Source organism: Pseudomonas sp. C1C7 (assembly GCF_013359595.1).
In the GTDB taxonomy this organism is placed as follows: domain Bacteria; phylum Pseudomonadota; class Gammaproteobacteria; order Pseudomonadales; family Pseudomonadaceae; genus Aquipseudomonas.
This window is the reverse complement of the sequence record NZ_JABFMP010000015.1, coordinates 1-57,671: the sequence shown is the minus strand read 5'-3', so window position 1 is coordinate 57,671 and position 57,671 is coordinate 1. Positions and strand designations below refer to the sequence as shown.

Below are 57,671 nucleotides of genomic sequence, written 5' to 3'. Positions count from 1 at the left end.
CGAAGAATTCGAGCTGTTCATCAAGGAAGTGGCCAAGGAAATGACCACCAAGGCCGGGCAGAAATGCACCGCCATCCGCCGCGCCATCGTCCCGGCCAGGCACATCGACGCCGTCGCCACGCGCCTGCGCGATCGCCTGGCCAAGGTGGTGGTCGGTGACCCGTCGGTGGAAGGCGTGCGCATGGGCGCTCTGGCTTCCCACGACCAGCAGAAAGACGTGGCCGAGCGCCTGGAAGCGCTGTTGCAGAGCAGCGACATGCTGTTCGGCGCCCGTGACGGTTTCGAACCGCGCGGCGAGAACGTCGACAAGGGTGCGTTCTTCGCCCCGACCCTGCTGCAGGCCCGCGACCCGCACGCCGCCAGTGGCGCGCACGACATCGAGGCGTTCGGCCCGGTCAGCACCCTGATGGCTTACGACGATCTGGACGAAGCCCTGGCACTGGCCGCGCGCGGCAAGGGCAGCCTGGTGGCGAGCCTTGTGACCAAGGATCCCGCGATTGCAGCCAAGGCCGTTCCGGTCGCCGCGGCCCTGCACGGCCGTCTGCTGGTGCTGGACCGCAACTGCGCCGGCGAATCCACCGGCCACGGCTCGCCGCTGCCGCAACTCAAGCACGGCGGTCCGGGTCGTGCCGGCGGTGGTGAGGAACTGGGCGGTCTGCGCGCGGTGAAACACTACCTGCAACGCGCCGCGGTACAGGGCTCGCCAACCATGCTGGCGGCGGTCACCGGTGAATACGTGCGTGGCGCCAAGGTCATCGAAACCGAAGTGCACCCGTTCCGTCGCTACTTCCAGGACCTGCAGATCGGCGAATCGCTGCTGACCCACCGTCGCACCGTCACCGAAGCAGACCTGGTGAACTTCGGCTGCCTGTCGGGCGACCACTTCTACATGCACTTCGACGACATCGCGGCCAAGGAATCGCAATTCGGCAAGCGCATCGCCCACGGCTACTTCGTCCTGTCGGCCGCAGCAGGCCTGTTCGTCTCCCCGGCCCCAGGCCCGGTCCTGGCCAACTACGGCCTCGACACCCTGCGCTTCATCAACCCGGTCGGCATCGGCGACACCATCCAGGCCCGCCTGACCTGCAAACGCAAAATCGACCAGGGCAAAAAGAGCCCGCAAGGCATCCCGCAAGGCGTCGTGGCCTGGGACGTGGAAGTCACCAACCAGCTGGGCGAGCTGGTGGCCAGCTATGACATTCTGACGCTGGTGGTCAAGCGCGAGGACTGATCACAGGTTCCTGATCACCCTCCATCCCCTGTGGGAGCGAGCCTGCTCGCGATGAGGTCTGCACATTCAATGAAGATGTTGAATGTCCGGCCGCCATCGCGGGCAAGCCCGCTCCCACAGTTTTTTATATCGATCACAATGTTTGTACCCGACTCAGTATCCTGTGGGAGCGGGCTTGCTCGCACAATTCATTCTCTGTCTAACTTCAGTTTAGTTTTCACTGGTTCCCAGCGAATTTCCTCGCAGCACCAGACAGTCCCACTCATTTCGCGGAAAATCCTTAAGTAGTCAAAGAAATGTCTGACTTCTCATCCGTATCCATTTGGATACAGTCGCGCAATGAATTATCTTGTCCAGCAAACAGCGACTTTCACCGCATGGCACACCTCGATCCGGGATCTGCGGGCAAGGATTGCCATCGCTCGTCGCAAATGGCAAAGGAGGTCTAGCCATGAGCCAGACTTTGACGACCTTCGATATGGCGACACTGCTCGACAGCGATGAGGCCATCAGCGAATACCTGTCCCAGGTACTGGCCGATGGTGACAATGAAGAATTTCTTCGTGCCATCGGCTATGTGGTGAAGGCCCGCGGCATGACACAGGTAGCCAAGGATTCCGGAATGGGTCGCGAAAGCCTGTACAAGGCCTTCGCTCCGGGGGCAAAGCCCAGGTTCCAAACGGTTCTGAAAGTGATTCACGCGCTGGGTATCGATCTCTATGCGCAACCGGGTCACGTCATCCATCACTCGAATTCTTGAGTGAACCAACACGGCCATCGCGAGCAGGCTCGCTCCCACAGAAGAGGTCGGTTGTGTCAGGCGATCAGTGCCCGCGCAACCACTCGATAAACAGCGCAAACAACTCCGACTGCGAACCCACTTCCAGCTTCAGGTACAGATTCTTGCGGTGCATGCGCACGGTTTCCGGGGAGATGTTCATCTGGCTGGCGGTGGATTTGACGGAGTGGCCGCGCAGGACCATGTGCGCCACTTCCCGCTCGCGCTCGGTCAGCAGGTCACTGCCGAACTGCTCGAACGCCGATTGCACCCGATGCTTGAGGTCGTCGCGCAGGTTGTGTTCGCTGTCGCACTGGATCGCGCTGTTGCGCAGCATGCCGCGGCGGCTGAATTCGCTGACGAATTCGCGCACCAGCGGTTCCACGGCGCGCAGCAGGTTCAGGTGTTCGACTCGCAGGCATTCACCGCCGAACCCCTGGTACAGGCTGACGGAGATTTTGGTGTCGTTGCCGGTGTCGACGATGTAGTAGCTGTCTTCCGAACAGCCCGCGTTGAGGTAGTAGGTCTTGTAGTAGTCGCTGTCGAAGAAGTTGTCCGGGGCGATTTCTTCCAGGTGGTAGAAGCCTTGCGCCAGGCCCTGCTCCACCGCCAGGCAGAACGGGTCAAGCAGATAACCGCCGGAAAAATAGCGCTCCAGGATCGACACCTGATACTCCTGGGCGATCCCGCGCTGATGCAGCAACTGCGGCGGGCGGTCCTTGCGTTCCAGGCTGATCATCATCGATTCGATGGACACCAGCTGCGCCAGCGCCGACGCCAGGTATTGCAGGGCGTCGGGCTCGTCGATATGGGCGAATGCCTCGCGCATTCCCCCATGCCATTTGTGCAATGCCCCGAAGGGCATCGCGATCAGCGTTTCGTCGTCTGGTTTGCTCATGCCCCGCAGCATAGCGGGAGAACGGGCCCTTGGTAACAGCCTGACCGATGAAGTCATTGGCCGGCGTACTGGCCGCTCGCGGCAAGCTCGGCCGCCACTTCCAGGATGCACTCGCGCAGGATCTCGACGATCTCGTCCACCTGTGCATACGTCAGGATCAGCGGCGGCGACATCACGTTCAGGTGCATGATCGGCCGCACCAACAAGCCCCGGGCCTGGGCGCGGGAGTGGATCTTCTCGCCGATGTTGATCGCGTCGTCGAACAGCGCCTTGGTGCGCTTGTCGGCCACGAACTCCACGCAGGCCATCAACTTCAGGCAGCGCACGTCGCCCACCAGTGGCAGATCGCACAAGGTCGCCAGGCGCTGTTCCAGATAGCCGCCGACATCGTCGACATGGGCCAGCAGGTTTTCCCGTTCGATGATCTCGATGTTCTTCAGCGCCGCGGTGCAGCACACCGGATGGCCACTGTAGGTGAAGCCGTGGGTGAAACAGCGCCCGGTGCCCGGCTCGGCGATGACCTTCCAGATGCGGTCGGAAAAGATGCACGCGCCCAGCGGCAGATAGGCCGAGGTCAGGCCCTTGGCGGTGGTGATGATGTCCGGTTGCACGTCGAACACGTCCTTGGAAGCGAAGAACTTGCCCAGGCGCCCGAACGAGGTCACCACTTCGTCGGCGACGAACAGGATGTCGTAGCGCTGGCAGACTTCCCACATGCGCTTGAGGTAGCCCTTGGGCGGAATGATCACCCCGCCCGAGCCCATCACCGGTTCGGCGAAGAAGCCGGCGACCTTGTCCGCGCCAATCGAGAGGATCTTGTCTTCGAATTCCTTGACCAGAAACTCGAGGAACTGCGCCTCGTCCATGCCCTCCGGCGCCCGGTACGGGTTGGGGTTGGAGACGTGGTGGATCAGCGGGTTGGCGTAGTCGAACTCCGGCACCCGGTCGGCGGCCTTGTTGCCGATGGACATGGTCAGGGTGGTGGAGCCGTGATAGGCGTTGAAGCGCGCGATGATGTGCTTCTTCTCGGTCTTGCCGCGGCAGTTCTGGTAGTACTGGATCAGGCGATAGGCGGTGTCGACCGCCGTGGAGCCGCCAGTGGTCAGGAACACATGGTCGAGATCGCCCGGGGCGAGGCTGGCGAGTTTTTCGCAGAGCTGGATCGCCACGTTGTTCGACATGTCGGAAAACGGGTTCGAATAGGCCAGCTGCCGCACCTGATCGGCGATGGCTTCGGCCATTTCCTCACGGCCCAGGCCGATGTTGGTGCACCACATGCCGCCCACGGCATCGAGGAAACGGTTGCCCTCGGTGTCGGTAATGTACGCGCCGTCGCCGGCAACGATGTTCAGCGAACCCTGTTCGGCGTGCTCGTCGAACACGTGGTAGCCGTGCATGTGGTGGGCCTTGTCGGCCTTGACCAGGGCGGCTGCTTCAGCCTTGGAGAACACTTTACTGACGGGCGTAGCCTTGATTGGAGTAGCCATACAAAAACCTCGAACTGAAAAATGTGACGATCAGATCCCGCTCTTCACCGTGCTCCAGACCCGGGTGATGGCGCGCATGTCTTTGGCGTCCTGGGTCTTCTGCGGGAACAGTCGCTGACGAACGTCTTCGTCGGGATAAATCGCCGGGTTATCGCGCACGCTGGCATTGAGCAGCGGTGTGGCGGCCGCGTTGCTGTTGGCGTAGTTGATGAAATCGCTGACGTCGGCCATCACCTGCGGCTGCATCAGGTACTCGAGAAACTTGTGGGCGTTGGCCACGTGGGGCGCATCGGCCGGGATGTACATGTTGTCGAACCAGATCAGCGAGCCTTCCTTGGGAATGAAGTAGGCCAGGTTGATCTGCTTCTTCGCTTCCTCGGCGCGGGCCATGGCGGTGGCGTAGTCGCCGGACCAGGTCATGGCCATGCAGACGTCACCGTTGGGCAGGCTGGTGAGGTAGTTGACCGAGTCGAATTTGCGGATGTAAGGCCGCACCGACAGCAGCACGTCCTGGGCGGCCTTGAGGTCTTCCGGCTTGGCGCTGCGCGGGTCGCGGCCCAGGTATTTCAGGGCCAGCGGGATCACCTCGGTCGGCGCATCCAGCAGGGTCACGCCGCAGTCGGCGAAGCGCGAGACGATCTTCGGATCGAAAATCATCGCCAGCGAGCCGATTGGCGCGTCGGGCATGCGTTCCTTGATCTTGTCGACGTTGTATGTCACGCCGTTGCTGCCCCAGGTGTAGGGCGCCGAATAGGTGGTGCCCGGGTCGAAGCCCTGCAGGTCGTTGATGACTTTCGGGTCGAGGTTGCTCCAGCTCGGCAGCAGTTTCTTGTCCAGTGGCTGGAACACCTTGGCCTTGATCAGCGGCGGCGCAAGCGAGGCGTTCAGAACGATAAGGTCGTAGCCGGAGTGACCGGTGAGCAGTTTGGCCTGTACCGTTTCGTAGGCGTCGAAGGTGTCATAAATGACTTTGATGCCCGTCTCTTTTTCAAAGTTGGCGAGGGTCTTTTCGCCGATGTAGTCCGCCCAGTTGTACAACCTGAGGGTATTGCTGTCGTTCACTTCGGCGGCGTAAGCGTTCAGGGTCAGCGGTACGACGAACAGACTGGAAATCACCTTAAGCAGTGTCTTGCCCATAGCAAATGCACCTTATTCAGCGAGTTCGGCTCTGGATGAGCGGATGAGCCTACTATTGGGCGATTCAGGCAAACGGACCATACCCCGAATGGGTGTGTCCCCACCGTGCAGGCCATGTGGGCGTGTAAGGCAATATGGCAAAAAACATCAACCCGGTTGACCCGTTTTGTCATAGCGGCGGGGTTTGCGTGGCGCTTAAAGTGGCCGCCAAACCGACTCTGCAGGCGCCTTCGATGACCGACCTGATCAAACGACAACTGAGCGATGGCGTGCTGACGCTGACCATCGACCGTCCGGACAAGCTCAACGCCCTGACCAACGCGATGTACACGCGCCTGGCCGACGAGCTGTTTGCCGCTGACGAGAACGCCGAGGTGCGGGTGATCATCCTCACCGGCGGTCCGAACTGCTTTACCAGCGGAAACGACCTGGTGGACTTTCTGCAAGAGCCGCCGACCCACCTGGACAGCCCGGCCTTCCGCCTGATGCGCGCCGTGACCCACCTGCAAAAACCGCTGATCGCCGCGGTGTGCGGTGCGGCCATTGGCATCGGCACCACCGTGCTGCTGCATTGCGATCAGGTGCTGGTGACCCACAACGCCAAGCTGCGCATGCCGTTCGTCAACCTCGGCCTGTGCCCGGAATTCGGCGCCAGCCTGATTCTGCCGCGCCTGCTCGGTCAGGCCCGTGCCGCGCGCCTGTTGCTGCTGGGCGACGGTTTCAGCGGCGCCGATGCGCTGGACTGGGGCCTGGCCAACGAAGCCTTCGATGATGGCGAGCAATGCCTGGCGGGTGCGAAGAAAGTCGCCCAGCGCTTCCTGGCCATGCCCCAGGAATCCCTGCGCCAGTCCCGGCAATTGATGAAGCAGCCCGGCATGGCCGAACTGCAAGCCACTCTGCGCGAAGAAAACCAATTGTTCATTCAGCGCCTGAACAGCGCCGAAGCCAAAACCGCCTTGAACGCACTGCTCAATCGCAGTACAGATAAGTAAATCCCGAAAGGAAACCTGCCATGAACACCCCGGAAATCTACGTCGTCAGCGCCGCCCGTACCGCCATCGGTTCCTTCGGCGGTTCGCTCAAGGATGTGCCGCCAGTGGATCTGGCGACCACCGCGATCAAGACCGCCCTGCAAAAGGCTGCCGTGGACCCGGCGCTCGTCGGCCATCTGGTGATGGGCAACGTGATCCCGACCGAAACCCGCGATGCCTACCTGTCCCGTGTTGCCGCGATGAACGCCGGCATCCCGAAGGAAACCCCGGCCTATAACGTCAACCGCCTGTGCGGATCGGGCCTGCAGGCGATCGTCAGCGCGGCGCAGACCCTGCTGCTGGGCGACGCCGAAATCGCCATCGGTGCCGGTGCCGAGTCCATGAGCCGTGGCCCGTACCTGATGCCGGCCGCCCGTTGGGGTGCGCGCATGGGCAACATCCAGGCCATCGACTACATGCTGGGCATCCTGCATGACCCGTTCCAGAGCATCCACATGGGCATCACCGCCGAGAACGTCGCCGAGCGCAACGGCATCACTCGCGAAATGCAGGACGCCCTGGCCCTGGAAGACCAGAAACGCGCCGCCCATGCGATTGCCAACGGCTACTTCGTTGATCAGATCGCCACGGTGGAAATCCAGGATCGCAAAGGCACCAAGCTGTTCAACGTCGACGAACACCCGCGTGCCACCTCGCTTGAACAACTGGCGGCGATGAAGCCTGCGTTCAAGAAGGACGGTTCGGTCACCGCCGGCAACGCCTCGGGCCTGAACGACGGCGCCGCCGCGATCGTCATGGCCACCGCCAGCGCGGTGCAGGTCAACAACCTCAAGCCGATGGCCCGTCTGGTCAGCTACGCCCACGCCGGTGTCGAGCCGGAACTGATGGGCCTGGGCCCGATCCCGGCCACCCGCCTGGCCCTCAAGCGCGCCGGCCTGACCGTCGCCGACCTTGACGTGATCGAAGCCAACATCGCCTTCGCAGCGCAAGCCTGCGCGGTCAGCCAGGAACTGGATCTGGACCCGGCCAAGGTCAACCCGAACGGCTCCGGTATTGCATTGGGTCACCCGGTGGGTGCGACCGGCACCATCATCGCTACCAAGGCGATTCATGAGTTGCACCGCACTGGCGGGCGCTATGCGCTGGTGACCATGTGCATTGGTGGTGGTCAGGGGATTGCGGCGATTTTTGAACGGGCCTAAAAAACGCTGATGCCCTGTAACTAATCTGTAGGAGCTGTCGAGTGAAACGAGGCTGCGATCTTTTGATCTTGTCTTTAAAAAGCAAAGCCAAAAGATCGCAGCCTGCGGCAGCTCCTACAGGGTTCGCGCCTCGCCCGGATTTGTATGAAAAAAACGGGCAAACGAGGTGCGGCTCGTCTGCCCGTGAAAGGGAAAATCGTTCGACAGCCATCAGCGACTCAACTGCCTTGAGGCACCAGTCGCAGCCCCTGGCGAGTCACCTGCTGACCCGGCTCGAAATGGGCATTGGGTGAGCGAACCGTGCTGACTTCACCCTGCGCGTCCTTCACTTCGTAAGCGGTCTGCGAGAGGCCCGCCGCTTGCTGCACCGAGCCACCGGCGAAAAACCCGGCACCGGCTCCCACCAAAGCTCCCACCGGACCGCCGACTGCACCGACCATCAGACCGGTCAGGGCTCCGTAGCCTTTGCCGGCAGTGGTATCCGGCACCTCGCGCACGACCTGATCGGCCATGCACAGCGGGGAAAGCAAAAAACACAATGTGAAGCCAAGAGAAATGGAACGAGTCATGGGGAGTCTCCTGCTTCGGGTTAATTGCTTTCCGTATTTCATGAACCATGCCAGTTTATAAGTTGTTAAATATCAATCAGTTATGTTTTCGATAGTCAAATAGACAGCGAGTCATTCTGACAAAAATGATGTCATACTGACCTGCACTCTTTTCAGCAAACAAACGACACAAACTGAAATCGGTGACACGCTTTTCCGAAACGTCCCACAGCCAAAATCCGCACTTCCCTATAGGGTCAATGCCCATTCCCTGCATTACGCCGGGATCTCCCAAGGACGAAAAAGCATGACCAAAAAGGCAGTTATCGTATTCAGCGGCGGCCAGGACTCCACCACCTGCTTGATCCATGCACTGGCGCACTACGACGAAGTTCACTGCGTCACCTTCGACTACGGCCAACGACATCGGGCGGAAATTGAAGTGGCACAGCAACTCGCCACACAGATCGGTGTTAGCGCACACAAGGTGCTGGACGCTTCACTGCTGAATGAACTGGCGATCAGCAGCCTGACCCGCGACAACATTCCGGTCCCCACCACCAATAGTTCTGGAGAGAAACTGCCAAGCACCTTTGTACCCGGCAGGAACATTCTGTTTTTAACCTTGGCGTCCATTTATGCCTACCAAGTGCAAGCGCAGACCGTCATCACCGGCGTCTGTGAAACCGACTTCTCCGGCTACCCCGATTGCCGGGATCAATTCGTCAAAGCGCTGAACACGGCCATTGAGTCCGGAATGGACTACACACTGCGATTTGAAACGCCGCTGATGTGGCTGAACAAGGCTGAAATCTGGGCCTTGGCCGACCATTACGACAAGCTGGAATTTGTGCGCGATCACACGCTGACTTGCTACAACGGGATAAAGGGAAATGGCTGTGGAAGCTGCGACGCATGCCACCTGCGGGCAAAGGGGTTGAGCGAGTTCCTCGCTGACAAAGTGGGAATCAGGGAAAGCCTCAATCGGAAAATGAATCTGAGCTAATTAGAGGTTTGTTGAGCATGAATCAATATCGATTGATTCATGCTCGGCCTTATGCGGGCTGGTTAACGGTGACGTATCGCTTGAACAATGATCTTGCACCATAGGCTGGAAATACATTGAACACCGCGAAGCACATCTTGATCGCTATCTGAACATAAACCATTTGAAGAATAACGCTATTCTCCATTGCCCCATAAAACGCAATGAAGCAAAAAATAAAGCTGTCGATTATCACGGCAAAAAACGTACTGAAGAACACCCGCAAGAATAAATATCGAGAGCTAGTGAGTTCTTTGATCCTGCACAGCAAGTATGAATTTACATACTCAGAAAAAAGAAAGGAAACCGACGAGGCGACCAACACGGAAGCGACGTGATTCACAACTACACCATAAGGTTCATCAAGACTCCAATCAGGCAGGCCCGGTAGATGGCTGGCAGCAGCCAGCAAAATCAGAATAAAAGCATTACTTGCGAAGGCAAAATATATAGCTCTCCTTGCAAGCCGGAGTCCGAAGGATTCATTCAACAGATCAACCACCAGGAATGTCAGTGGATAAAGAAAAACGCCAGGCGTAACGACAACATCAAAATATTCAATATAAACAAGTTTGACCGCTGCAATATTGGTAAAAACATACAGGACAAACAACATCAAATTGAGCACAACATAGGTCATCCAGGACCTCTCATGGCGATCGCTGACTTCATATGCTGTTATTGCAGTTCCACCTGAGTAAAACTTCCTGTAAACGTCCTTTATCTCCATCTTGCTTAGATCATCCAGAAGCTCACTTCTCAACAAATCACCGAGCTTGATTCTGACAATCTTTCCCGTAGAAACAACCATGATGACAGCGAGACTTTTGGAGTTTTCAAATCCTAGTAACTTGAACCGACTATTTTCATGCTCAACGGACATTGAACCTCTCCTCAATGATTTCCCCTACAACATGAAAAGTATCCAAATCAGGAGCAGGATCACGGGTTATAAGCAACTTGCCTGTCGTTTTATTGCACACCAGTCTTTCTTTATCGCTCGCAAACGATCCTTTTTTCACTATCAATAAATCACCAGCCTCATTGACGCCATTTAATTCATTCTCCAACAGCACCGCAATCAAATTGCAAGCTGCTCCAAAGTAATAGGTGAGAGGATGGATGGTCGCCAACTCCCCTATTCGCTTATCGAGGCTTTGAACAAGAAAACGCTCGCTGATGACAGGTACTGCGGCTGGATTCGTATTTCCCTGCAACGAAATACTGCTTTCTATTATTTCTTTCTTTTCAATATCTACAGTCTCTATTTCCTTGTACGACACACCAAAAAAATCCGAAATCTTGCGTATGGTCGATTGCTGCGCATTAACGACCTTTCCCTCCAGAATATTGTAGATCGTCGTTCGAGTGAGACCACTGGAGTTGCACAATGACAATCGCGTTTCGCCGCGACTCTTTATCAGATATTTGATGTTGTTTTTAAGCTTTTCGGTTTTTTCTTTTTTATACATCAGTCAATAACCACATGATTGCTGGACAAAAACGATGCAGGCGAGGTTTTGAGATCCATCTTTGGACACTGACCTCATTACAAAAAAGCAATACTGCAATCATTGGATACAACCGTCAAACAATCATTTACGGCCCCGACTAAAACTTGATTCCTACAGATCCGCCCTACTCTCAAAGGTGATATTTCCTTCAGAAAACAAAACGTTCACTAAAGAAATATCCGACAGACAAATACAACTAAAAAAACATGAATCATTTAATTACATAGATGTTCATTTTTTTGATTAAATATCTTGAATCTTCTGGTAATAAATTGCCGGCCAGCCAACTTACTCACTGCCACCCATCCATCCTGATTGATGGTAGGAACTGGCACATCTCAACTGTGCAAGGAGCACTGACATGAAAAAGACCACCTCAAACACCCAAAAATCCCCCGATCCTTCCGCCAGCGAAACAACCGATACAACCGATACAACCAAGCGCTCCGACATCACCGAGCCTCTCGTCAGCGCGCGCCTGCGCAACCCGAACCGCCCGGACCCGGTCAGCCATGTCTTCACCATCATTCCAGACATCGACACCGAGTCCTTGCTTTGCCACGCCTGTGAAACCCTCGCCTCCCTGAATGTCATGGCCACGGACCTGGCGTGCGAGCTGGAAGGTTCGCGCCGCAATGTCATGCTGGCGATTCAGCAACTGGCGGTTTTGGGCGAGCTACTGGTCAATCGAGCGCTGGATAACATCGACCCGCCAACTGGTCTGTCGAAGGCATAGCCGCGCAACAGATTTCAGGATCAAAAGATCGCAGCCTCAGGCAGCGCCACTCCACATGCAGGAACTGGCGCAGGCCGCGATCTTTTCGCACCAATGTCCCTTGATCTTTTCACCCCGCAACTGGTCGCTTTCCATCAATCCACCCTCCTCCCCGCCCCCTAGATTAGGACCCACAACAGCAAGCCGTACCGTGCGGCACCAGGCACCGAGGAGATCGTCCCATGCAAAATAACAATACCCTCAAGGCTCACAGCTCGATCGACGGCTGGGACCATCAGGATCCGGAAGAAGCCTTCACCCTGCCCTCGCGCTACTTCTACGACGAGACCCTGTTCAAGGCCGAGCGCGACAACATTTTCATGCATGCCTGGCATGTGGCCGGGCACGTCAGTGAGTTTGCCGAGCCGGGGCAGTACGTGGTGACGGATCTGTTCGACCAGAGCGTGGTAGTGGCGAAAAACCGGCAGGGGCAGATCCACGCGTTCCATAACGTCTGCCAGCATCGCGGCAATCGCCTGCTCGAAGAGCGGCGCGGCACCACCGGCGGCGTGGTGCGTTGCGCCTATCACTCCTGGTGCTACGAAATGGACGGCAGCCTGCGCAGTGCGCCGCGCTGCGAGAAGATGAAAAACTTCGAGCTGCAGCAGTTCAACATCCCGAAGATCCGCACCGAGGAAATGGGCGGCTTCATCTACTTCAACCTCGACCCGAAAGCCCCGTCGTTGCGCGATCTGTTCCCCGGTGCCGACGAGGAAATGCGCCGGGTGTTTCCGGACCTGGCCAACATGCGCCTGATCGAGGAGCAGGACGTGATCGTGCCGGCCAACTGGAAGGTGATCATGGACAACTCCATCGAGGGCTATCACTTCAAGCTGTCCGGCCCCTGCCATATCGACCTGGCCAAGCTGATCGACTTCAAAGGCTACCAGTTGACCAAACGCGACAACTGGTGGACCTACATCGCCCCGGCCAACCTCTCGGTGACCGAAGCCTACGGCGTGCCACTGCGCAAGGACCTGAACCCGGACGAGTGCTTCTTCAACATCGGCATGTGGCCGAACAACACCTTCTACACCTTCCCGTTCTCGGAGTTCCTGGGCTCGTTCATCATGATTCCGCTGGACGCCGAGCGCTCGCTGCTGCGCTTCGGCTACTACTCCAGCAATGCCGAGACCGCCAAGGTCAGCGAGCAATGCATGAAGTGGATGAACGAGGACCTGGGCCCGGAAGACATCGCCCTGAACATTTCGGTGCAGAAAGGCCTGCGCTCGCTGGGGTATGACCAGGGGCGGTACATGATCGATGCGCAGCGCAGCAATGAAAGCGAGCATCTGGTGCATCACTTTCATCGGTTGGTGTTCAACGGGATTCATGGCGAGTCTTCGATCTGACCGCGCCGCCGTACCTGTGGGAGCGGGCTTGCCCGCGATGAGGGCGTGTCAGTCGACATTGTTTTGTCTGATACACCGCTATCGCGGGCAAGCCCGCTCCCACAGGGTTCCGAGTTGTCAGTAAAAGATCCGTTTCTTCATTTATGGAGCAAAACGAACCATGGCCAACCATGAGTTTGATTACCTGATCGTGGGCGCAGGGTCCGCTGGCTGTGTGTTGGCCAATCGCCTCGGCGAGGACCCGGCCACGCAAATCCTGTTGCTCGAAGCCGGGCCTGCGGACAAGAGCTGGACCATCGACATGCCGTCCGCAGTGGGACTGGTGGTCGGTGGCACGCGTTACAACTGGAGCTACAGCTCGGAGCCCGAACCCTATCTGGACGGCCGCCGCATCGGCACGCCGCGCGGCCGGACCCTGGGCGGTTCATCGTCGATCAACGGCATGGTCTACATCCGTGGCCACGCCCGGGACTATGACGCCTGGGCCGAACAGGGCTGCACCGGCTGGGGTTATCAGGACGTGCTGCCGTACTTCAAGCGGGCCCAGACCCACGCCGACGGAGAAGACGACTACCGTGGCGCCGCCGGGCATCTGCACGTCACCCCAGGCGATGTGCAAACACCCTTGTGCGCGGCGTTCCTCAAGGCCGGCGCCGAGGCCGGCTATGGCCTGAGCGACGACCTCAACGGTTATCGCCAGGAGGCCTTCGGCCCGGTGGATCGCACCACCCGCAACGGCCGGCGCTGGAGCACCTCGCGAGGTTATCTGAGCGAAGCCCTGGGCCGCGGCAACGTGCAGGTCAACACCGATGCGCTGGCGTTGCGCATCCTGTTCGACGGCGCGCGCGCCATCGGCATCGAGTACGAACAGAGCGGCGAAACTCATCAGGCCTTTGCCCGACGCGAAGTGCTGCTGACCGCCGGGGCGATCAATTCGCCGCAATTGCTGTTGCTCTCGGGAGTGGGTCCGGCAGCGGAATTGCGCGACCTGGGGATCACGGTCAAACAGGATCTGCCCGGCGTAGGCCGGCGCCTCAACGATCACCCCGACACCGTGGTGCAGTACCTGTGCAAAAAGCCGGTATCGCTCTACCCCTGGACCACTGCGCCGGGCAAATGGTGGATCGGCGCCCGCTGGTTCGCCACCCACGACGGCCCGGCGGCGAGCAACCATTTTGAAGCCGGAGCGTTCATCCGTTCCCGGGCCGGGGTCGAACATCCGGACCTGCAACTGACCTTCATGCCACTGGCGGTGAAACCCGGCAGCGTCGATCTGGTGCCCGATCACGCGTTCCAGATCCACATCGACCTGATGCGCCCCACCAGCCTGGGCAGCGTCACGCTGAGCAGCGCTGACCCGAGGCAACCGCCGCGCATCCTGTTCAATTACCTGAAAACCGAGCAGGATCGAGCCGACATGCGCGCCGGTGCCCGGTTGGTGCGCGAGATCATCGGGCAACCGGCCATGGCCGCGTTCCGCGGCGAAGAACTGGTGCCCGGTGCCCAGGCGCAAAGTGACGAAGCGCTGGATGCCTGGGCCAGGCAAGTGACGGAAACCGGCTACCATGCCAGCGGCACCTGCAAAATGGGCCCGGCGGGCGATGTCGAAGCGGTGGTCGATGCGCAATTGCGCGTGCACGGCCTGGACAGCCTGCGGGTGGTGGACGCCTCGATCATGCCGGTGATTGTCAGCGGCAACACCAATGCGCCAACGGTGATGATCGCGGAAAAGGCCAGCGATATGATTCGTGGCAGGCCACCGCTGCCGGGCAGCCAGGCAGCGGTCTGGACTCACCCGCAATGGCGGACACGGCAACGATAGAGATCAGTCATGAGCAATCAGTCGTGCAGTAATACAGAAAGCCGATTCACCTGGCGGCGCGACGATGTCGCGCCGCTGCGCGTGGCGGTGTTGCTGTTGCCGTCGTTTTCCAACTTCGGCCTGGCCGCGGTGCTGGAACCGCTGGCCATCGCCAACTGGTTGACCCAGCGCCAGCTGTTCCAGTGGTCGCTGCTGTCGCTGGACGGCGAGCCGGTGCAGGCCAGCAACGGCCTGATCACCGTCGCCAATGACGGTTTGAAGGCCGATCAGGGGTTCGATGCCTGTCTGGTGATCGCCAGTTTCGATGTGCACAAACACAGCCGCAACCTGGCGCTCAAGAGCTGGCTGCGCAAGCAGGCGCTGTTCGGCGCGGTGTTGATGGGCGTGGAAACCGGCACCGAGCTGCTGGCGGCCGCCGGTGTGCTCGATGGCTACGAAGCCGCCGTGCACTGGGACAACCTGCAGGGTTTTCAGGAAAGTTATCCACGGGTCAACGCCAAGCCGCAGCTCTACACCCTGGAACGCCAGCGCCTGACCTGCGCCGGCGCGACCACCACCCTGGACATGCTGCTGGGCTGGATCGGCCAGAGCATCGACAGCGAACTGGCCCGGGAGATCGGCATGCATATGTTGATGGGCCAAGTTCGCGCGCCGGCGGACAACCAGCTCGACGGCGGCCTGACCAACACCGGGCTGTACGGCAACAAGATTCGTCGGGCGGTGCAGTTGATGGAACAGGCGCTGGAAGAACCGCTCGATTGCGAGGCGATTGCCGGGCAGGTCGGGCTGTCGCGGCGCCAGCTGGAGCGCCAGTTCAAGCACCAGACCGGCCTGTCGCCGCTCAAGTATTACCTCACCCTGCGCCTGGCCCGGGCCCACAGCCTGCTGCAACAGACCCGCCTGAGCGTGGCCCAGGTCGCGGCCTGTTCAGGCTTCGGCTCGCTGGAACACTTCTCCCGCACCTACCGCGCCCGCTTCGGCTGCCCACCCAGCGAAGACCGCAGTCAGGTCTGGACCGCCCCGGTGATGCGCCAGCCATTGCGCAAGGAGCAACGCCCCACCAGCGCCGAATAACCCGCATTTATGTAACACCTGTCGAAGCCTGCGTCCGGCCCTGTAGCAGCTGTCGAGCTTGCGAGGCTGCGTCCGGCTTCGCAGCAGTCGTGAAATCAGTGCACGCGGTGTGTCAGGCATACCGAGCGAGCAGGTTTTACGACTGTTTCGCAGCCGGACGCTGCGCCAGCTGCTACAGGGGTCAGTGAACGGCGTCAATGGCGGTAGTTGGGTTCTTCTTCGTCGAGAATCCCCAGCAGCGCATTGAAATGCTTGTCGGCAAAGCCCGGATAGTCGAGCCATTGCCGGCAGGTCTTGCGGGCGATGGCGTCGCTGGCGATGCGCAATTCGCGGCCAGTGGAGAGCGCGGTGATGTAGGTCTCGCACGCGCGCTCGAAGTAATACAGGTCATCGAACGCCTGGGCGATACTCGGTGCCGCCACCAGCACGCCGTGACTGCCCATCAGCAGGATCGGCTTGTCCCCCAGCAGGCGGCTGACCCGCTCGGCCTCGTCTCCAAGACCCATGCCGTCGAAGCCTTCATCGATCACCACCCGCTCGAAAAAGCGCATGCAGTTCTGCTCGATCGGCGGCAGGCGCGAATCCGCCAGACACGCCAGGGCCGTCGCGTATTTCGAATGGGTGTGCAGGATGCAGCGGGCGTGGGGCTGATTGCGGTGCAAGGCGCTGTGCAAGGCCCAGGCGGTGATGTCCGGGGCGTCCGGACGGTCGAGGCTGGCGGGGTCGTCGGCGTTGACCAGCAACAGGTCGCTGGCCCTGATCCGCGAGAAGTGCCTGCCATAGGGGTTGATCAGGAACTCGCGGCCATCCCCCGAGACCGCCACGCTGAAGTGATTGGCGATGGACTCGTGCAGGTTCAACCGCGCGGCCCAGCGAAACGCGCAGGCCAGGCGGATTCTCAGTTGCTCCACAGATTGACTCATCCCGTGCTCCACAGAGGTTGATCGGATGCCTGGCAGTGTAGAGAGACGCCTCGCGCGCGCTTGACGGGAAGCGACACAGACTGCCGCTATTTCGCAGCGCCCTGGCCGTGAGAAAACGGCGCGCTTATGCCGCGTTTGATCAAGAGCCACCCCTTGCGCCCCGCCATAGTGACGGCCACGACCACTTGGCGGGAGACGCCCATGCTGCAGATTCGTTTGTTCATCGCGGGGAATTGGCAAGCGCCGCAGGTGCCGCAGTACCGCGATGTGATCAACCCCGCCACCGAAGAAGTGCTGGCCCAGGTGGCCGTCGCCGATCCCGGTGACGCGCAACTGGCGATCAGCGCCGCGCGGCGGGCGTTCGATGAGGGTCCCTGGCCGACAATGCCGGTGACCGAGCGCGCGCAACTGCTGCAGAAAATCGCCGGGCTGATCGAACAGGACGCCGAACACCTGGCGCGCCTGGAAACCCTCAACGCCGGCAAGACCCTGGGCGAAAGCCTGGGGGATATCGGCAATGTGGTGGCGACCTTGCGCTACTACGCCGCCGTGCTGGAAAGCGAAAGCGCCAGCGTCAACAGCCACGCCCCGGCCCATGCGATCAGTTTCAACCAGCGCGAACCGGTGGGCGTGTGCGCCTTGATCGCGCCGTGGAATTACCCGCTGCTGCAGGCGGCATGGAAAATCGCCCCGGCCCTGGCCGCCGGCAATACCGTGGTGTTCAAGCCCAGCAGCCTGACGCCGATGACGGCCCATCGCCTGACCACCCTGCTGGCGCAGGCCGGGTTGCCCGACGGGGTGTTCAATCTGTTGTGCGGCGAGGGGGATGTCGGCGAAGCGCTCGCCGCCAGCCATGAGGTGGACCTGGTGTCGCTGACCGGCGGCGCCGTGGCTGGCGGCAAGGTGATGCGCGCCGCCAGCGGCAACTTCAAGCGCGTGGCCCTGGAACTGGGCGGGAAGAATCCGAACATCGTGTTTGCCGATGCCGATTTCGAAGTGGCGCTGGATCAGGCGCTGAACGCGGTGTTTTTCAATGCCGGGCAAATCTGCTCGGCGGGCTCGCGGTTGTTGGTCGAGGACAGCCTGCATGACCGCTTCGTCGAGGCCTTGCAGCAGCGAGTCCTGAAGATTCGCCTGGGCAATGGGCTGGATCAGTCGACGCAGATGGGGCCGGTGATCTCTGCCGGTCATCGCGATCAGGTCCTGACCATGATTGCCGGGGCTGTGGAACAGGGCGCGACATTGCTAGCGGGTGGGACGATCCCCGAGCAGTTCGATCGCGGGTTCTGGCTGGCGCCGACTTTGCTGGGCAACGTCACTGCCGACATGCGCATTGCCCAAGAGGAAATCTTCGGGCCGGTGATCACCGTCGAGCGCTTCGGTGATGAGGCCGAGGCGCTGCGACTGGCCAATGACACACCCTTCGGTCTGGCAGCTGGGGTGTGGACCAAAGACATCGGCAAGGCCCATCGCATGGCCCGGCGGTTGCGGGTCGGGACCTTGTGGATCAATGACTACAACGCCGCTTTCCCCCAGGCGCCGTGGGGCGGCTACAAATCCAGCGGCATCGGCCGCGAACTGTCCCGGGCCGGGCTCGATGAGTTCACCGAACTCAAGCACATCTACCTCAACACTGAACCTGCGGCGCTGAACTGGTTTGGACTAGAGGAGCCTGCCAAATAACAAGCACTCAATCTGTGGCGAGCCATTGATTCTTTTGCATGACCCATAACAACAAGACCGTGACACCCCAAAACCGCTGCCGACGTTTACCTTGAGGAGTCGACCCATGAAAGCCTTGCTCTTGCTTGCATCCCTCAGTATCCCGTTGCTCACCCACGCCACCGAGCCGCAATCCTGCGCCACGGTGCGCTTCTCCGACGTCGGCTGGACCGACATCACCGTCACCACCGCCATCGCCAGCGAAGTGCTGGAATCGCTGGGCTACAAAACCAAGACCACCTTGCTGTCGATCCCGGTGACCTACCGCGCGCTGTCGTCGGGCAAGGAACTGGACGTGTTCCTCGGCAACTGGATGCCCACCACCGAAAACGACATCAAACCCTACCGCGACGCCGGCACCGTGGAAACCGTGCGCGCCAACCTGCATGGCGCCAAATACACCCTGGCAGTGCCCGACTACGTCTACGACGCCGGGCTGCACGATTTCGCCGACATCGCCAAATTCAAGGACAAACTCAACGGCCAGCTCTACGGCATCGAGCCTGGCAACGACGGCAACCGGCTGATCCAGACCATGATCGACAAGGACGCCTTCGGCCTGAAGGACTTCAAGATCGTCGAGTCCAGCGAAGCGGCGATGCTCTCGCAACTCAAGCGCACCACGCGCAAGAACGGCTGGATGGTGTTCCTGGCCTGGGAACCGCATCCGATGAACACCCGCAACAAGATGAAGTACCTCAGCGGAGGCGACGACTACTTCGGCCCCAACTACGGCCAGGCCACGGTCTACACCAACGTGCGCAAGGGCTATCTGCAGGAATGCAGCAACGTCGGCAAGCTGTTGCAGAACATGGAATTCAGTTTGGCCATGGAGAACCAGCTGATGGACGCGGTGCTGAACCAGAACCAGAAACCACGGGCCGCGGCCAAGGCGTGGCTCAAGGCTAATCCTGCGGTGCTGGAGGCCTGGCTTTCTGGCGTTAACACCCGCGATGGCAAGGATGGGCTGGCGATGGTGAGCACGCGGTTGGCCAGTCAATAACCCAGGCATTTTGTCGTTTTCACATACGCCTTCGCGGGCAAGCCTCGCTCCTACAGGTTGTAGGAACGAGGCTTGCCCGCGAAGGCGTCATTTCAATCAACCGAGGATCACCTGACGACCGGCATCCAATTTCAATTGCCACAAAATATTACATACGTAATATTATATGCGTAATGTATTTTCCATTTCCCACAGGAAATCCCCATGACCAGCATGCCCTCTGTTGAGCCCGACCTGGCCGTTCCCGTGACCACTCCCAAGCCTCCCCTGCTCAAACGCCTGCTCCTGCCGACCGCCGGCATCGCTGCCCTGGTGCTGGCCGGTGTGTATGGCGCCCATTGGTGGACCGCTGGCCGTTTCATCGAGGAAACCGACGACGCCTACATCGGCGGCGACGTGACGGTGATCGGGCCGAAGGTCGCCGGCTACATCGAAGAAGTGCTGGTGACCGACAACCAGCAGGTCAAGGCCGGCGATGTGCTGATTCGCCTCGACTCCCGTGACTACCGCGCCAACCTGGCCAAGGCCGAAGGCGCGGTGGCCGCCGAGGAGGCCCTGCTCGCCAACCTCGACGCCACCGAACAGCTGCAACAGGCGGTGATCGGTCAGGCCCGCGCCGGCATCGATGCCGCCGGTGCGGAAACCGCCCGCTCCCGGGATGACGATGCGCGCTACAAGAAACTGGTCAGCACCAATGCGGTATCGGTGGAAAGCGCGCAACGGGCCAACGCCACGTTCAAGACGGCTTCAGCATTAAGCGCCCGCGCCCAGGCGGAACTTGTGGCGGCGCAACGCCAACTGAACGTGATCGCCACACAGAAACAACAGGCCCGCGCCGCGTTGATTCAGGCCCGCGCCGAGCGCGATCTGGCGCAGTTGAACGTCGGCTACACCGAACTGCGCGCCCCGATTGACGGCGTGATCGGCAACCGTCGCGCACGGGTCGGCGCCTACGCCCAGGCCGGTTCGCAACAGTTGTCAGTGGTGCCAAGCAGCGGCCTGTGGGTCGATGCCAACTTCAAGGAAGACCAGCTGGCGCGCATGGTGCCGGGGCAGCGGGTGGTGATTCACGCCGACGTGCTCTCGGGCCAGGAATTCCACGGTCACCTCGACAGCCTGGCGCCGGCCAGCGGCTCGCAGTTCAGCGTGTTGCCACCGGAAAACGCCACCGGCAACTTCACCAAGATCGTCCAGCGGGTGCCGGTGCGCATTCACCTGGACCCGGCCGACAGCGTGCTCGGTCACCTGCGTCCCGGCCTGTCGGTCACCGCTGAAGTGGACACCCGTAAAGCGCCGGATGCGCCTGCCGTGGCCAGCGCGCCATGAGCCGCGCCCTCGCCGCCCCGGCGCAACCGTTCGATGCCGCGAGCATGGCCACGGCGACCAAGGTCTTCGCCTTCGCCACCCTGTGCATCGGCATGTTCATTGCGCTGCTGGATATCCAGATCGTCTCGGCTTCATTGCGTGACATCGGCGGTGGACTGTCCGCCGGCACCGACGAAACCGCCTGGGTACAGACCAGCTACCTGATTGCCGAAATCATCGTGATCCCGCTGTCCGGCTGGCTCTCGCGGGTGTTTTCCACCCGTTGGCTGTTCTGCGCATCGGCGGTGGGCTTCACCCTGACCAGCCTGCTCTGCGGCCTGGCCTGGAACATCCAGAGCATGATCGCCTTCCGCGCCCTGCAGGGTTTTCTCGGCGGCTCGATGATCCCGATGGTGTTCACCACGGCGTTCGTGTTTTTCAGCGGCAAGCAACGGGTGATCGCCGCCGCGACCATCGGCGCGGTGGCCTCGCTGGCTCCGACCCTGGGGCCGGTCATCGGTGGCTGGATCACCGACATTTCGTCCTGGCACTGGCTGTTCTACATCAACCTGGTGCCGGGTATTTTCGTCGCAGTGGCGGTGCCGATGCTGGTGAAAATCGACCAGCCGGAACTGTCGCTGCTCAAAGGCGCCGACTACCTGAGCATGGTGTTTCTGGCGCTTTTCCTCGGCTGCCTGGAATACACCCTCGAAGAAGGCCCGCGCTGGAACTGGTTCAGCGACAGCACGATTCTGACCACCGCGTGGATCAGCGGCCTGGCAGGCCTTGCCTTCATCGGCCGGACCCTTTACGTGGCCAACCCGATCGTCGACCTGCGCGCCCTGAAAGACCGCAACTTCGCCCTCGGCTGTTTCTTCTCGTTCGTCACCGGCATCGGCCTGTTCGCGACGATTTACCTGACGCCGCTGTTTCTCGGCCGGGTGCGTGGCTATGGGGCGCTGGACATTGGTCTGGCGATTTTCTCCACCGGCGTGTTCCAGCTGATGGCGATTCCGCTGTACGCCTTTCTGGCCAACCGCCTCGACCTGCGCTGGATCATGATGACCGGCCTTGGCCTGTTCGCCCTGTCGATGTGGGATTTCAGCCCGATCACCCATGACTGGGGGGCCAATGAGTTGCTGCTGCCGCAAGCCTTGCGCGGCATTGCCCAGCAACTGGCGGTGCCGCCCACCGTGACCCTGACCCTGGGCGGGCTGGCGCCGGCGCGGCTCAAACATGCCTCGGGCTTGTTCAACCTGATGCGCAACCTGGGCGGCGCCATCGGCATCGCCGCCTGCGCGACAATCCTCAACGACCGCACCAACCTGCACTTCACCCGCCTGGCGGAAAACCTCAACAGCAGCAACGAGGCCCTCAACCAGTGGCTGTCCCAGGTCGGCAACAACTTCGCCACCCTGGGCCAGAGCGGCGACGCCGGCGTCACCGCCAGCCTGCATCAGCTATGGCAACTGACCTTTCGCGAGGCGCAGACGCAAACCTACGGCGACGCGTTCCTGATGATCATGGCCTGCTTCATCGTCGCCACGGCGATGGTGCCCTTGATGCGCAAGGTGCAACCGCCGACGGCGCCGAGCGCGGATGCGCATTGATGGATTGATCGTTCCCACGCAGGCGCGTGGGAACGATCAGGGTGCGGGGATGAAAATCAGGCCTGCGGGGTCTTGCGGAAACCGACAGCCAGGCGGTTCCAGCTGTTGATGGTGCTGATGGCCACGCTCAGGTCGACCATTTCCTTGTCCGAGAACTGGGCCTTGACCACTTCATAGTCCTCGTCCGGGGCTTTGGTCAGGCTGAGTTGGGTCAGTGATTCGGTCCACAGCAGTGCCGCGCGTTCGCGGTCGGTGAAGAACGGGGCTTCACGCCAGGCGCTGACGGCGAACAGGCGACGAGTAGTTTCGCCGGCCTTGAGGGCGTCGGTGGTGTGCAGGTCGATGCAGAAGGCGCAGCCGTTGATTTGCGAGGCGCGCAGCTTGACCAGTTCGATCAGGCTCTTCTCCAGCGGCAGCTTGGAGACGGCGGTTTCCAGGGCAATCATGGCTTTGAGGGCGTCAGGGGAAGCGGTGTAGAAATCGATGCGCGGTTGCATTTACGTGCTCCGGTGAATAAGTGGGTGTGTGGATACGTTAGACCCGCTGGCGGCTTGCACAAATATCCAATCTTCGGGAAGACGAGTAGGCCACTCACACAACCGCGCTTATGTAACAGCTGGCGTAGCCTGCGTCCGGCCCTGTAGCAGCTGTCGAGCTTGCGAGGCTGCGTCCGGCTGCGCAGCAGTCGTAAAACCTGCTTGCTCGTTACGTCTGACACTCCGCGTGCACTGATTTCACGACGGCTTCGCAGCCGGACGCAGGCTTCGCCAGTGGCTACAGGGATGGCGTTTGAAAGAAAGTTCCAAATGAGAATTGCAAGCAATCACTGATGGCCACTAGAATGCGATCAATTCTTAATTACACTCACGCAGGATGCACGAGTCGAGTATCTGCCCGCCATGTCGTCCGCCGATCAGCCTCTGAACCAGCAAGTCCATAACCTCTACAGCGAACACCACGGGTGGCTGCAGGGTTGGTTGCACCGCAAACTGGGTAACCGCTGCGATGCGGCCGACCTGGCCCACGATACCTTCCTTCGCCTGCTGACCCGCCAGGTGGTCAAACCGCTGGGCAGCGAACCCCGGGCGCTGCTGACGCACATTGCCAAAGGGCTGGTGATCGACCGCTGGCGCCGCCAGGACATCGAGCGCGCCTATCTGGAAACCATCGCTCACCTGCCGGTGGCCGAAGTGCCGTCGCCGGAAACCCGCCTGCTGATCCTCGAAACCCTGTGGCGCATCGAAGCGCTGTTGCGGGAGTTGCCCAAGGCGACCCGCGATACCTTTTTGCTGTCGCAGATCGAAGGCCTGACCTACGCGCAGATCGCCATCCGCCTGAATGTCTCGCTGATCACCGTAAAGCGCCATATGCGCGCGGCGTTCATTGCCTGCCTGAGTGTCGCCTGATGAAGAGCGTCGCCTGATGAATTCGTCGATGATCAACCCGCAGATTCTCGGTGAAGCCGCCGACTGGCTCGTGCAACTGCACTCCGGCACCGCCACCGCCGCCGACCATCAGGCCATCGCCCAATGGCGCAGTCGCAGCCTGGAACACGCCCAGGCCTGGCAGCGGGCCGAAGTGTTGCTGGGTGAGTTTCGCAGCGTGCCGGCCAACCTCGCGATCCAGACTTTGCAACGGGCTGCGCGCAAGGACGGCCTCACTCGTCGCCAGACCCTCACCCGCCTGGGCCTGCTGCTAATGGCCGGTCCCCTGGGCTTTGCTTCGCAGCATCTGCCGTGGGAGCAATGGACCGCCGATCAGCGCACCGCCGTGGGCGAGCAGAAAAACCTGCAATTGCCCGATGGCAGCCAGCTGCTGCTCAACACCGACAGCGCGGTGAACATTGCCTTTAATGCCACCGAACGACGTGTCCGGCTGCTCGATGGCGAGGTGCTGATCCGCACCGCGCAAGACCTCAGCGCCCGCCCCTTCATCGTCGAAACGCCCCAGGGCATCGCCCGCGCCGTGGACACTCGTTTCTGCGTGCGCACCGAAGGCGCTCGCAGCCACGTGTCCGTTCTCGAAGGCCAGGCGGTGATCACCCCGCAATTGCTTCAGCAGAGTTCGACCCTCAACGCCGGCCAGCGCCAGAGCTTCACCCAGAGCCGCTTCGATGCCGCCGAAACCTTCGACGCCGCAGCCGTGGCCTGGGACAAAGGCATGCTGCTGGCCAACAACATGCGCCTGGACCAGTTGCTCGGCGAACTGAGCCGTTATCGACCGGGCGTGCTGCGCTGCCATCCGGATGTCGCAGGGCTGCGGGTCTCCGGGGCGTTTTCCCTGCGCGACACCGACGCCAGCCTGCGCCTGCTCAGCGATACTCTGCCGTTGAACATCAGCCGCATGACCCGCTACTGGCTGTCGGTCGAACCGAGGGTCTGACGCGGTCAGTCTGTGATGTTCAGTTCCTCTTTCCTGCGCATTGTCCTGGCTTGCGCGGCGTTGTTGCCGCTGCACGGTCAGGCGGTCGAAAGCCTCGCCACCAGCCGCAACATCGTCATCGCTCCCGGTTTGCTGAGCCAGGTGCTGGCGCAGTTTGCGGTGAGCATGGGCGTGCCGCTGTCGTTCGATCCGGCGTTGCTGGGCAATCGCCAGAGCCCCGGGCTGAACGGGGCCTACAGCGCGCAAAGTGGCTTCGCGCAATTGCTGGAAGGCAGCGGGTTTGCGCTGGTCAGCACCGGCGATACCGGCTACACCCTCAAAGCCCCGACCGCCCTGGAACTGGAGGAAACCAACGTCAACGCCCTGGCCAATGCCGCCGACACCTATGGCGGCGGGCAAGTGGCCCGTGACGCGCAAATCGGCCTGCTCGGCCAGCAGGCCGTGAACGACCTGCCCTTCAGCGTCACCAGCTACACCGCCAAAACCATCGCCGACCAGCAAGCGCGAACCGTTGGCGACGTGCTGCTCAATGACGCGTCGGTGCGCCAGTCCGCCGGGTTCGGCAATTTCTCTCAGGTGTTCATCATTCGCGGATTGCCACTGGCCACCGATGACATTTCCTGGGGTGGCCTGTATGGCGTGCTGCCGCGCCAGATCATCGCCACCGAGGCCATGGAGCGAGTCGAGTTGTTCAAGGGCCCGAGCGCCTTCATCAACGGAGTGACACCCAGCGGCAGCGGCATCGGTGGCGCAGTCAATGTGCAACCCAAACGCGCCGGCGACACGCCAACCAGGCGTATCAGCCTGGATTACAGCAGCGACTCACGCACCGGCGGGCACCTGGACCTGGGCCAGCGCTTCGGTGAGGACAACCGTTTCGGCGCGCGGCTCAACCTGTTGCAGCGCGAGGGCGATACCGCTGTCGACGACGAGGACCAGCGCACTTCGCTGGTCAGTTTGGGCCTGGATTATCGCGCTGAGCGCCTGCGTCTTTCGGCGGATCTGGGTTATCAGAAGCAGGTGATCAATCAAGGCCGCGCCGTGGTCTACGTCGACTCGTCCCTGAACAAGGTGCCCAAGGCGCCGGATGCCAACAAAGGTTATGCGCAGAGCTGGAGTTACTCACAGCTGGAGGACACTTTCGGCATGGCCCGCGCCGAGTATGACCTGAGCGACAACTGGACCGGCTACGTCGCGGGCGGCGCCAAGCACACCCGGGAAAACGGCGTGTATTCATCGCTGACCGTCACCGATCTGGACGGCAGCGCGCTGGGCGGCATGCTGTATCCGCCCCACGACGAAGACAATCGCAGCCTGATGGCGGGCCTCAATGGTCGTCTGCAAACCGGCGCGATCAGCCATCAACTGAACGTCGGAGTGGCCGGCATCTGGGGTGAACAGCGTTCGGCCTTCGAAACCATCGGCAGCGCCGGGCGCTACAGCACCAACCTGTATGACGCCGGCCAGCAGCCGCGGCCGGCGGCTACATCGTTCGGCAGCGACATTCATGACCCTCGGATCGTCGGCAAGAATCAGCTGCGCAGCGTCGCCATTGCCGACACCCTCGGTTTTGTCGACGACCGGGTTTTGCTGACGTTGGGTGCGCGTCGCCAGTCGTTGAAGGTCGATGGCTGGAGCACCACCACCGGCGCCCGGACGTCCAGCCATGACGCGTCGATCACCACGCCGGTGTTCGGCCTGGTGGTCAAGCCCTGGGACCACCTGTCGTTCTACGCCAACCGCATCGAAGGCCTGGCCAAAGGCCCGACGCCCCCGACCACATCACTGAACCGCGACGAGACCTTCGCCCCGGTGCGCAGCAAGCAGGTCGAAGTCGGCGTGCGCCTGGACATGGGCAGCTATGGCGCGAGTCTTGGGGCGTATCGCATCGAGCAGCCGTCGAGCTACACCCAGGATGGCGTGTTTCGCGTCGATGGCCGGCAGTTGAACAAAGGCGTGGAATTGAACCTGTACGGCGAACCCCTCGATGGCCTGCGTCTGCTCAGCGGGGCGACCTTCATGAAGACGGAGATCGAGGGCAGTGCCAATGGCATCAATGACGGCAACCGTGCGGTTGGCGTGCCGCGATTTCAGTTCAACCTCGGGGCGGATTGGGATGTGCCGGGGATCGAAGGCGCGGCGCTCAGCGCGCGGATGTTGCGCACCGGCGGGCAGTATCTGAATGCGGCCAACACCCAGAGCATTCCGGCATGGAACCGGTTCGATCTGGGGGCGCGGTATGGGTTCAGGATTGATGAGCGGGAGGTTACGTTGCGGGCGAATCTGGAGAATGTGGCGAATGAGGCGTATTGGGCTTCGGCCAATGGTGGGTATTTGACCCAGGGTACGCCGCGGACATTGAAGGTGTCGGCAACAGTGGATTTCTGATCTTCACCCCGCCCCCTGTAGGAGCGAGCATGCTCGCTCCTACAGGATGTGCATCACGCCCGCTTGAGCAGCCACTGGAAAAACCCTTTCTTGCGCTCCACCACCGGCGCCTGATGGCTCATCTGCTGGACCTTGTTCAAACGGAAATCCAACAACGTCTTCATCGCATCATTGATGTCATGACGGGCGGCCAGACAAGGCAGCAGATAGCCTTTTTCGATACGGAACAGCGTGCAGGCAGTTTTCGCCGCGAACTCGGCCGGCAGCGCGCTATCGGTCAGGATGCCGGCTTCGCCGATGACTTCTCCCGGCCCCATGCGCCCGGTTTCCATCACTGTACCGTTGACGTTCAGCGAGACCGTGACCACCCCGGACTCGACGATGAACAGATGATCGCTCACCTCCCCCGCCGCCAAAATCGTTTCCCCGGCGCGGAAGTCCTGCTGGGTCATGTTCTGGCTGAAGGTTTCCTTTTCTTCCTGGCGCAAGGTGGAGAAGATCGGCGAACTGTCGATCAGTGCCCGTTGCCGTGACAGGTCGCTGGCGGGGCTGGTTTCCACGCTCGACAGCAGGTTCACCCCGGCCGCCCGCAGGTGTCGGTAGGCCAGATCGAACAGCTGGTTACGCACCGTGCGCTTTTCACTCATCGCGGCGACAAAACCGCTGATCTCGTATTCAACACCATTGGGAGTCGAGCTTTTGAGCGCCACTTTCGGCCCCGGCTGACTCAATAGAATGCGGCAACCCTGCATCGCCCGCTCCAGCGCGTCGATCACGGTCTGTGGCCGCACATGAGGGCTGACCTGCAAACTGACCGACAGGCCGAACATGTCGCTGGGCCGGCTGAAGTTGGTGATCTTGGCCTTGGCCGCCAGGGAGTTGGGGATCACGATCATGCTGCCCTGGGACGTCTGCAGCCGCGTGGCGCGCCAGTCGATGTCGATGACCCGACCCTCTGTATTGTCGATGGCGATCCAGTCATCGATCTGATAGGGCTTGGTGGTATTGAGGACAATCCCGGAAAACACGTCGCTGAGGGTACTTTGCAGCGCCAGACCGACGATGATCGCCAGGGCGCCGGAGGTCGCCAGCACGCCCTTGACCGGCAGGTTGAGTACATAAGCCAGAGCCGCGATCACCGCCACCAGGAAAATCACCGCACCCAGCAAATCCTGCAGCAATCGCCCGGTATGCCCCACCCGTTGCATCATCACCGCACCGATCATTACCGTCAGTGTGCGCGCTGCAAACAGCCACCAGCCGATCTGCAACCCCGTGGCCGCCAGATGCAACGGCACGTTGTCCGCCCAGGGTGCCGGCTCCAGCGGGTTCATGCCCTCGTTGAACAGCAGCACGCTGAACAACGAGAAAATCACCAGCCTGGCCAGCAATTTCCAGTTGTGATGATTGACACCTATAAAGCGCCACAACACCAGATCGATCAGGATGAGGATCAGTGCGCAGATCAGGGGGTGGTCGACGAGCAACGACAGCATCAAACAGCTCCAGCACAGGACGATGGCAAAAGATCTCACAGATTGGGCACAGTGTAGGAGCAATTGATTTGGCTGAAACCGGCTGACAACACAAATAAATGCGGGAGCACAAGCCCGCTCCCATAGGGGATGTGGTGCGCTGGAGGATCAGGCCTGCATTCGACCGAAGCGGCCGGACTGGAAGTCGGCGAAGGCCTGGTGGATTTCCTGCTCGGTGTTCATCACGAACGGACCATGGCCGACGATGGGTTCGTCGATCGGCTCGCCACTGAGCAACAGCACCACCGCGTCTTCGCTGGCTTCAAGCGTCAATCGGTCGCCCTTGCGCTCGAACAATGCCAACTGCCCCTGACTGGCCGACTCCAGACCATTGATCTGCACCGTACCGCGCAGGACCACCAGCGCGGTATTGCGGCCTTCGTGCAGATCCAGATTGAGCAACTTGCCGGCGTTCAAGCGCATGTCCCAGACGTCCACCGGCGTAAAGGTGCGCGCCGCGCCTTTGTGACCGTCGAACTCACCGGCGATCAGGCGCAGGCTGCCGGCATTGTCCTTGAGCGCGATGCTCGGGATATCGCCATCGAGAAGGGTCTGGTAACCGGGATCGGCCATTTTGTCCTTCGCTGGCAGGTTGACCCACAGCTGGACCATTTCCAGGGTGCCGCCGCTCCTGGCGAAACCTTCGGAGTGAAACTCTTCATGGAGAATCCCCGAAGCGGCAGTCATCCATTGCACGTCGCCCGGGCCGATCTTGCCACCGCTGCCGGTGGAGTCCCGGTGTTCCAGTTCACCTTCATAAACGATGGTCACGGTTTCGAAACCACGGTGCGGGTGCTGGCCCACCCCCCGACGCTCGGTGGTCGGCGAGAATTGCGCGGGCCCTGCGTGATCGAGCAGCAGGAACGGGCTGATGTGCTGGCCCATCTGGTCATAGGAAAACAGCGTGCGAACCGGAAAACCGTCGCCGACCCAATGTCCGCGGGGGCTGGTGTAGATACCGATGATGTTCTTCATGGGGTCTCCTGAAAAATGAGTGAAACCATGAACACAGCTTATAACCGGGACTAATTACGCACTAGCCGGTGAAAATCGGCTTGATTGTCCCACCAATGGAACGGCGGACCCTTTGTAGCAGCTGGCGAAGCCTGCGTCCGGCTGCGCAGCAGTCGTAAAACCTGTGCACCGGATTTACCTGATTCACCGCAGCGCCTGATTTTGCGCCTGCTTCGCAGCCGGACGCAGGCTTCGCCAGCTGCTACAGGGAACCGTGGGGTGGCGGGAGTTTTATTTCGCGCATAATATCGAGCGACATTATCTTCGTAATATCTTCACACACGCGAGGCCACTGAACATGCAAAGCCCCAACCGCGACACCACGCTCGCCCAATGGATCGCCCAGGAAGAGGCCATGCGCGCCCGCCTCGCCGGGCCTGGCAGTCTGTCGCTGGCCGAAGTCAGCCAGCTGACCCCCACTGAGTTTTTCAATGGCATCGGTAACGGTGAACTGCCCTCGCCGCCGATCGGCACGTTGATGGATTTCATCCCGATCGAATGGTCCGAAGGCTTGTTCATTTTTCAGGGCACGCCGGACTCGCGGCACTACAACCCGTTGGGCACCGTGCATGGCGGTTATGCCGCGACCCTGCTGGATTCGTGCATGGGTTGCGCGATTCACACCCTGCTGAAAAAGGGCCAGGGCTACACCACGCTGGATCTGCGCATCAGTTATGTGCGGGCCCTGAACAGCGCCAGCGGACCGGTGCGGGCCGAGGGCAAGATCGTGCATCTGGGGCGTTCGACGGCGTTGGCCGAGGGGCGGATTTATGATGTGGATGGGCGGTTGTATGCGACCGGGACGACCACTTGCATGATTCTTGAGCCTCGGGGGTAAGCCAAAAAGATCGCAGCCTTCGGCAGCTCCTGCATTTGGAACGCGTCCCCCGTAGGAGCTGCCGAAGGCTGCGATCTTTTGATCTTGATCTTTGCCTTGCGGTAAACATTGCTTTGCCGCTCCAGCGGTTTTTCTCACGGATGCAGATGCGGATACTGCCGCCCATTCCCACTGCAACCACTGGAGTCATCAATGTCTATTCCCGCCTTCGGCCTGGGTACTTTCCGCTTGCAGGGCCAGGTGGTGATCGATTCGGTCCGCACCGGCCTGGAGCTGGGCTACCGCACCGTCGACACCGCGCAGATCTACGAGAATGAAGCCGAGGTCGGCGAGGCCATCGCCGCCAGCGGCATCCCCCGCGAAGAGCTGTTCATCACCAGCAAGATCTGGGTCGCCAACTTCGCAGGCGGCCGCCTGATCGAGAGCCTGAAGGAAAGCCTGCAAAAACTGCGCACCGATTACCTGGACCTGACCCTGATCCACTGGCCGTCGCCGGAAGACCAGGTGCCGGTCGCCGAATTCATGGGCGCCCTGCTCGAAGCCAAGCGCCTGGGTCTGACCCGGCAGATCGGTGTCTCGAACTTCACTGTCGACCTGATGAAACAGGCCATCGCCGCCGTCGGTGCCGAGAACATCGCCACCAACCAGATCGAACTGCATCCGTACCTGCAAAATCGCAAGGTGGTCGAGTTCGCGCAGAGCCAGGGCATCCACATCACCTCGTACATGACCCTGGCCTACGGCGAAGTGCTCAAGGACCCGGTCATCGCGCAGATCGCCGATCGCCTGCAAGCCACCCCGGCCCAGGTGACTCTGGCCTGGGCCATGCAGTCGGGTTATGCGGTGATTCCGTCTTCGACCAAGCGCGCCAACCTGGCCGGCAACCTCAAGGCCTGCGAGCTGAAGCTGAGCGAAGCCGACATGGCGCTGATCGCCGGCCTCGACCGCGGTCATCGCCTGACCAGCCCGGAAGGCCTGGCGCCACTCTGGGATTAACCGGCAAGGCTGTGATCCAGACGGGTCATGGCCTGCTGCAACTGATCGACGGCCGCGTCGATCAGTGCGGCCTCACCTTCACGGCAGGCCTGCTCCAGCCGCTCGCAACAGTCCACCAGATTCTGCGCCTGAACCATCTGCGCCCCGCCCTTGATCCGGTGCGCCAGGTCCTTCAGGTCGTGAAGATCGCCACTGGCGTGAACCTGCAGCAAGCGTTCACGGTCCTCGCGATTGGTCACCGCCAGATCGTGTAACAGCTGGGTGATGAGCTCATCGTCGGCCCCGGTGAAGTGACGAAGCCCGCTCAGATCAAACTCCGCGTTAGCCGGCAGCTCGCTCGCCTCCCCCGGGAATTTCGACGCCAGCCAGGCGCTCAGGTCGACCAGGCGAATCGGCTTGAACAGGCAATCGTCCATCCCCGCGTCAAGACAACGCTTTTTATCCTCGGGCTGCGCGTTGGCAGTGAAGCCCAGAATCATCGTCGGCCGCTTACCGTCAAAGCCTTCCTCCTTGCGGATCGCCGTCGCCAGCTCGTAGCCGCTGACCACCGGCATGTTGCAGTCGGTGATGAGCAGGTCGAAGGTCTGTTCGCGCCACAACTCGAAGCCCTGCTGCCCATCCTCCGCGACCTCGACCTGATGCCCCAGGTAACCCAGCTGGCGTGACATCAACAGGCGATTGGCCGGGTAATCGTCGACCACCAGAATCTTCAACTGACGGGGTTTTACTGGCGATTCATCTGTCGTCGGCTCGACACCGGCAACCGCCGGCAGCGCCACCAGATTCAAGTCGATCTGCACCCGCGTCCCGCGCCCCAGCGCGCTGTCGAGCTTGAGCGAACCACCCATCATGTCGCACAGGGTACGGCTGATCGCCAGGCCAAGCCCCGAGCCCTGTCGGCTCGACTGCGGGTTGTTGCCGGCCTGCACGAAGGGGCTGAACAGCCGTTGCTGGTCAAAGGCGCTGATGCCGATGCCGCTGTCCTCGATGCACAGGCTGACCGCGACCCGATCCAGCGGCGCGGGCGTTACCTGCAATTTCAGGCTGATGTCGCCCTGCTCGGTGAACTTGATCGCATTGTTCAGCAGGTTGGAGAGAATCTGCTTGAAGCGTGTGGGGTCGATCAGCACGTCGCAGTCGCTGTGCTCGCCCACCTCGACCCGCCATTGCAGGTTCTTCTGCCGGGCCAGTCCCTCGAAGACCCGGCACACCGACAGCACCAGCGCCTGCAGATTGGCCCGCTCCGGCGCCAGCGACAGATGCCCGGATTCGATCCGCGCAATGTCGAGAATGTCGCCGATCAGGCCGAGCAATTGCTGTCCGGCATTGGACGCCACCTCGATGGCCGCGCGGTCGGTGACGCCCTCGTCGGCTCGCTTGAGCGCCAGTTCCAGCATGCCGATCAGCGCGTTCATCGGCGTGCGGATCTCGTGGCTCATGGTCGCCAGAAAAGTGGTCTTGGCCCGGTTGGCATCGTCGGCGGCGTCCTTGGATTCCTGCAATTGCCGCAGCCATTGCTGGCGCTGGCGGATCTGCCGACGCTGCCAGGCCATCGCGCTCAGGGCCAGTGTCAGCAGGACACCGGCGGCGACGAAGCCCTGGAAAATGGTCTGCCGATGACGCAGCCAGTAGCTCTGCTCCACCATCAGGTCGTTGCGCCAGGGCAGGGTCAATTCTTCGATTTCTTCGGGAGGGATGCTCAACAGCGCCTTGTCGAGGATCGAGTGCAGCTCGGTCGCCTGGCGACTGGTGGCCAGGGTGCTGCGGGCCGGGTCGGTACCCACGGTGCTGCTCACTTGCAGGCGATCGCGGTACTGCCGGGAAATCAGGTAACGGGCGCTGATCAGCGAGTTGATGCTGGCGTCGGCCTTGCCCTGGGCGACCAGCTCCATGGCATCGGCCGACAGCGGCGCATCCATGCAGCGGATCAGCGGGAAGTGTTGGCGCACGAATTCCCCGGCGATATTGCCCTGGGTCAGGGCCAGGGTTTTTCCGACCATCTGATCGAGGACCTTGGGGCTGTCCGGCGCCACGCGGGTCACCAGCACCGAAGGGCTGGTCAGAAAGGCGCGAGTAAACAGCAGGTCTTCCTCACGCTGCGAACTCAGGCCGATCCCGGCCAGTACGTCGATCTCGCCGCTCTTGATCGCCTTGACCATCTCGGCCACCGACGGCATGGCGCGGATGTCGAATTGCAGGCCGGTGCGCAGGCTGATTTTCGCCAGCACATCGACGCCAATGCCGCGAAATTTGCCATCGCCGTCGATGAAGGTGATCGGCGCAATGTTTTCGTTGATCGCCACCCGTACCCGCGGGTGCTGATCGAGCCAGCGTTGCTCAGCCACGCTCAATTGCAGCGATTGCGTGCCGGGCATCGACACATCGCTCGCGCCCCAGCGCCGCAGGATGTTCATCTGCTCATTGGCCGGAATCACCGCCAACGCCTGGTTGACGATGCGCAGCAGCTGGTTGTTGTCGCCGCTCATGGCAAAGGCGAAACGCCCCGACTCCATGAGCGAAAAGTCGGCCAGTTGCACGTTGTTGAGGTAGTTTTTGCGGATCAGGTAGTGGGCGCTGATCGCATCGCCCAGGTAGACATCGGCCTGACCGAACGCCACCGCCCCCACCGCCGCCAGGGTCGAGGGAAACAGCTGGACCTGAGCCTGGGAATAGAACTGCTGCACGTTCCGTTCGGGCAGGTAGTGGTAGAGCATCGCCAGGCGCTTGCCGGCCAGCGCCGGGTCCGGCAACCAGGAGGAATCGGTGCGGGTCACCAGCACCGGCTGGTCCACCGCGTAGGCGCTGGACGTCTGCAGTTGCGGGTCCTGGGTTTCATAGCTGTTGGCCGTGCCCAGCAGGTCCACGTCGCCCTGCTTGAGCGCGCGGACGGCTTCTTCTCGCGAGGCATAGCGTTGAATGTCGATTTCGATGCGCAACAGTTGCTGGAGCAGGCCGATGTAATCGGCGGTTATCCCTTCCAGGGTGTTGCCGGTGGCAGTGATGTCGAACGGTGGGTAGTCCGGGGCGGAGACGGCCAGGGTCAGGCGGCCCTTTTGCTGCAGCCAGCGCCAGTCGCCCGCAGGCAGCCTGACGCTGTAACCGTCCACGCTCGAACGTCCCAGCAAATTCAAGGTTTGTGGCTGTGCGCTGGCGTTCAATGTCCATAGATAAAGAATGGGCAGCAGCAGGATCAGGCAACGCAAGTGTCGAAGAGCGTTCATTCAGATCAGATGATTGCGCAAAGCGAGATCGCGCAGATGGACTGACGAATCCACGTTGAGCTTTTCGATCAAGCGGGTTTTGTAGGTGCTGACGGTCTTGTGGCTCAGATGCAGGACGGCGGCGATTTCCTTGTTGCTGATACCCCGGGCCAGATGCTGGAAGATGGTCAGCTCGCGGTCCGACAGCTGATCGATCATTTCTTTTTCACTGCGCTGCAGTGTAGTCACCTGACTCGTCGGCAGCTGGGTGAAATAGGTGTAGCCGCCCATCACCGCACGGACGGCTTTTTGCAGATGTTCCAGATTATTGGTCTTGGGGACGTAGGCCGACGCGCCGGCCCGCATGCATCGATCCTGATAGAACAACGGCTCCTGGGAGGTGAAGACCACCACGCGACAGCCCATGTCGCCCGCTTTGATCCGCGTCAGCACTTCCAATCCGTCAAGGTATGGGATGTTCAGATCCAGTATCACAATGTCGGGTTTGTGCTCCCGGATCATCGGCAGTACTTCGTTGCCACTGTGGGCTTCATGAATACGCTGGAATCCCTCCTGCTTGAGTACGATTTTGACGGCGCCGAGAATCACCGGATGATCGTCCACAACGAGCCCTTTTCTCATGGCAACTCCCTGAGCAAAAACACGACGAGTGGGCAATGCCCGGATTAGACGCAGCGGCTGCGCATAGACTTTTGCACGGATCAGTGCGCCGGGCTACCTGACAGAAATGACAGTCCCGACGAACGGTCGACCTAGATCGGGGCGGCCATCAGCCCGTGGATCATCCCCGGATCCGGCAGCACGGCGTGGCTCACCTGAACCTTTCGCGGCTTTTGCGTGGGGATGGCGGGCAATTGCGCTTGCTGGCCGTCGTAGATCAACACGCGATCGAGCTGGCCGTGGTCGAGGCAGAAATCCAGCAGGTCCAGTTTGCCGCCCGCCATGGCTGCGTTGACCAGCAGCAGGTCGAAGGGCTCGCTGGCGTACTCGACCAGGATCAGCAGTTCTTCCAGGCTCTGCACCGGCGCCACTGCGAAGTAGCCGAGCTGATTGAAGTGACGCTCGATCCGCAGCCGATTGAAGTGCTGTTCGTCCGCGATCAGGATGCGTGATGATTTTGGCAATATGACCTCCGCAGCGGGTCCGATTGATGAGGCGCGCAAGGCTACGGAAGAGGCTTGGGGGTTTCTGTAGGACTTTTCCTAAATACAGGGCCTCTTAGTTGGACGGGGTGGATTGGTTTGGTGCTGTCCACTGTCTGGCCCACCCCTTGTGGGAGCGGGCTTGCTCGCGAATGCGGTGTGTCATTCAAAGGTGATGTCGCCTGACACGGCCTCTTCGCGAGCAGGCTCGCTCCCGCAGGGAGAACATGCCCCACAACGCAAACACGCCCCCACTTCACTGCCACCCAAACCGCCGAATGTAGAACCCCTTCACCGCCTGCGTCAGCCCCATGTACGCCAGCAAAATCACCGGCAAGAACACAAAATACAACCCCGGCAACGCCTGCAGTTTGAAGTAATGCGCCAACGGCCCCATCGGCAAAAAGATCCCCACGGCCATGATAATCCCGGTCATCACCATCAACGGCGTCGCCGCGCGGCTCTGCAGGAATGGCACCTTCGGTGTGCGGATCATGTGCACGATCAACGTCTGGGTCAGCAGCCCCACCATGAACCAGCCAGACTGAAACAGCGTCTGGTGCTCCGGCGAATTGGCACCAAACACGTACCACATCAACGCATAGGTGGTGATGTCGAACACCGAGCTGATCGGCCCGAAAAACAGCATGAACCGCCCCACATCCGCCGGCTGCCAGCGTTGCGGTGCTGCCAGCATCTCGGCATCGACGTTATCGAACGCAATGGCGGTCTGCGAAATGTCGTACAGCAGGTTCTGCACCAGCAGGTGCATCGGCAGCATCGGCAGGAACGGAATGAACGCACTGGCCACCAGCACCGAGAACACGTTGCCGAAGTTGGAGCTGGCGGTCACCTTGATGTACTTGAGCATGTTGGCGAAGGTGCGCCGCCCTTCGAGCACGCCCTCTTCCAGCACCATCAGGCTCTTTTCCAGGAGGATGATGTCCGCCGCTTCCTTGGCGATGTCCACGGCGCTGTCCACCGAAATGCCGATGTCGGCGGTGCGCAGGGCCGGGGCGTCGTTGATGCCGTCGCCCATGAAGCCGACCACGTGGCCGGTGCCCTTGAGCAGGCGCACGATGCGTTCCTTGTGGGACGGCGTCAGTTTGGCGAAGACGTTGGTGTGTTCCACCGCCACCGCCAGTTCCGCGTCGCTCATGCGCTCGACGTCGTTGCCCAGCAGCAGGCCCTGTTGTTCCAGCCCGACTTCGCGGCAGATCTTCGCCGTCACCAGTTCGTTGTCGCCGGTCAGCACTTTCACCGCCACGCCATGCTCGGCCAGGGCCTTGAGCGCCGGTGCGGTGCTTTCCTTGGGCGGATCGAGAAACGCCACGTAGCCGATCAGCGTCAGTTGCTGCTCATCCGCCAGGCTGTAGGTATCGCGCCCTTCAATCATCGGCCGCGCGGCCACCGCCACCACCCGCAGACCTTCGGCGTTGAAGGTAGCGGTGACCTGGCGAATCCGCGCCAGCAGGTCTTCGCTTAAAACCTCATCCACCGTGCCGTGACGCACCCGGCTGCACACCGCCAGCACTTCCTCCACCGCCCCCTTGCAGATCAGCAGGTGCGGCTGATCACGCTCGGCGACCACCACCGACATGCGCCGGCGGGTGAAGTCGAAGGGAATCTCGTCGACCTTGCGAAACGCCGTGCCGACCTTCAATTCGCGGTGGATTTCCACGTGCTCGAGCACCGCCACATCCAGCAGGTTTTTCAGGCCGGTCTGGTAGTAGCTGTTCAGATAGGCCATTTCCAGCACGTCATCGGAGTCGTTGCCCCAGACGTCGACGTTGCGCGCCAGGAAGATCCTGTCCTGGGTCAGGGTGCCGGTCTTGTCGGTGCACAGCACGTCCATGGCGCCGAAGTTCTGGATCGCGTCCAGGCGTTTGACGATGACCTTTTTGCGCGACAGGAACACCGCGCCCTTGGCCAGGGTCGAGGTGACGATCATCGGCAGCATTTCCGGGGTCAGGCCCACGGCAATCGACAGCGCGAACAGCAGCGCTTCGGTCCAGTCGCCCTTGGTGAAGCCGTTGATGAACAGCACCAGCGGCGCCATGACGAACATGAAGCGGATCAGCAGCCAGCTGACTTTGTTGACTCCGGTCTGGAACGAGGTCGGTGCGCGATCGGTGGCGCCGACCCGCTGCGCCAGCGCGCCGAAATAGGTGTCGTTGCCGGTGGTGAGAATCAGCGCCATGGCCGTGCCAGACACCACGTTGGTGCCCATGAACAGAATGTTGTCCAGGTCCAGCGGGTTGAGGGTGTCGCGGTCCTGCTGACGGGGGAATTTCTCCACCGGCATCGATTCGCCGGTCATCGCTGCCTGGCTGACGAACAGGTCCTTGGCGCTGAGCACCCGGCAGTCGGCGGGAATCATGTCGCCGGCAGACAGCACGATCAGATCACCCGGCACCAGTTGCTTGATCGGCAGTTCCAGGCGCTGAGCGCCCTGCCCTTGCATGTCCCGGCGCAGCACGGTCGCGGTGTTGCTGACCATCGCCTTGAGCGCGTCGGCGGCCTGGTTGGACTTGGCTTCCTGCCAGAAGCGCAGCAGGGTCGAGAGCACCACCATGGAGAAAATCACCACGGCGGCTTTCAGGTCTTCGGTCAGCCAGGAGATCACCGCCAGCAAGGTCAGCAACAGGTTGAACGGGTTCTTGTAGCAATGCCAGAGATGAGTCCACCAGGGCAGCGGCTGTTCGTGCTCGACCTCGTTGAGGCCGAACTGCTCGCGCAGCACGTCGGCCTCTTCATCGCTCAAGCCATCGGTGTGGCTACCCAGGCGGGCGAGCAGCGGACCGGTATCGCTGTCGGCGGCGCTGACCAGGGTTTGTGCCAGGGTCGCAGGCACCTCGCGGCTGACCGTGGTGTCGGTGAAGTTTTCCAGCAGCGCCAGGCGACGGAAGTGCCGGGCGATGTGGCGGGTACGCAGGAATCCGGCGAAGAATTCCTTGAGCAGGGTCAGGTTCATGGCAGTTCCCCCAGGATCAGCCGGGAGACCGTCGAGCAGGCGTGTCGGTGCGCCGCGATGACGACAACAAGTCGAACATCACGCACGGTTCAGCGTCGATGAGAGGACGTCGGGAAGCCGACCGGGACCGGCCAGGCATCGGGAAGCCGCTGCTCGCTTTTACGGCGAGACAACGGCACGGAAAATCAGCGCGTTATCTTGCCGGGAAGGTGCCGGTTATCGAAACCGGCCGACTACTGTCACTCGAACAAGTACCCACTGTGGGTCTCCGCTATTGATGAAAACGCGCGAAGCTTACGCCCCGGTATTTGGAGAGTAAACCTGTTGCAGGATCTTGCACGGGGAATTGCGGGGTTCTTCAGGGCGGGTTCAGGAATGGCTGTTAAAAGCAAAAGATCGCAGCCTGCGGCAGCTCCAACAGGGGTACACATTCCAATGCAGGAGCTGCCGCAGGCTGCGATCTTTTAAAGGATCAACCCGGTATCAGCTGGCAGTCGCCAACAACAAATCCACCACCGACCGACTGTGCCCACGCTTCTTGCCATGGTCATACAGAGACCCGGCAATCTCATCCGCGCGAATCGGCAGGATCGACAGCAAGGTGTCGCTCAAGCCATGGCTGGCCTGGCAGAAGCCCTGCATATAGATGCCGGCCTTGCAGCGCTCGTCGGTGATCAGCTTGTAGTTGCGGTCGACCTCGAAATCCCCCAGGTACTGCTCCAGCGGCGCCAGGAGTTTGCGGTGCATCTGGCGTTCGTAACCGGTGGCCAGGACCACCGCGTCGTAGTGATGAACCGTGATTTCGCCGGTCGCCGTGTTGCGCACCGCCAGTTCGATGCCGCGCTCGTTGGCGGTGGCTTTCTCGATGGTGGTCAGGGTGCGGAACACATGGCGGTCGATGCCCGAGACTTTCTGCCGGTAGAAGATGCCGTAGATGCGCTCGATGAGGTCCAGGTCCACCACCGAGTAGTTGGTGTTGTGGTACTCGTTGACCAGCCGCTCACGCTCGCTGCTTTCCTGATTGAAGATCAGGTCGGTGAACTCCGGCGAGAACACCTCGTTGACGAACGGGCTGTCGTCCGCAGGCTTCAACGCCGAGCCGCGCAGGATCATGTCGACCTGCACTGACGGGAAGCTGTCGTTCAGATCGATGAAGGCTTCGGCAGCACTCTGCCCGCCGCCGACGATCGCGATGCTCATCGGCTGGTTGTTCACGCAAGGCTGCTTGGCCATCTGCGCCAGGTACTGCGAGTGGTGGAACACCCGGGCATCGCCCTTGAGCGCCTTGAACGCCTCGGGAATGCGCGGGGTGCCGCCAGTGCTGACCACCACCGAACGGGTGGTGCGCACATGCTGGTGCCCGGTCGAATCCCGGGAAATCACCCGCAGCGCCTCGACCTGCTCCTTGTGCAGCACCGGTTCGATGGTCAGCACTTCCTCGCCGTAGCGGCTCTGGTCTTCGAACTGCGCGGCGACCCAGCGCAAGTAGTCGTTGTACTCCATGCGGCACGGGTAAAAGGTGCCCAGGTTGATGAAGTCCACCAGGCGGCCGTGGGCCTTGAGGTAGTTGACGAAGGAGTAAGGGCTGGTCGGGTTGCGCAGGGTCACCAGGTCCTTGAGGAAGGAAATCTGCAACTCGCTCTGGGTCGACAGGGTGTTGCCGTGCCAGCTGTATTGGGCCTGCTTGTCGAGAAACAGCACATCCAGCTCGCCGTGGGTCGGGCCGCGTTCCTGCAGCGCGATGGCCAGTGCCAGGTTCGAAGGGCCGAAACCGACGCCGATCAGGTCGTGAACGAGGGGCGATGCAATTGCCTGTGTCATTTCCAGTGTCCTCTGGATGAACCCCGACGGAGGGGATAAGCCGAAGTGACCTGACCGGCCTTTGAGCAGGACAGCAAGTCGTTGATGAAGGGAACGAGGACAGTGAAATAAAATTTAACGTTTCGACGATTCAGCGCGAATCAATGGTTATCCCATTGGCGCATCCGCACCCGGCAATGCTTCATCGCATTGACGATGTGCTTCTCCACCAGCGCCTTGGAAATCCCCAGGCGTTCGGCGATTTCCGGATGCGACAGGCCATCGAGTTTGCGCAGCATGAAACTCTCGCGGCACAGGGCCGGCAGTTCCGCCAGGGCGCGCTGGAGCATGTCCAGGCGCTGGCCGTGGTCGAGATTGCTCAAAGGAGAGGGAGTGAAATAGCGCTCTTCGGTGTCGAGCACGTCCAGCGGCTCGGCCTGGCGCAGGGCGTTGCGCCGGTGATCGTCGATCACCAGATTCAGCGCGGTGCGATAGAGGAATGCCCGGGGCTGCTCGATCGGCGTGTCGCTGGAGCGCTCCAGCACGCGCAGATAAGCGTCATGCACCACATCTTCGGCGACCTCGCGGCTACCTAGCTTGGCGTTCAGGAAACACACCAGCTCCCGATAGTAGTTTTCCAACATGACTCCCGTCCGCACGGGTGCGGTTTGTGTCCTTGAGCCGAGCGATCGACCCGAAAACAGGCAATGGCGCGATAGTGGCAATTTGAAGTGCGTAATTTATAGTAATTCTCATATAGATTTAAAGCGTTGCTTTGTATTGCCCGACAAATTGTCGAATTACGCTCCTGCAGGGGGAGCAGGTGTTACGTGATGTTTCGGGGCTAAATTCGCCGGCCCTCACCTCGTCTACAGGTCAGCTCCCCGTCTCTGAACCCCTTGGCCGGAACCCTGCATGAAACGTCCCCGTCAGACCCGACGCGCCCTGCTTGTCGCCCTCAGCCTGATCCCCGTTGTCGCCGTCGCCGCCTGGCAGATTCTCCCGCCGGGGCGCGACAGTTTCGCCACCGTGCAGGTCAGCCGTGGCGATATCGAAAGCAGCGTCACCGCCCTTGGCACCCTGCAACCGCGGCGCTACGTCGATGTCGGTGCCCAGGCGTCGGGGCAGATTCACAAGATTCATGTGGAGGTCGGCGACCGGGTCAAGGAAGGCCAGCTGCTGGTGGAAATCGATCCGTCCACGCAGCAGGCCAAGCTCGACGCCGGGCGTTTTTCCATCGAGAACCTCAAGGCCCAGCTCGAAGAACAGCGCGCGCAGCACGAGCTGGCACGGCAGAAATTCCAGCGCCAGCAGAATCTCAAGGCAGGCGGCGCCACCCGCGAAGAAGACGTGCAGACCGCCCAGGCCGAACTGCGCGCGACCCAGGCGCGGATCGACATGTTCCAGGCGCAGATCCGCCAGGCCCAGGCCAGCCTGCGCAGCGATCAGGCCGAACTGGGCTACACGCGGATCTACGCGCCGATGTCCGGCACCGTGGTCGCCCTCGACGCCCGCGAAGGCCAGACCCTCAACGCCCAGCAGCAGACCCCGCTGATCCTGCGCATCGCCAACCTGTCGCCGATGACCGTGTGGGCCGAGGTTTCCGAAGCCGACATCGACCACGTCAAACCCGGCATGAACGCCTGGTTCACCACCTTGAGCGGCGGCACCCGGCGCTGGAAAAGCACGGTGCGGCAGATCCTGCCGGTGCCGCCCAAGCCGCTGGACCAGACCAGCCAGGGCGGCGGCAGCCCCGCCAGCTCCAGCAAAAGCGGCAGCGCCCGGGTGGTGCTGTACACCGTGCTGCTGGACGTGGACAACGCCGACAACGCGCTGATGGCGGAGATGACCACCCAGGTCTTTTTCGTCGCCGATCAGGCGCAGAACGTATTGACCGCCCCCATCGCCGCATTGCAAGCCGGCAGCCAGGCCGATCAACAGACGGCCCAGGTGGTGGCGCAGAACGGCAACATCGAACAACGCACGGTGCGCACCGGCATCAGCGACCGGCTGCGGGTGCAGATCCTCGACGGCCTGCAGGAAGGCGATCACCTGCTGATCGGCCCGGCCGACGGGAGTGGCGGTTGAATGCAGACGCCCCTGATCGAACTGCAGGACATCCGCAAGGCCTACGGCGGTGGCGACGCCCCTGAAGTGCATGTGTTGCGCGGCATCGACCTGTCGATCCATGCCGGTGAATTCGTGGCGATCGTCGGCGCCTCCGGGTCCGGCAAATCGACGCTGATGAACATCCTCGGCTGCCTCGACCGCCCGACTTCGGGCGAGTACCGCTTCGCCGGGGAAAACGTCGCCGCGCTGGACACCGACGAGCTGGCCTGGCTGCGCCGCGAAGCCTTCGGTTTCGTGTTTCAGGGCTATCACCTGATCCCGTCCGGCTCGGCCCAGGAAAACGTCGAGATGCCGGCGATCTACGCAGGCACCCCGGCCGCCGAACGCCACGCCCGCGCCGCCGCCCTGCTCGAACGCCTGGGGCTTGCCACGCGCACCGGCAACCGTCCGCATCAACTGTCCGGCGGTCAGCAACAGCGGGTGTCCATCGCCCGCGCGTTGATGAACGGCGGCCACATCATCCTCGCCGACGAACCCACCGGCGCCCTCGACAGCCACAGCGGCAAAGAGGTCATGGCGCTGCTGGACGAACTGGCGAGCCAGGGTCATGTGGTGATCCTGATCACCCACGACCGCGAAGTGGCGGCGCGGGCCAAGCGCATCATCGAAATTCGCGACGGCCTGATCATCAGCGACAGCGCCCGGGACAACCCCGAAGTCCAGCACTCGGCCAACGCCGGCGCCCTGCAGGCGGTGGATTTGCGCCAGCGCCTGAACGAAGGCGCCCAGGCCAACGGCGCCTGGAAAGGCGAGCTGGTCGATGCGGTGCAAGCGGCCTGGCGGGTGATGTGGATCAACAAGTTCCGCACCGCCCTGACCCTGCTCGGGATCATCATCGGCGTGGCGTCGGTGGTGGTGATGCTCGCCGTCGGCGAAGGCAGCAAGCGCCAGGTCATGGCGCAGATGGGCGCCTTCGGCTCGAACATCATTTATCTGAGCGGTTCGGCGCCCAATCCGCGAACGCCGTTGGGCATCATCACCCTGGACGAAGTTCGCGCCGTGGCCAGCCTGCCTCAGGTGATGCGGATCATGCCGGTCAACGGCCAGGAAGCCGGGGTGCGTTTCGGCAACCTCGATTACCTGAGCTACGTCGGCGGCAACGACACCAACTTCCCGGCGATCTTCAACTGGCCGGTGGTCGAAGGCAGCTATTTCACCGAGGCCGACGAACAGAACGCCGCGGCGGTGGCGGTGATCGGTCACAAGGTGCGCACCAAGCTGCTCAAGGACGTGGCCAACCCCATCGGCCAATACATCCTGATCGAGAACGTGCCGTTCCAGGTGGTCGGCGTGCTGGCGGAAAAAGGCGCCAGCTCCGGCGACTCCGACAGCGACGACCGCATCGCCATCCCCTACTCCGCCGCCAGCGTGCGCCTGTTCGGCACTCACAACCCGGAGTACATCGCGATTGCCGCCGCCGATGCGCGCAAGGTCAAGGAGACCGAGCACGCCATCGAACAGCTGATGCTGCGCCTGCACAACGGCAAGAAGGATTTCGAGCTGACCAACAACGCGGCGATGATCCAGGCCGAAGCGCGCACGCAGAACACCCTGTCGTTGATGCTCGGTTCGATCGCGGCGATTTCGCTGCTGGTGGGCGGCATCGGGGTGATGAACATCATGCTCATGACCGTGCGCGAACGGACCCGCGAAATCGGCATTCGCATGGCCACCGGCGCCCGTCAGCGCGACATCCTGCGCCAGTTCCTCACCGAGGCGGTGATGCTTTCGGTGGTCGGCGGGCTGACCGGCATCGCCCTGGCGCTGATCGTCGGCGGCGTGCTCGTACTCAGCGAAGTCGCTGTCGCGTTTTCCCTGATAGCGGTGCTGGGCGCCTTCGGCTGCGCGCTGGTCACCGGTGTCGTCTTCGGCTTCATGCCGGCCCGCAAGGCTGCCCGACTCGACCCGGTCACAGCCCTTACCAGTGAATGATTTCTCGATGAAGCCGTCCCTCAGTCTGTTGACCCTGTGTTTGATGCTCGCCGGCTGTGGCAGCCCCGCCCCGCGCCCGGACAGCGGCATCGCCCCGCCTTCCTCCTGGCAATCGCCCCATGACCAGGCGGCCGTGCGCAGCAACGCGCAATGGTGGAACCGCTTCGGCAGCCCGCAACTGGAACGCCTGGTCGAACAGGCGCGGGTCGGCAGTTATGACCTGGCGGCCGCCATCGCCCGGGTGCGCCAGGCCCAGGCCGAAACAGTGGTTGCCGGCGGTTCGCAGTTGCCGGAGGTCAAGTTCGCGGCAAACGCCAACCGCCAGAAACTGCTGCGCGGCAACGGCTACAGCCAGCTGGACGCCGACAGCAGCAACAAGGCTGTGGATTATTTCGATGCCAATCTGAGCGCCAGTTACGAGATCGATTTCTGGGGCGGCAAGCAGGCTTCGCGTGACAGTGCGCAGTTTGCGTTGCAGGCCAGTGAGTTCGATCAGGCGACAGTGGAACTGACTTTGCTCAGTGGTGTGGCCAATGGGTATGCGCAGACGTTGTCGTTGCAGGAGCAGAGCCGGATTGCCGAGCTGAATCTGGCCAATGCCCGCAGTGTGCTGCAGCTGGTGCAGACGCGCTTCGATTCAGGCTCGGCGACGGCCCTGGAGCTGGCGCAACAGAAGAGCCTGGTGGCGGCGCAGCAACGGCAATTGCCGCTGGTGCAGCAACAGGCGCAGGAAACGAAGATCAGCCTCGCCGCCCTGCTCGGCCGTCCGGTACAGACACTGGCGTTGGGCCGGGAAGGTTTCGATCAACTGACCTGGCCGGCCATCGATGCCGGCGTGCCCAGCCAGTTGCTCAGCCGCCGCCCGGACATCGCCAAGGCCGAAGCGGAACTGGCCGCCGCCCAGGCCGACGTCACCGTCGCCCGCGCCGCCATGTTGCCGACTGTGACCCTGAGTGCGGAAATCGGCTCCGGCGCCGACCGCGCCAATGACATCCTGCGCAGCCCCTTCTACAACCTCACCGCCGGGCTGCTGGCGCCGGTGTTCAACAACGGCCGCCTCGGCGCCGAACGCGACAAGGCCGCGGCCCGGCAGCAGGAACTGCTGGAGGACTATCGCGCGAGCATCATCAACGGCTTTGCCGATGTGGAAAAAGCGCTGAACAGCATTCGCGGACTGGACCAGCAGCGGCAGTGGCAAACCGAGGAATTGAGTCAGGCGCAGACGGCGTTTGATATTGCGCAGAGCCGGTATCAGGCGGGGGCTGAAGATTTGCTGACGGTGCTGGAGACGCAGCGCACGTTGTATGCGGCGCAGGATCTGAATGTGCAGCTGAGGTTGGCGCGGTTGCAGGCGAGTGTTGCGTTGTACAAGGCGTTGGGTGGGGGGTGGGAGCAGGCTCAGGATGGGGTGTTCCGATCAACGGGGGTGCCTGTAGGAGCTGTCGAGTGAAACGAGGCTGCGATCTTTTGAACAATCAAAATCAAAAGATCGCAGCCTGCGGCAGCTCCTACAGGGATTTGTGTCAGTCGCAGATGTTGCGTACACCCACAGATCAAGCCTGGCTCTGTCTGGCCTTCAAATGCCGGGCATACCAGGGCCTTTGCGGCACTTTGCGGAACAGGTCCTTGAGCTTCTTTTCATCCTCGCCAAAGGTAATGCGCAGCGCCAGTTTCATGGTTTCCGGGTCCATTTCCACCGACCGGCCCGCCTGCAATCCCGGCGTCGTGCTGCAACCGTGGGTGTCCGGGCCGAGCCAAGGGTCGTCGACCTCGACCCAGCGCCCCGGCGCAAACCACGGCACGCCGTTGACCTGCTGGCGCGTGACCTCACCCGGATGAAAGCGCTCATGGGCGCGGAACCAGTCTTCCAGGCGGTCGTCGATCCAGCCGTGGAAATGCCAGAACACCGGGCTCACATGGGAGGAAAACGGATCGCCGAGAAAGTCGTTCTCCGCCGCGAACCAGCGCGCGGAAAAGTCCGACGGATCCCGGGCGAACGGCACCGGCTGGCCGTTGGACGGATCCCGAGGCACCGAGGCCCAGCGCATGTGCAGCCAGTCGTGCAGCCCCAGCTCCACCTCGGAACCGAACTGCCCCAACGTCAGCTTCGACAGATAACGCGGGTCGCGGTACTGCGATTCCCAGACCTGGAAATTGCTGTGATAGGTCTCGGCGGTCTTGATGTCGCTGACCCACTGCGAGTACTCGTCATCGTCCTCGGCCAGCCAGGTCGGCGGCAGCGCGGTGCCGTCGTGGTTGTCGAAGTAATTGGCGAAGCCGATACGATCCCGGGCCAGCTCCGGTTGCGGTAGCGGAAACTGCGTCCACGATGGCAGATCCTGAATCGAACGCGCCGTGCCGAGCATGTGCCGGTGCATGAAGAAAAAATCCACGCCGGAACCATTGCGATCCTTGCGCGTGCCACGGGCATCTCGTTCTTTGTCACGAGGGCCAGGCTGCCAGCCGATGCCGCGCAGGGCCTCGCGCTTGTCTTCGGGCAAGGTGTGCCATTTGTCCCGGGAGGCATGCCAGAGCTGATGGAACAGGCGATGTTCGGGCGACGTCAGCCAAGCCAATAGCGGCGCGCTCAGGCCGGTGCGTTCCCGGGCTTCGGGGAACACACGCTTGACGGCGATGAAGCGGTTGTCCTGGGCGGTCAGCATCAACGGCCGATCCAGATCCAGCACCCGCCCGCTCAACGAACCGCTGCCGGCATTACCGAACGCGGCCCAGACTTCGTCCAGCGCCATGCTGAATTCGTAATCGCAGCTGCCATTGGCGCTGAGCAGTCGCCAGCTCAATTGCGCTGGCTTGCCTGCGGCCAGATCGCCGAGCACCCGATAACGCGGCGCCTCACTGGAGCGCAATCGCTCGGCGGTATCGAGAAAGCCGATCAGCCCGCGGCCCTTGTGGCCGATGTCGAGAAACACTTCCAGGCCATGAGCGGGCAGGCCTTCAAGCCCGGCGTCGCGGCCTTCGAAACGGATCTGCCAGACACCGCGCAGCGAGTCGGCCAGACGCTGGCCGGCCACGTCCGCGACATCGAACGAGGCCTCGCCGGGGGTGATCGTCGGGTCCGGCTTCGTCCATTGGCGATGCCCATAAAAAACCGCAGGCACGGCCGCGCCGGTCAGCGCCAGGCCCGCCATGAACCATCGTCGAGAAATCGTCATTGCCCTACCTGTGTCAGCCATGGAGCAGGCTTTATCCCAGCTAGAACGTTTGTTGCGCTCTTAAATTTATGGTGACGTCAAAAGATCGCAGCCTTCGGCAGCTCCTGCATTTGGAATGCGTACCCCTGTAGGAGCTGCCGAAGGCTGCGATCTTTTCAAAGACCACCTAAATTCCCCGCCCGACCACTCGTTCTCCCCAGATAGCAAAGGCCCCCGCGCCTGCACCCCGACGGCGAACTGACTGAGACGGCAATGACTACACCACGCTCGAAAAAGGCTCTTTTCATCGGCCTGCCGCTGGCCCTGGCGATCGGCGCCGGGGCAGGCTTCGCGGCCTGGGATTACTGGTTCAGGGGCAACCCCGGTTACCCGGCCAAGGTGATGAAACAGGCCGATGAACTGCACGAGCGCCTGCTCTCGTTCGACAGCCACATCACCGTGCCGATGGATTTCGGCACCGCCGGCAACGAGGCGGACAAAGATGGCAGTGGCCAGTTCGATCTGGTCAAGAGCGGGCGCGGGCGATTGTCCGGCGCGGCGCTGACGATCTTCGGCTGGCCGGAAATCTGGAACGGCCCCAACGCGCCGCACCGCCCGACCGCAGGCTTCATCGAAGAGGCGCGCTTCGAGCAGGAGACCCGCTACAAGATCATCAGCGCCATGGTCCGCGACTACCCCAATCAGGTCGCCATCGCCTACACCCCCGAGGATTTCCGGCGCCTGCACGGCGAAGGCAAGTTCGCGATCTTCATGAGCATGCTCAACGCCTACCCGCTGGGCAACGACCTCAACGCCCTGGACAAATGGGCGGCCCGGGGCATGCGCATGTTCGGCTTCAGCTACGTGGGCAACAACGCCTGGGCCGACTCGTCGCGGCCGCTGCCGTTCTTCAACGATTCCCGCGATGCCCTCGGTGGCCTGTCGGAGATCGGCAAGCAGGCGGTGCATCGCCTCAACGACCTCGGGGTGATCATCGATGTGTCGCAGATGTCGACCAAGGCCCTGGAACAGGTGGCGCATCTGAGCCGCACACCGATGGTGGCCTCGCACTCCGCGCCCCGAGGCCTGGTGGACATCCCGCGCAACCTGAGCGACCACGAAATGCAACTGATCAAGGACAGCGGCGGCGTGGTGCAGATCGTCGGCTTCCCCACCTACATCCGCCCGCTGAGCCAGGCCACCCAGGACAAGCTCAACGCCCTGCGCGCGCGCTTCGATCTGCAACCGCTGCAAGGCCTGGAAATGGCGTTGATGCCGGGCGATCCGATCATCACCGTCTGGCCCGAGCAGCGTTTCGGCGAATACGCCAGCCAGCTCTACGCCATCGTCGACGAGGAGCCCAAGGCCACCCTCAAGGACTACGGCGACGCGATTGACTATGCGGTGAAAAAGATCGGCATCGACCATGTCGGAATCAGCTCCGACTTCAACGACGGCGGCGGCCTCGATGGCTGGAAGGACGTCAGCGAAGTGCGCAACGTGACCGCCGAGCTGATCAGCCGCGGCTACAGCGAAGCGGACATCGCCAAGCTCTGGGGCGGCAACTTCCTGCGGGTCTGGGATCAGGTCGAGAAATCCGCGCGACCGGTCGCCAAAAACTGAAGCCACTTTTGCCTAGCGAATTCCAAGCCATGACCAACCGACGTTCCTTCCTCAAACAGGCCGGCATTCTCGCCGCCGGCCTGCCCCTGACTGCCGGGGTGAACCTGCCGGCGCTGGCCGCCAGTTCGCCGCCCGTGGTCAAGGGCAAATGGATGCAGTTGCGCCAACTGTTCAATCAGGACCCGGACTATCTGCACTTCGCCAACTTTCTGGTGACGTCGCACCCGACACCGGTGCGCAACGCCATCGACCTGCACCGCGCCAGCATCGACCGCAACCCCGGTCGCGCCATGGACTGGGATCTGCAGGAGACCGAGAAACGCGAGCACAACGTACGGGTCTGGGCCGGGCGCTATTTGAACGCCAAGCCCGAGCAGATCGCCCTCACCGGCAGCACCACCGAAGGCCTGGCGATGATCTACGGTGGCATCCATGTGCGCCCGGATCAGGAAATTCTGGTCAGCGAGCACGAGCACTACTCGACCAACTACACCCTGGAATTCCGTCAGCAACGCCAGGGCACCCAGGTGCGCAAGCTCAAGCTGTTCGAGAACAGTCGCGATGTATCAGTGGATGAAGTGCTGGGCTCGATCGCCAGCGGTATCCGCCCGGAAACTCGGGTGCTGGGCATGACCTGGGTGCAATCGGGCAGTGGTGTGAAGTTGCCGATCGGCGAGATCGGCAAGCTGGTGGATGAGTTGAATCGCAAGCGCGACGAGAAGGATCGCATTCTTTATGTGGTCGACGGGGTGCACGGGTTTGGCGTCGAGGATCTGGATTTTCCCGACATGCACTGCGATTTTTTTATCGCCGGCACCCACAAATGGATGTTCGGACCGCGTGGCACCGGGATCATCTGTGCGCGCTCGGCCGAGGTGAAGGACGTCACGCCGATCATTCCGACCTTCTCCGAAGCGACCACCTTCTCGACCATCATGACTCCCGGCGGTTACCACAGTTTCGAGCATCGCTGGGCGGCGGATGAGGCGTTCAAGTTGCATCTGGATCTGGGGAAGGCGTCCGTACAGTCGCGGATTCATGAGCTCAACAGCTATGCCAAGAATCGCCTGCTGGAACAGCCGCGGATTGAGTTGGTGACGCCGCAGAGCCCGCAGTTGTCCGCCGGGTTTACGTTCTTCCGGGTCAAGGCGCAGAGCTGTGAAAAAGTCGCCTCCGAGCTGATGCAGAACCGCGTGGTGTGCGACGCGGTGGAACGCGACGCCGGGCCGGTGGTGCGCATTGCACCTGGCTTGCTCAACAGCGAAAACGAGATCGACCGGTTCATGGCGCTGCTCAACAAAACCGCCTGACCGGAAAAACCTTCCCTGAAATGCGTTCCCTTGTGGTGAGGGGGCTTGTCGAAACGTCGCAGGTCACCTTCCACAGGCTCATCACCGCAGGTAGCCCGTCCCCGCGTTTTGACTAATCGAGATGACTCATGACCCTCAATTTATTAGCTCTGTCAGCCCTGACAGCCCTCCTCTCCACCACCACCCAGGCCGCCACCCCACCGCAACCCGGCAAAGTCTTCAAGGACTGCCGCAACTGCCCCGAAATGGTCGTCCTCCCCGCCGGCACCTTCACCATGGGCACCCCGGACGACGAGGTCGGCCGCGAACCCGATGAAGGCCCGATGCACGACGTCACCTTCGCCAGACCCTTCGCCATGAGCCGTTTCCAGATCACCGCCGGCGAGTGGGACAGTTATGTGAAGGAGAGTGGCGTGACCATCGCCAACGGCGACACCCGCCCGGGCCGCGAGTGCATCGCCAGCAAACCGCGCTATCCGCAGAGCCCGCGCCAGCCGGCGGTGTGCATGAATTTTTACGACGTGAAGAACTACGTCGCCTGGCTGTCGAAAAAGACCGGACAGAAATACAGCATGGTCAGCGAAGCCCAGCGCGAATACGCCGCCCGAGGCGGCACCAAGGGCCCGTTCCCCTTCCCGTTCGACGAAGGCAAGGAATACAGCATCGCGAAACACGCCAACACCTACGGCCCGGCGGACGGCTACAGCTACAGCTCGCCGGTGGGCAGCTACCCGCCCAACGCCTTCGGCATGTACGACATGCACGGCAACGTCTACGAATGGGTCGAGGACTGCGAACACCCCAACTACGTCGGCGCCCCCACCGACGGCAGCGCCTGGCTGGAAGCCAACTGCGAAGCCGTACGCATCCGCGGCAACGACTGGGGCGAAGCACCGGTCTTCTCCCGCTCCGGCAACCGCAACAGCCAGTACCCGCAGGAACGTGGCGACTGGATGGGCTTTCGCGTAGTACGCGAACTCTGACCCACACCCCGTCCCTTGTAGCAACTGGCCAAGCCTGCGTTCGGCTGCGCAGCAGACGTGAAATCAGGCACCGCGGTCTTGCAGATAGAACCGGTGCACAGGTTTCGCGACTGCCGCGCAGCCGAACGCAGGCTTCGTCAGTTGCTACAGGTCCGTGTTGCGACGCCCCCCATCCCTCCCCTCTAAATTCCCTCCCGCACCACACGTTCTACTGGGTATCTGCCTTCCGACCCAAGGAACTGTCTTCCATGACCCAGCCCACCCGAGGCGCCATCGGCGAATTGTTCGCCCTGCTCAAACCCTTTCGACTCATCGTCACCGCTTCCATCATCCTGGGCATGGTCGGTGGCCTGAGCGTCACGGTGCTGCTGGCGACCATCAACAACGCATTGCATTCGGACAGCGGCCTGACCCAGGGCGTGGTCGCGCTGTTTGCCGGGCTGTGCCTGTTGGCGCTGGCCAGTTCGATCTGTTCGGACATCGGCACCAACTACGTCGGCCAGCACATCATCGCCAAGCTGCGCAAACAGCTGGGCGAGAAGGTGCTGTCGGCGCCGATCGAACAGATCGAACGCTACCGCAGCCACCGCCTGATCCCGGTGCTGACCCACGACGTCGACACCATCAGCGACTTCGCCTTCGCCTTCGCGCCGCTGGCGATTTCCGTCACCGTGACCCTGGGCTGCATGGGCTACCTGGCGATCCTGTCGTGGCCGATGTTCCTGATCATGGTCGCCGCGATCCTCATCGGCACCGCCATCCAGGCCTACGCCCAGAGCAAGGGCGTACAGGGTTTCATGGCCGCCCGGGAAGCCGAGGACGAATTGCAGAAGCACTACAACGCCATCGCCGAGGGCGCCAAGGAACTGCGCATTCACCGCCCGCGTCGCCAGCGCATGTTCAGCTCGGGGATCAAGGGCACCGCCGAGTTCATCTGCAACACCCAAGTGCGTTCGATCAACACCTTCGTGATCGCCAAGACCTTCGGCTCGATGCTGTTCTTCGTGGTGATCGGCCTGGCCCTGGCCCTGCAAACCTTCTGGCCGAGCGCCGACAAAACCGTGATGAGCGGTTTCGTGCTGGTGCTGCTGTACATGAAAGGCCCGCTGGAACACCTGATCAGCACCCTGCCGATCGTGAGCCGCGCGCAGATCGCCTTCCGCCGCATCGCCGAGTTGTCCGAGCAATTCTCCACCCCGGAACCGCACCTGCTGCTCAGCGACAAGACCGACGCCAAACCTGCCGTGCAGGAACTGCAACTGGCGGACGTACGCTACGCCTTCCCTTCCGTGGACGGTACCGCGCCGTTCCAGCTGGGGCCGGTCAACCTGTCGATCAAACAGGGCGACATCACCTTCATCGTCGGCGAGAACGGTTGCGGCAAGACCACGCTGATCAAGCTGCTGCTGGGTCTGTACACGCCGCAACAGGGGCAGATCCGGGTCAACGGCGAGGCCATCGACGCGCACAACCGCGATGACTATCGCCAGCTGTTCACCACGGTCTTCGCCGATTACTACCTGTTCGACGACGTGGTCCAGGGCGACACGCACATTCCCGAAGACGCCAACAAATACCTGGAACGCCTGGAGATCGCGCACAAGGTCAGGGTCAAGGACGGCAGCTTCACCACCACCGACCTCTCCACCGGCCAGCGCAAACGCCTGGCGCTGGTCAACGCCTGGCTGGAAGAGCGCCCGGTGCTGGTGTTCGACGAATGGGCCGCCGACCAGGACCCGACCTTCCGCCGGATTTTCTACACCGAGCTGCTGCCGGATCTGAAACGCCTGGGCAAGACCATCATCGTGATCTCCCACGACGACCGCTATTTCGATGTGGCCGACCAGCTGGTGCGCATGGAGCGCGGGCGGGTGGTGACCGAGTTGATGCCGGCCTGACCGCTGATTTCAAACTTCATGACGGCCCCATGCAGGCGCTGCCGAAGGCTGCGATCTTTTGATCTTGCTCTTTAAAAGATCGCAGCCTCGTTGCACTCGACAGCTCCTGCACAGGGGATCGGAGTCCATCTCGAAAATTTTTTTGCAGGTTTCTTTCCGGTTTTCCAACGACGTCCCGTCTTAATAATCATTCCTATTAACAAAAACTCTGCACGACACTTTCTCAGGAGCACTGGTAAGTAATGCGATCTCTTCCACGCCGCACACCTCTCGCGCTGGCCGTACAGCGCCCGTCCTTGCACAAGACCCTGTTGACCAGCGTACTGCTGACCGCCACGTTGCTGGGGAGCACGATGGCCAACGCAGCACCGGTAAAAGTGAGCATCGCCGTGCAGCCGCTGTCCAGCGCACTGACCGAACTGGGCATGCAGACCAACCTGCAGATCCTCTACAGCCCGGATCAGGTCGCCGGCATCAAGTCCCGTGCGGTGTCCGGTTCGCTGGAGCCTTCCGCGGCGCTGGCCGAGATGCTCAAGGGCACCGGCATTTCGTTCCAGATCAACGGCAACAGCGTGACCCTGATCTCCGGCGGTTCCTCGAGCCTGCAACTGGGCGCGACCACCATTTCCGGCCAGGCCCTGGGCCTGGTCACCGAAGACACCGGTTCCTACACCACCGGCGCCACCACCACCGCCACCAAGCTGCCGCTGACCATTCGCGAAACCCCGCAAACGGTGACCGTGGTGACCCGTCAGCAAATGGACGACCAGGGCTCAAAGAGCGTGGGTGATGTCCTGCGCAACACGCCGGGCGTCACCATGCAGAAATACGACAGCGACCGTACCGAGTTTTCCGCGCGCGGTTTCGCCATCACCAACTTCCAATACGATGGCGTGAACATTCCCTACGACGGCGTTTACGGCGAAAACCCGAACAACTCCGACGACGCCGCCAGCCTGGACCGCGTTGAAGTGATCAAGGGCGCGACCGGCCTGATGACCGGCGCCGGCGATCCGGCCGCCACCGTCAACCTGGTGCGCAAGAAGCCGACCAAGGAATTCAAGGCCTCGGTCAGCGGCACCGTCGGTTCCTGGGACAACTACCGCACCGAAGGCGACATCTCCGGTTCGCTCAACGATAGCGGCAGCGTGCGCGGTCGTTTCGTCGGCGCCTACCAGGACAAGGATTCGTACATCGATCACTACAGCCAGAAGAAAGACCTGTACTACGGGATCCTCGAGGCCGACCTGACCGACGACACCCTGCTGACCCTGGGCGTCGACAAATCCAGCGCCACCCCGCGCGGCAGTTCCTGGACCGGCAACTCGCCGTTCTTCACCGACGGTGGCCGCACCGATTTCTCCCGCAGCTTCAACCCGGGCGCCGACTGGAGCCGTCGTGATTTCGACAGCACCACCTACTTCGCCTCCCTGGAACAGGCCTTGGCCAACGACTGGAAGCTCAAGCTCAGCCTGGACCAGAAAACCACCGACCACGACACCCAACTGGCCTCGGCCAGCGGCGGCAACCCGGATCGCGCCACCGGCGAAGGCATGTTCTTCTACTGGGGTCGCTGGGAAGGCCATCGCGTACAGAACACCGCCGACATCAACGTCTCCGGCCCGTTCTCCCTGGGCGGCCGCGAGCATGAACTGGTGGCGGGTTTCATGACCTCTCACTCGCGTCAGACCGGCGCCACCTACGACACCAGTGCCTTCGAGCTGGTGCCGGGCAACATCTTCGACTGGGAAGGTCACCTGGCCAAACAGGAGTTCCCGAAGAACGGCAAGTACGAGCGCACCCAGAGCCAGAACGGTCTCTACCTGGCCACCCGCCTGCGCCCGACCGACGATCTGTCGTTCATCCTCGGTGGTCGTCTGAGTACCTTCAAGTACAACGAGGACTACACCTACTACCCGGGCGCAGGCCTGGCTGATACCCACGCCAGCTACAAGGAACACGGTGTGGTCACGCCTTACGCCGGTGTGGTCTACGACCTGAACAACACCTACTCGGTGTACGCCAGCTACACCAACATCTACCAGCCGCAGATCTACAAGGACGCCAGCGGCAAGACCCTGGAGCCGGTAGAAGGCAATGCCTACGAGACCGGTATCAAGGCCGCCTACTTCGAAGGCAAGCTCAACGCCAGCCTGGCGCTGTTCCGCATCGAGCAGGACAACGTCGCGCAGTATGTGACCACCAACACCGATACCGGCCAGGACGTCTACAAGCCGATCGCCGGTGCCACCACCGAAGGTCTGGAACTGGAAATGGCCGGCGAACTGGCCGAAGGCTGGAACGTGTCGGCCGGCTATACCTACGCCCGTACCCGTGACGATGACGAGCAGCGCATCTTCGGCTTCCCGCTGGCCACCACCAAGCCGGAACACGTGATCCGCACCTTCACCACCTACCGCCTGCCCGGCGCGCTGGACCAGTTCACCGTCGGCGGCGGGGTCAGCTGGCAGAGCTCGTTCTACGGCCAGACCTTCAACCCGAGCGTGGATGGCAGCGGCGAAGGCGCCACCGTCAACCTCAAGCAAGGCGGCTACACCCTCGTCGACCTGATGACCCGCTTTCAGTACGACGAACACCTGAGCTTCACCGCCAACGCCAACAACGTCTTCGACAAGAAGTACCTGACGGGCCTGGGCAACTTCGGCACCACCTTCTACGGCGAGCCGCGCAACTTCCAGCTGACGGCCAAGTACGACTTCTGAGCCTGAGCTGAAAACCAAAATGCCCGCGTTGAGAGATGCGGGCATTTTTTTTGGGTTGGGATTTGTGTTGCATTTAAGGCCACCTTCGGCAGCGCCTACACCGATTCCCTGCAGGAGCTGCCGAAGGCTGCGATCTTTTGATCTTCAGCTCAGATTTTCGAACGCACCCACCTCGCCGCTTCGTCATGAATCCCCGCCACCTCCCCCAACAACCCCGCCATGCGCAAAAAGTCATGGGTCATGCCCGGCTGTTCGAGCAAGGTCATGTCATTGCCGGCAGCGCGCAAACGCTCGGCGTAGGCCAGGCCTTCGTCGTGCAGTGGATCATGGCCGGCGAGGTAGACCAGGGCCGGGGACAGGCCGGAGAGGTCTTCGGCCAGCAATGGCGAGCAGCGCCAGTCGGCGAGATCCGCCGGGGTGCGGGCGTAGTGGGCGTAGAACCAGTCCAGCGTCGGGGTTTCCAGCAGGTAGCCTTCGGCGAAGTCCCGGTGGGAGGCGCGGTGGGTGGTGGCGTCGGTGACAGGGTAGACCAGCAGTTGGGCCTTGGGGTTGAGGCGCAGATCTTCGGGTTGGCGTACGGCGATCAGCGACAGGACGGTGGCCAGGGTGGCGCCGACGCTGTCGCCGGCCAGGGCCGTGCGGTTGGCGTCCAGGCCGTGGGCGGCGCCTTCGCGGACGAGCCAGTTGCCCGCGTCGCAAGCGTCATGCACCGGGGTCGGAAATTTCCATTCCGGGGCGAGGCGGTAATCGACGGTCAGCAGGGCGAAACCGCCCTGGGCGGCGAGGCGACGGCAGAGGGCATCGTGGGAGTCGAGGCTGCCGACGACGTAGCCGCCGCCGTGGAAATACAGCATCACCGGTTGCAGGCCGTCGACCGCCTGGCCGTTGCGGTACAGGCGCGCGGCCAGGCTGTGGCCGTCGCGGGCGGGAATGGTGAAGTTTTCGCAGGTAATGGTGGTCAGCGGCACGTCGAGAAAGCCCGAGGCGGCCTCGAAGTCCAGGCGTGCCTGTTGTGGGGTTTGTTCGTGCATGGGGCGGCTTTTGCCGGTGAGGCGGCCGAATTCGGCGAGTTCGAGGAAGGCTTCAAGTTCTGGCAGTACGGGCATTGGAGAGTCCTATGAAAATACAGGTAAAAATCGGACCTGTAGGAGCGAGGCTTGCCCGCGAAGGCGATCTCAGGTACGCCATCGCGGGCCAACCCCCCCCCCACAA

The 57,671-nt window shown here is 61.8% G+C and carries 43 protein-coding genes and 2 pseudogenes (1 of these 45 running past the window's edge); 27 read left to right on the top strand and 18 right to left on the bottom strand.

What is annotated here, in order from left to right; genetic code table 11:
* The 3 genes and pseudogenes from paaZ to HNO86_RS14570 form a co-directional block, all read left to right on the top strand.
* A protein-coding gene (gene paaZ / locus HNO86_RS14575) for a phenylacetic acid degradation bifunctional protein PaaZ (RefSeq protein ID WP_175377644.1) crosses the window boundary here: on the top strand, positions 1-1,231 show its 3' portion. Its footprint begins 824 nt before the window's first position; only the last 1,231 of its 2,055 coding nucleotides appear in the window; the start codon falls outside the window, past its left edge; the stop codon is at positions 1,229-1,231.
* Between the two features lie 339 nt (positions 1,232-1,570).
* Positions 1,571-1,660: pseudogene (locus HNO86_RS30460) on the top strand (type II toxin-antitoxin system RelE/ParE family toxin); the annotation flags it as partial.
* A gap of 22 nt (positions 1,661-1,682) precedes the next feature.
* Positions 1,683-1,991 carry an addiction module antidote protein gene (locus tag HNO86_RS14570; RefSeq protein ID WP_175377643.1) on the top strand — a complete coding sequence of 103 codons (309 nt, stop codon included), beginning with the start codon at positions 1,683-1,685 and terminating at the stop codon, positions 1,989-1,991.
* 64 nt (positions 1,992-2,055) lie between these two features.
* On the opposite strand, the gene HNO86_RS14565 is transcribed toward HNO86_RS14570, so the two are convergent.
* From HNO86_RS14565 to HNO86_RS14555, 3 genes are read right to left on the bottom strand one after another with little or no spacing between them, the layout of a single operon-like run.
* Positions 2,056-2,964, bottom strand: coding sequence for a helix-turn-helix transcriptional regulator (locus HNO86_RS14565; protein ID WP_175377642.1), 909 nt, complete (start codon positions 2,962-2,964; stop codon positions 2,056-2,058).
* Positions 2,961-4,394: an aminotransferase gene (locus HNO86_RS14560; RefSeq protein ID WP_175377641.1), complete on the bottom strand. Its 1,434-nt coding sequence runs from the start codon at positions 4,392-4,394 to the stop codon at positions 2,961-2,963. The genes HNO86_RS14565 and HNO86_RS14560 overlap by 4 nt, the downstream gene beginning before the upstream one ends.
* 30 nt (positions 4,395-4,424) lie before the next feature.
* Entirely contained in the window at positions 4,425-5,531 is a 1,107-nt protein-coding gene (locus HNO86_RS14555; protein WP_175377640.1) for a polyamine ABC transporter substrate-binding protein, read from the bottom strand.
* Between the two features lie 233 nt (positions 5,532-5,764).
* On the opposite strand from HNO86_RS14555, the gene HNO86_RS14550 reads away from it, so the two are divergent.
* The gene (locus HNO86_RS14550) at positions 5,765-6,523 is read left to right on the top strand and encodes an enoyl-CoA hydratase (protein WP_175377639.1); all 759 of its coding nucleotides are present in this window, start codon (positions 5,765-5,767) and stop codon (positions 6,521-6,523) included.
* Between the two features lie 20 nt (positions 6,524-6,543).
* Positions 6,544-7,725, top strand: a complete 1,182-nt coding sequence (locus HNO86_RS14545; RefSeq protein ID WP_175377638.1) for an acetyl-CoA C-acyltransferase family protein — start codon at positions 6,544-6,546, stop codon at positions 7,723-7,725.
* A gap of 218 nt (positions 7,726-7,943) precedes the next feature.
* Here the strand turns inward: HNO86_RS14545 and HNO86_RS14540 are convergent, their stop codons facing one another.
* Positions 7,944-8,294, bottom strand: a complete 351-nt coding sequence (locus HNO86_RS14540) for a hypothetical protein (RefSeq protein WP_175377637.1) — start codon at positions 8,292-8,294, stop codon at positions 7,944-7,946.
* A 286-nt stretch (positions 8,295-8,580) separates the two neighbouring features.
* On the opposite strand from HNO86_RS14540, the gene queC reads away from it, so the two are divergent.
* On the top strand, positions 8,581-9,279 hold the full coding sequence (gene queC, locus HNO86_RS14535) for a 7-cyano-7-deazaguanine synthase QueC (RefSeq protein ID WP_175377636.1): 699 nt from the start codon (positions 8,581-8,583) through the stop codon (positions 9,277-9,279).
* Between the two features lie 49 nt (positions 9,280-9,328).
* Here the strand turns inward: queC and HNO86_RS14530 are convergent, their stop codons facing one another.
* Together HNO86_RS14530 and HNO86_RS14525 are read right to left on the bottom strand one after the other, a co-directional pair.
* Positions 9,329-10,201: a queuosine precursor transporter gene (locus HNO86_RS14530; protein WP_175377635.1), complete on the bottom strand. Its 873-nt coding sequence runs from the start codon at positions 10,199-10,201 to the stop codon at positions 9,329-9,331.
* Positions 10,191-10,790 (bottom strand): helix-turn-helix transcriptional regulator, encoded by a 600-nt coding sequence (locus HNO86_RS14525; protein ID WP_175377634.1) that lies wholly within the window; start codon positions 10,788-10,790, stop codon positions 10,191-10,193. Before HNO86_RS14525 ends, HNO86_RS14530 begins: the two co-directional genes overlap by 11 nt.
* A 403-nt stretch (positions 10,791-11,193) precedes the next feature.
* Here HNO86_RS14525 and HNO86_RS14520 point away from each other — a divergent pair, with 403 nt between their 5' ends.
* From HNO86_RS14520 to HNO86_RS14505, 4 genes are all read left to right on the top strand, one after another.
* Positions 11,194-11,568 (top strand): DUF6124 family protein, encoded by a 375-nt coding sequence (locus HNO86_RS14520; protein WP_175377633.1) that lies wholly within the window; start codon positions 11,194-11,196, stop codon positions 11,566-11,568.
* A gap of 221 nt (positions 11,569-11,789) precedes the next feature.
* Complete coding sequence (locus tag HNO86_RS14515) at positions 11,790-12,959, top strand: aromatic ring-hydroxylating dioxygenase subunit alpha (RefSeq protein WP_175377632.1); 1,170 nt, start codon at positions 11,790-11,792, stop codon at positions 12,957-12,959.
* Positions 12,960-13,119: 160 nt separating this feature from the next.
* Positions 13,120-14,781: a choline dehydrogenase gene (locus HNO86_RS14510; RefSeq protein WP_175377631.1), complete on the top strand. Its 1,662-nt coding sequence runs from the start codon at positions 13,120-13,122 to the stop codon at positions 14,779-14,781.
* Between the two features lie 9 nt (positions 14,782-14,790).
* Complete coding sequence (locus HNO86_RS14505; RefSeq protein WP_175377630.1) at positions 14,791-15,855, top strand: GlxA family transcriptional regulator; 1,065 nt, start codon at positions 14,791-14,793, stop codon at positions 15,853-15,855.
* A 194-nt stretch (positions 15,856-16,049) separates the two neighbouring features.
* On the opposite strand, the gene HNO86_RS14500 is transcribed toward HNO86_RS14505, so the two are convergent.
* Complete coding sequence (locus tag HNO86_RS14500) at positions 16,050-16,778, bottom strand: class II aldolase and adducin N-terminal domain-containing protein (RefSeq protein ID WP_175377629.1); 729 nt, start codon at positions 16,776-16,778, stop codon at positions 16,050-16,052.
* A 201-nt stretch (positions 16,779-16,979) separates the two neighbouring features.
* Here HNO86_RS14500 and HNO86_RS14495 point away from each other — a divergent pair, with 201 nt between their 5' ends.
* The 4 genes from HNO86_RS14495 (at position 16,980) to HNO86_RS14480 (ending at position 22,418) form a co-directional block, all read left to right on the top strand.
* A complete protein-coding gene (locus tag HNO86_RS14495) occupies positions 16,980-18,461 on the top strand; it encodes an aldehyde dehydrogenase family protein (protein WP_175377628.1) in 1,482 nt (493 codons plus the stop codon).
* Positions 18,462-18,567: 106 nt separating this feature from the next.
* Positions 18,568-19,503: a choline ABC transporter substrate-binding protein gene (locus HNO86_RS14490; protein WP_175377627.1), complete on the top strand. Its 936-nt coding sequence runs from the start codon at positions 18,568-18,570 to the stop codon at positions 19,501-19,503.
* A 204-nt stretch (positions 19,504-19,707) separates the two neighbouring features.
* Positions 19,708-20,829 carry an HlyD family secretion protein gene (locus tag HNO86_RS14485; protein ID WP_175377626.1) on the top strand — a complete coding sequence of 374 codons (1,122 nt, stop codon included), beginning with the start codon at positions 19,708-19,710 and terminating at the stop codon, positions 20,827-20,829.
* Positions 20,826-22,418, top strand: coding sequence for a DHA2 family efflux MFS transporter permease subunit (locus HNO86_RS14480; protein ID WP_175377625.1), 1,593 nt, complete (start codon positions 20,826-20,828; stop codon positions 22,416-22,418). Before HNO86_RS14485 ends, HNO86_RS14480 begins: the two co-directional genes overlap by 4 nt.
* Before the next feature lie 56 nt (positions 22,419-22,474).
* On the opposite strand, the gene HNO86_RS14475 is transcribed toward HNO86_RS14480, so the two are convergent.
* On the bottom strand, positions 22,475-22,915 hold the full coding sequence (locus tag HNO86_RS14475) for a carboxymuconolactone decarboxylase family protein (protein WP_175377624.1): 441 nt from the start codon (positions 22,913-22,915) through the stop codon (positions 22,475-22,477).
* Positions 22,916-23,317: 402 nt separating this feature from the next.
* Between HNO86_RS14475 and HNO86_RS14470 the strand changes: the two genes are divergently transcribed.
* From HNO86_RS14470 to HNO86_RS14460, 3 genes are read left to right on the top strand one after another with little or no spacing between them, the layout of a single operon-like run.
* On the top strand, positions 23,318-23,824 hold the full coding sequence (locus HNO86_RS14470; RefSeq protein WP_175377623.1) for a sigma-70 family RNA polymerase sigma factor: 507 nt from the start codon (positions 23,318-23,320) through the stop codon (positions 23,822-23,824).
* Positions 23,825-23,840: 16 nt separating this feature from the next.
* Complete coding sequence (locus HNO86_RS14465) at positions 23,841-24,800, top strand: FecR domain-containing protein (protein ID WP_175377622.1); 960 nt, start codon at positions 23,841-23,843, stop codon at positions 24,798-24,800.
* Positions 24,801-24,815: 15 nt separating this feature from the next.
* Positions 24,816-27,188: a TonB-dependent receptor gene (locus tag HNO86_RS14460; RefSeq protein WP_175377621.1), complete on the top strand. Its 2,373-nt coding sequence runs from the start codon at positions 24,816-24,818 to the stop codon at positions 27,186-27,188.
* Between the two features lie 53 nt (positions 27,189-27,241).
* Here the strand turns inward: HNO86_RS14460 and HNO86_RS14455 are convergent, their stop codons facing one another.
* Together HNO86_RS14455 and HNO86_RS14450 are read right to left on the bottom strand one after the other, a co-directional pair.
* Entirely contained in the window at positions 27,242-28,684 is a 1,443-nt protein-coding gene (locus HNO86_RS14455) for a mechanosensitive ion channel family protein (protein WP_175377620.1), read from the bottom strand.
* Positions 28,685-28,831: 147 nt separating this feature from the next.
* A complete protein-coding gene (locus HNO86_RS14450; protein WP_175377619.1) occupies positions 28,832-29,698 on the bottom strand; it encodes a pirin family protein in 867 nt (288 codons plus the stop codon).
* A 337-nt stretch (positions 29,699-30,035) separates the two neighbouring features.
* Between HNO86_RS14450 and HNO86_RS14445 the strand changes: the two genes are divergently transcribed.
* A complete protein-coding gene (locus HNO86_RS14445; RefSeq protein ID WP_175377618.1) occupies positions 30,036-30,575 on the top strand; it encodes a PaaI family thioesterase in 540 nt (179 codons plus the stop codon).
* Positions 30,576-30,767: 192 nt separating this feature from the next.
* Positions 30,768-31,571, top strand: coding sequence for a 2,5-didehydrogluconate reductase DkgB (gene dkgB / locus HNO86_RS14440; protein ID WP_175377617.1), 804 nt, complete (start codon positions 30,768-30,770; stop codon positions 31,569-31,571).
* Here dkgB and HNO86_RS14435 read toward each other — a convergent pair.
* The 6 genes and pseudogenes from HNO86_RS14435 to HNO86_RS14410 all read right to left on the bottom strand — a co-directional run bounded on the left by HNO86_RS14435 (position 31,568) and on the right by HNO86_RS14410 (position 41,352).
* Positions 31,568-34,792, bottom strand: coding sequence for a transporter substrate-binding domain-containing protein (locus HNO86_RS14435; protein ID WP_175377616.1), 3,225 nt, complete (start codon positions 34,790-34,792; stop codon positions 31,568-31,570). The genes dkgB and HNO86_RS14435 overlap by 4 nt on opposite strands.
* Positions 34,793-35,413, bottom strand: coding sequence for a response regulator transcription factor (locus HNO86_RS14430; RefSeq protein ID WP_175377615.1), 621 nt, complete (start codon positions 35,411-35,413; stop codon positions 34,793-34,795). It abuts the gene before it with no gap.
* Between the two features lie 93 nt (positions 35,414-35,506).
* Positions 35,507-35,919: pseudogene (locus tag HNO86_RS14425) on the bottom strand (response regulator).
* Positions 35,920-36,190: 271 nt separating this feature from the next.
* A complete protein-coding gene (mgtA, locus tag HNO86_RS14420) occupies positions 36,191-38,908 on the bottom strand; it encodes a magnesium-translocating P-type ATPase (RefSeq protein ID WP_175377614.1) in 2,718 nt (905 codons plus the stop codon).
* Positions 38,909-39,391: 483 nt separating this feature from the next.
* Positions 39,392-40,729 (bottom strand): lysine N(6)-hydroxylase/L-ornithine N(5)-oxygenase family protein, encoded by a 1,338-nt coding sequence (locus tag HNO86_RS14415; protein ID WP_175377613.1) that lies wholly within the window; start codon positions 40,727-40,729, stop codon positions 39,392-39,394.
* A 140-nt stretch (positions 40,730-40,869) separates the two neighbouring features.
* Positions 40,870-41,352 (bottom strand): sigma-70 family RNA polymerase sigma factor, encoded by a 483-nt coding sequence (locus HNO86_RS14410; RefSeq protein ID WP_175377612.1) that lies wholly within the window; start codon positions 41,350-41,352, stop codon positions 40,870-40,872.
* 271 nt (positions 41,353-41,623) lie between these two features.
* Here HNO86_RS14410 and HNO86_RS14405 point away from each other — a divergent pair, with 271 nt between their 5' ends.
* The 3 genes from HNO86_RS14405 to HNO86_RS14395 are packed head-to-tail and all read left to right on the top strand — an operon-like array spanning position 41,624 to position 46,220.
* Complete coding sequence (locus tag HNO86_RS14405) at positions 41,624-42,796, top strand: efflux RND transporter periplasmic adaptor subunit (protein ID WP_175377611.1); 1,173 nt, start codon at positions 41,624-41,626, stop codon at positions 42,794-42,796.
* Positions 42,797-44,770, top strand: coding sequence for a MacB family efflux pump subunit (locus HNO86_RS14400; RefSeq protein WP_175377610.1), 1,974 nt, complete (start codon positions 42,797-42,799; stop codon positions 44,768-44,770).
* 7 nt (positions 44,771-44,777) lie between these two features.
* Positions 44,778-46,220, top strand: a complete 1,443-nt coding sequence (locus HNO86_RS14395; protein WP_175377609.1) for an efflux transporter outer membrane subunit — start codon at positions 44,778-44,780, stop codon at positions 46,218-46,220.
* 103 nt (positions 46,221-46,323) lie between these two features.
* Here the strand turns inward: HNO86_RS14395 and HNO86_RS14390 are convergent, their stop codons facing one another.
* Complete coding sequence (locus tag HNO86_RS14390; protein WP_175377608.1) at positions 46,324-47,943, bottom strand: PvdJ/PvdD/PvdP-like protein; 1,620 nt, start codon at positions 47,941-47,943, stop codon at positions 46,324-46,326.
* A gap of 252 nt (positions 47,944-48,195) precedes the next feature.
* Here HNO86_RS14390 and pvdM point away from each other — a divergent pair, with 252 nt between their 5' ends.
* The 5 genes from pvdM to HNO86_RS14365 all read left to right on the top strand — a co-directional run bounded on the left by pvdM (position 48,196) and on the right by HNO86_RS14365 (position 56,459).
* Complete coding sequence (gene pvdM, locus HNO86_RS14385) at positions 48,196-49,545, top strand: pyoverdine-tailoring dipeptidase-like protein PvdM (RefSeq protein ID WP_175377607.1); 1,350 nt, start codon at positions 48,196-48,198, stop codon at positions 49,543-49,545.
* A 29-nt stretch (positions 49,546-49,574) separates the two neighbouring features.
* Complete coding sequence (locus HNO86_RS14380) at positions 49,575-50,855, top strand: aminotransferase class V-fold PLP-dependent enzyme (protein ID WP_175377606.1); 1,281 nt, start codon at positions 49,575-49,577, stop codon at positions 50,853-50,855.
* Between the two features lie 128 nt (positions 50,856-50,983).
* On the top strand, positions 50,984-51,838 hold the full coding sequence (locus HNO86_RS14375) for a formylglycine-generating enzyme family protein (protein ID WP_175377605.1): 855 nt from the start codon (positions 50,984-50,986) through the stop codon (positions 51,836-51,838).
* A 248-nt stretch (positions 51,839-52,086) separates the two neighbouring features.
* Positions 52,087-53,736 carry a cyclic peptide export ABC transporter gene (locus tag HNO86_RS14370; protein ID WP_175377604.1) on the top strand — a complete coding sequence of 550 codons (1,650 nt, stop codon included), beginning with the start codon at positions 52,087-52,089 and terminating at the stop codon, positions 53,734-53,736.
* A 242-nt stretch (positions 53,737-53,978) separates the two neighbouring features.
* A complete protein-coding gene (locus HNO86_RS14365) occupies positions 53,979-56,459 on the top strand; it encodes a TonB-dependent siderophore receptor (protein ID WP_175377603.1) in 2,481 nt (826 codons plus the stop codon).
* 149 nt (positions 56,460-56,608) lie between these two features.
* Here the strand turns inward: HNO86_RS14365 and HNO86_RS14360 are convergent, their stop codons facing one another.
* Positions 56,609-57,565: an alpha/beta hydrolase gene (locus HNO86_RS14360; protein WP_175377602.1), complete on the bottom strand. Its 957-nt coding sequence runs from the start codon at positions 57,563-57,565 to the stop codon at positions 56,609-56,611.
* Positions 57,566-57,671: the final 106 nt, after the last annotated feature.

What these genes read in the sequence shown, in the direction of transcription:
- HNO86_RS14490 (WP_175377627.1), top strand. Translation starts at nt 18,568, where the DNA reads ATGAAAGCCTTGCTCTTGCTTGCATCCCTCAGTATCCCGTTGCTCACC.
- HNO86_RS14460 (WP_175377621.1), top strand. Translation starts at nt 24,816, where the DNA reads ATGTTCAGTTCCTCTTTCCTGCGCATTGTCCTGGCTTGCGCGGCGTTG.
- HNO86_RS14455 (WP_175377620.1), bottom strand. Translation starts at nt 28,684, where the DNA reads ATGCTGTCGTTGCTCGTCGACCACCCCCTGATCTGCGCACTGATCCTC.
- queC (WP_175377636.1), top strand. Translation starts at nt 8,581, where the DNA reads ATGACCAAAAAGGCAGTTATCGTATTCAGCGGCGGCCAGGACTCCACC.
- HNO86_RS14415 (WP_175377613.1), bottom strand. Translation starts at nt 40,729, where the DNA reads ATGACACAGGCAATTGCATCGCCCCTCGTTCACGACCTGATCGGCGTC.
- HNO86_RS14390 (WP_175377608.1), bottom strand. Translation starts at nt 47,943, where the DNA reads ATGACGATTTCTCGACGATGGTTCATGGCGGGCCTGGCGCTGACCGGC.
- dkgB (WP_175377617.1), top strand. Translation starts at nt 30,768, where the DNA reads ATGTCTATTCCCGCCTTCGGCCTGGGTACTTTCCGCTTGCAGGGCCAG.
- HNO86_RS14500 (WP_175377629.1), bottom strand. Translation starts at nt 16,778, where the DNA reads ATGAGTCAATCTGTGGAGCAACTGAGAATCCGCCTGGCCTGCGCGTTT.
- HNO86_RS14565 (WP_175377642.1), bottom strand. Translation starts at nt 2,964, where the DNA reads ATGACTTCATCGGTCAGGCTGTTACCAAGGGCCCGTTCTCCCGCTATG.
- HNO86_RS14380 (WP_175377606.1), top strand. Translation starts at nt 49,575, where the DNA reads ATGACCAACCGACGTTCCTTCCTCAAACAGGCCGGCATTCTCGCCGCC.
- HNO86_RS14560 (WP_175377641.1), bottom strand. Translation starts at nt 4,394, where the DNA reads ATGGCTACTCCAATCAAGGCTACGCCCGTCAGTAAAGTGTTCTCCAAG.
- HNO86_RS14525 (WP_175377634.1), bottom strand. Translation starts at nt 10,790, where the DNA reads ATGTATAAAAAAGAAAAAACCGAAAAGCTTAAAAACAACATCAAATAT.
- HNO86_RS14530 (WP_175377635.1), bottom strand. Translation starts at nt 10,201, where the DNA reads ATGTCCGTTGAGCATGAAAATAGTCGGTTCAAGTTACTAGGATTTGAA.
- HNO86_RS14375 (WP_175377605.1), top strand. Translation starts at nt 50,984, where the DNA reads ATGACCCTCAATTTATTAGCTCTGTCAGCCCTGACAGCCCTCCTCTCC.
- HNO86_RS14400 (WP_175377610.1), top strand. Translation starts at nt 42,797, where the DNA reads ATGCAGACGCCCCTGATCGAACTGCAGGACATCCGCAAGGCCTACGGC.
- HNO86_RS14540 (WP_175377637.1), bottom strand. Translation starts at nt 8,294, where the DNA reads ATGACTCGTTCCATTTCTCTTGGCTTCACATTGTGTTTTTTGCTTTCC.
- HNO86_RS14430 (WP_175377615.1), bottom strand. Translation starts at nt 35,413, where the DNA reads ATGAGAAAAGGGCTCGTTGTGGACGATCATCCGGTGATTCTCGGCGCC.
- HNO86_RS14515 (WP_175377632.1), top strand. Translation starts at nt 11,790, where the DNA reads ATGCAAAATAACAATACCCTCAAGGCTCACAGCTCGATCGACGGCTGG.
- HNO86_RS14555 (WP_175377640.1), bottom strand. Translation starts at nt 5,531, where the DNA reads ATGGGCAAGACACTGCTTAAGGTGATTTCCAGTCTGTTCGTCGTACCG.
- HNO86_RS14445 (WP_175377618.1), top strand. Translation starts at nt 30,036, where the DNA reads ATGCAAAGCCCCAACCGCGACACCACGCTCGCCCAATGGATCGCCCAG.
- HNO86_RS14405 (WP_175377611.1), top strand. Translation starts at nt 41,624, where the DNA reads ATGAAACGTCCCCGTCAGACCCGACGCGCCCTGCTTGTCGCCCTCAGC.
- mgtA (WP_175377614.1), bottom strand. Translation starts at nt 38,908, where the DNA reads ATGAACCTGACCCTGCTCAAGGAATTCTTCGCCGGATTCCTGCGTACC.
- HNO86_RS14395 (WP_175377609.1), top strand. Translation starts at nt 44,778, where the DNA reads ATGAAGCCGTCCCTCAGTCTGTTGACCCTGTGTTTGATGCTCGCCGGC.
- HNO86_RS14360 (WP_175377602.1), bottom strand. Translation starts at nt 57,565, where the DNA reads ATGCCCGTACTGCCAGAACTTGAAGCCTTCCTCGAACTCGCCGAATTC.
- HNO86_RS14450 (WP_175377619.1), bottom strand. Translation starts at nt 29,698, where the DNA reads ATGAAGAACATCATCGGTATCTACACCAGCCCCCGCGGACATTGGGTC.
- HNO86_RS14495 (WP_175377628.1), top strand. Translation starts at nt 16,980, where the DNA reads ATGCTGCAGATTCGTTTGTTCATCGCGGGGAATTGGCAAGCGCCGCAG.
- HNO86_RS14520 (WP_175377633.1), top strand. Translation starts at nt 11,194, where the DNA reads ATGAAAAAGACCACCTCAAACACCCAAAAATCCCCCGATCCTTCCGCC.
- pvdM (WP_175377607.1), top strand. Translation starts at nt 48,196, where the DNA reads ATGACTACACCACGCTCGAAAAAGGCTCTTTTCATCGGCCTGCCGCTG.
- HNO86_RS14480 (WP_175377625.1), top strand. Translation starts at nt 20,826, where the DNA reads ATGAGCCGCGCCCTCGCCGCCCCGGCGCAACCGTTCGATGCCGCGAGC.
- HNO86_RS14465 (WP_175377622.1), top strand. Translation starts at nt 23,841, where the DNA reads ATGAATTCGTCGATGATCAACCCGCAGATTCTCGGTGAAGCCGCCGAC.
- HNO86_RS14365 (WP_175377603.1), top strand. Translation starts at nt 53,979, where the DNA reads ATGCGATCTCTTCCACGCCGCACACCTCTCGCGCTGGCCGTACAGCGC.
- HNO86_RS14435 (WP_175377616.1), bottom strand. Translation starts at nt 34,792, where the DNA reads ATGAACGCTCTTCGACACTTGCGTTGCCTGATCCTGCTGCTGCCCATT.
- HNO86_RS14510 (WP_175377631.1), top strand. Translation starts at nt 13,120, where the DNA reads ATGGCCAACCATGAGTTTGATTACCTGATCGTGGGCGCAGGGTCCGCT.
- HNO86_RS14545 (WP_175377638.1), top strand. Translation starts at nt 6,544, where the DNA reads ATGAACACCCCGGAAATCTACGTCGTCAGCGCCGCCCGTACCGCCATC.
- HNO86_RS14485 (WP_175377626.1), top strand. Translation starts at nt 19,708, where the DNA reads ATGACCAGCATGCCCTCTGTTGAGCCCGACCTGGCCGTTCCCGTGACC.
- HNO86_RS14505 (WP_175377630.1), top strand. Translation starts at nt 14,791, where the DNA reads ATGAGCAATCAGTCGTGCAGTAATACAGAAAGCCGATTCACCTGGCGG.
- HNO86_RS14410 (WP_175377612.1), bottom strand. Translation starts at nt 41,352, where the DNA reads ATGTTGGAAAACTACTATCGGGAGCTGGTGTGTTTCCTGAACGCCAAG.
- HNO86_RS14370 (WP_175377604.1), top strand. Translation starts at nt 52,087, where the DNA reads ATGACCCAGCCCACCCGAGGCGCCATCGGCGAATTGTTCGCCCTGCTC.
- HNO86_RS14550 (WP_175377639.1), top strand. Translation starts at nt 5,765, where the DNA reads ATGACCGACCTGATCAAACGACAACTGAGCGATGGCGTGCTGACGCTG.
- HNO86_RS14475 (WP_175377624.1), bottom strand. Translation starts at nt 22,915, where the DNA reads ATGCAACCGCGCATCGATTTCTACACCGCTTCCCCTGACGCCCTCAAA.
- HNO86_RS14470 (WP_175377623.1), top strand. Translation starts at nt 23,318, where the DNA reads ATGTCGTCCGCCGATCAGCCTCTGAACCAGCAAGTCCATAACCTCTAC.
- HNO86_RS14570 (WP_175377643.1), top strand. Translation starts at nt 1,683, where the DNA reads ATGAGCCAGACTTTGACGACCTTCGATATGGCGACACTGCTCGACAGC.